Origin of the sequence: Halorubrum vacuolatum (assembly GCF_900188065.1) — an archaeon.
GTDB lineage: Archaea > Halobacteriota > Halobacteria > Halobacteriales > Haloferacaceae > Halorubrum > Halorubrum vacuolatum.
Genome location: NZ_FZNQ01000006.1, coordinates 1 through 57671 on the forward strand (window position 1 = coordinate 1; position 57671 = coordinate 57671).

At 62.8% G+C, this 57671-nt stretch carries 44 protein-coding genes and 2 tRNA genes (1 of these 46 running past the window's edge); 22 read left to right on the plus strand and 24 right to left on the minus strand.

The window, feature by feature from the left end:
- The first annotated feature begins 602 nt into the window (after positions 1–602).
- The gene (locus CHB65_RS17615; protein WP_218818924.1) at positions 603–3371 is read left to right on the plus strand and encodes a tetratricopeptide repeat protein; all 2769 of its coding nucleotides are present in this window, start codon (positions 603–605) and stop codon (positions 3369–3371) included.
- 236 nt (positions 3372–3607) lie between these two features.
- Here CHB65_RS17615 and CHB65_RS07425 read toward each other — a convergent pair whose 3' ends face one another.
- Together CHB65_RS07425 and CHB65_RS07430 are read right to left on the minus strand one after the other, a co-directional pair.
- A complete protein-coding gene (locus CHB65_RS07425) occupies positions 3608–8596 on the minus strand; it encodes a hypothetical protein (protein WP_179213608.1) in 4989 nt (1662 codons plus the stop codon).
- Positions 8597–8926: 330 nt separating this feature from the next.
- A tRNA-Ala gene (locus CHB65_RS07430) sits at positions 8927–8998 on the minus strand.
- Positions 8999–9134: 136 nt separating this feature from the next.
- Between CHB65_RS07430 and CHB65_RS07435 the strand changes: the two genes are divergently transcribed.
- Entirely contained in the window at positions 9135–9695 is a 561-nt protein-coding gene (locus CHB65_RS07435) for a rhomboid family intramembrane serine protease (protein WP_089384434.1), read from the plus strand.
- 103 nt (positions 9696–9798) lie between these two features.
- On the opposite strand, the gene rpsJ is transcribed toward CHB65_RS07435, so the two are convergent.
- The 5 genes from rpsJ to CHB65_RS07460 form a co-directional block, all read right to left on the minus strand.
- Positions 9799–10107 carry a 30S ribosomal protein S10 gene (gene rpsJ / locus CHB65_RS07440; RefSeq protein ID WP_089384435.1) on the minus strand — a complete coding sequence of 103 codons (309 nt, stop codon included), beginning with the start codon at positions 10105–10107 and terminating at the stop codon, positions 9799–9801.
- A 3-nt stretch (positions 10108–10110) separates the two neighbouring features.
- Positions 10111–11376 carry a translation elongation factor EF-1 subunit alpha gene (tuf, locus tag CHB65_RS07445; protein WP_089384436.1) on the minus strand — a complete coding sequence of 422 codons (1266 nt, stop codon included), beginning with the start codon at positions 11374–11376 and terminating at the stop codon, positions 10111–10113.
- Positions 11377–11533: 157 nt separating this feature from the next.
- On the minus strand, positions 11534–12502 hold the full coding sequence (locus tag CHB65_RS07450; RefSeq protein WP_089384437.1) for a homoserine dehydrogenase: 969 nt from the start codon (positions 12500–12502) through the stop codon (positions 11534–11536).
- Entirely contained in the window at positions 12499–13101 is a 603-nt protein-coding gene (locus CHB65_RS07455; protein ID WP_089384438.1) for an amino acid-binding protein, read from the minus strand. The genes CHB65_RS07450 and CHB65_RS07455 overlap by 4 nt, the downstream gene beginning before the upstream one ends.
- A gap of 349 nt (positions 13102–13450) precedes the next feature.
- Entirely contained in the window at positions 13451–15637 is a 2187-nt protein-coding gene (locus CHB65_RS07460; protein WP_089384439.1) for an elongation factor EF-2, read from the minus strand.
- A gap of 203 nt (positions 15638–15840) precedes the next feature.
- On the opposite strand from CHB65_RS07460, the gene CHB65_RS07465 reads away from it, so the two are divergent.
- Together CHB65_RS07465 and CHB65_RS07470 are read left to right on the plus strand one after the other, a co-directional pair.
- Entirely contained in the window at positions 15841–16494 is a 654-nt protein-coding gene (locus CHB65_RS07465; protein ID WP_089384440.1) for a protein-L-isoaspartate(D-aspartate) O-methyltransferase, read from the plus strand.
- A gap of 95 nt (positions 16495–16589) precedes the next feature.
- Complete coding sequence (locus CHB65_RS07470; RefSeq protein WP_089384441.1) at positions 16590–17426, plus strand: protein-L-isoaspartate O-methyltransferase family protein; 837 nt, start codon at positions 16590–16592, stop codon at positions 17424–17426.
- 8 nt (positions 17427–17434) lie between these two features.
- On the opposite strand, the gene CHB65_RS07475 is transcribed toward CHB65_RS07470, so the two are convergent.
- The 5 genes from CHB65_RS07475 to CHB65_RS07490 all read right to left on the minus strand — a co-directional run bounded on the left by CHB65_RS07475 (position 17435) and on the right by CHB65_RS07490 (position 20617).
- On the minus strand, positions 17435–17911 hold the full coding sequence (locus tag CHB65_RS07475) for a DUF7382 domain-containing protein (protein WP_089384442.1): 477 nt from the start codon (positions 17909–17911) through the stop codon (positions 17435–17437).
- Between the two features lie 74 nt (positions 17912–17985).
- Positions 17986–18852, minus strand: coding sequence for an S-methyl-5'-thioadenosine phosphorylase (gene mtnP / locus CHB65_RS07480; RefSeq protein WP_089384443.1), 867 nt, complete (start codon positions 18850–18852; stop codon positions 17986–17988).
- A gap of 78 nt (positions 18853–18930) precedes the next feature.
- Positions 18931–20109 (minus strand): inorganic phosphate transporter, encoded by a 1179-nt coding sequence (locus CHB65_RS07485; RefSeq protein WP_089384444.1) that lies wholly within the window; start codon positions 20107–20109, stop codon positions 18931–18933.
- A gap of 2 nt (positions 20110–20111) precedes the next feature.
- On the minus strand, positions 20112–20237 hold the full coding sequence (locus tag CHB65_RS17895) for a DUF7859 family protein (RefSeq protein ID WP_281251559.1): 126 nt from the start codon (positions 20235–20237) through the stop codon (positions 20112–20114).
- Between the two features lie 98 nt (positions 20238–20335).
- Positions 20336–20617 (minus strand): DNA-directed RNA polymerase subunit L, encoded by a 282-nt coding sequence (locus CHB65_RS07490; protein WP_089384445.1) that lies wholly within the window; start codon positions 20615–20617, stop codon positions 20336–20338.
- Positions 20618–20865: 248 nt separating this feature from the next.
- Between CHB65_RS07490 and CHB65_RS07495 the strand changes: the two genes are divergently transcribed.
- Both CHB65_RS07495 and CHB65_RS07500 read left to right on the plus strand, forming a co-directional pair.
- Positions 20866–21624 (plus strand): hypothetical protein, encoded by a 759-nt coding sequence (locus CHB65_RS07495; RefSeq protein ID WP_089384540.1) that lies wholly within the window; start codon positions 20866–20868, stop codon positions 21622–21624.
- A gap of 83 nt (positions 21625–21707) precedes the next feature.
- On the plus strand, positions 21708–22574 hold the full coding sequence (locus tag CHB65_RS07500; RefSeq protein ID WP_089384446.1) for an SDR family oxidoreductase: 867 nt from the start codon (positions 21708–21710) through the stop codon (positions 22572–22574).
- Between the two features lie 26 nt (positions 22575–22600).
- On the opposite strand, the gene CHB65_RS07505 is transcribed toward CHB65_RS07500, so the two are convergent.
- The 3 genes from CHB65_RS07505 to CHB65_RS07515 form a co-directional block, all read right to left on the minus strand.
- Positions 22601–23902 (minus strand): MBL fold metallo-hydrolase, encoded by a 1302-nt coding sequence (locus CHB65_RS07505; RefSeq protein ID WP_089384447.1) that lies wholly within the window; start codon positions 23900–23902, stop codon positions 22601–22603.
- Between the two features lie 94 nt (positions 23903–23996).
- Positions 23997–25427 (minus strand): FAD-binding oxidoreductase, encoded by a 1431-nt coding sequence (locus tag CHB65_RS07510; protein WP_089384448.1) that lies wholly within the window; start codon positions 25425–25427, stop codon positions 23997–23999.
- Positions 25428–25553: 126 nt separating this feature from the next.
- A complete protein-coding gene (locus CHB65_RS07515) occupies positions 25554–27365 on the minus strand; it encodes a glycoside hydrolase family 13 protein (RefSeq protein WP_089384449.1) in 1812 nt (603 codons plus the stop codon).
- A gap of 236 nt (positions 27366–27601) precedes the next feature.
- Between CHB65_RS07515 and CHB65_RS07520 the strand changes: the two genes are divergently transcribed.
- The 5 genes from CHB65_RS07520 to CHB65_RS07540 all read left to right on the plus strand — a co-directional run bounded on the left by CHB65_RS07520 (position 27602) and on the right by CHB65_RS07540 (position 33263).
- Complete coding sequence (locus CHB65_RS07520; protein ID WP_089384450.1) at positions 27602–28369, plus strand: nucleotide-binding protein; 768 nt, start codon at positions 27602–27604, stop codon at positions 28367–28369.
- Positions 28366–29010 (plus strand): hypothetical protein, encoded by a 645-nt coding sequence (locus tag CHB65_RS07525; RefSeq protein WP_245809924.1) that lies wholly within the window; start codon positions 28366–28368, stop codon positions 29008–29010. Before CHB65_RS07520 ends, CHB65_RS07525 begins: the two co-directional genes overlap by 4 nt.
- Before the next feature lie 118 nt (positions 29011–29128).
- Positions 29129–29755, plus strand: a complete 627-nt coding sequence (locus CHB65_RS07530) for a hypothetical protein (RefSeq protein ID WP_089384541.1) — start codon at positions 29129–29131, stop codon at positions 29753–29755.
- A gap of 263 nt (positions 29756–30018) precedes the next feature.
- Entirely contained in the window at positions 30019–32337 is a 2319-nt protein-coding gene (gene ppsA / locus CHB65_RS07535; RefSeq protein WP_089384451.1) for a phosphoenolpyruvate synthase, read from the plus strand.
- A 311-nt stretch (positions 32338–32648) separates the two neighbouring features.
- Positions 32649–33263 (plus strand): halocyanin domain-containing protein, encoded by a 615-nt coding sequence (locus tag CHB65_RS07540; RefSeq protein ID WP_089384452.1) that lies wholly within the window; start codon positions 32649–32651, stop codon positions 33261–33263.
- A 52-nt stretch (positions 33264–33315) separates the two neighbouring features.
- Here the strand turns inward: CHB65_RS07540 and CHB65_RS07545 are convergent, their stop codons facing one another.
- Positions 33316–34365, minus strand: a complete 1050-nt coding sequence (locus CHB65_RS07545; protein ID WP_089384453.1) for a glycosyltransferase — start codon at positions 34363–34365, stop codon at positions 33316–33318.
- Positions 34366–34486: 121 nt separating this feature from the next.
- Between CHB65_RS07545 and CHB65_RS07550 the strand changes: the two genes are divergently transcribed.
- The 6 genes from CHB65_RS07550 (at position 34487) to CHB65_RS07575 (ending at position 39977) form a co-directional block, all read left to right on the plus strand.
- Positions 34487–36292 carry a S9 family peptidase gene (locus CHB65_RS07550; RefSeq protein WP_089384454.1) on the plus strand — a complete coding sequence of 602 codons (1806 nt, stop codon included), beginning with the start codon at positions 34487–34489 and terminating at the stop codon, positions 36290–36292.
- A 465-nt stretch (positions 36293–36757) separates the two neighbouring features.
- Complete coding sequence (locus CHB65_RS07555) at positions 36758–37039, plus strand: AbrB/MazE/SpoVT family DNA-binding domain-containing protein (RefSeq protein ID WP_089384455.1); 282 nt, start codon at positions 36758–36760, stop codon at positions 37037–37039.
- Positions 37032–37499, plus strand: a complete 468-nt coding sequence (locus CHB65_RS07560) for a hypothetical protein (RefSeq protein ID WP_089384456.1) — start codon at positions 37032–37034, stop codon at positions 37497–37499. Before CHB65_RS07555 ends, CHB65_RS07560 begins: the two co-directional genes overlap by 8 nt.
- Before the next feature lie 87 nt (positions 37500–37586).
- Positions 37587–38006, plus strand: coding sequence for a cobalamin B12-binding domain-containing protein (locus CHB65_RS07565; RefSeq protein WP_089384457.1), 420 nt, complete (start codon positions 37587–37589; stop codon positions 38004–38006).
- Complete coding sequence (gene meaB / locus CHB65_RS07570; protein ID WP_089384458.1) at positions 38006–39283, plus strand: methylmalonyl Co-A mutase-associated GTPase MeaB; 1278 nt, start codon at positions 38006–38008, stop codon at positions 39281–39283. The genes CHB65_RS07565 and meaB overlap by 1 nt, the downstream gene beginning before the upstream one ends.
- A 67-nt stretch (positions 39284–39350) precedes the next feature.
- Entirely contained in the window at positions 39351–39977 is a 627-nt protein-coding gene (locus tag CHB65_RS07575; protein ID WP_245809925.1) for an L-threonylcarbamoyladenylate synthase, read from the plus strand.
- Positions 39978–40019: 42 nt separating this feature from the next.
- Here the strand turns inward: CHB65_RS07575 and CHB65_RS07580 are convergent, their stop codons facing one another.
- Positions 40020–40286 carry an HAH_0734 family protein gene (locus CHB65_RS07580; protein ID WP_089384459.1) on the minus strand — a complete coding sequence of 89 codons (267 nt, stop codon included), beginning with the start codon at positions 40284–40286 and terminating at the stop codon, positions 40020–40022.
- A gap of 405 nt (positions 40287–40691) precedes the next feature.
- On the opposite strand from CHB65_RS07580, the gene CHB65_RS07585 reads away from it, so the two are divergent.
- Positions 40692–41246, plus strand: a complete 555-nt coding sequence (locus CHB65_RS07585) for a universal stress protein (RefSeq protein ID WP_089384460.1) — start codon at positions 40692–40694, stop codon at positions 41244–41246.
- A 7-nt stretch (positions 41247–41253) separates the two neighbouring features.
- On the opposite strand, the gene CHB65_RS07590 is transcribed toward CHB65_RS07585, so the two are convergent.
- Positions 41254–42396 (minus strand): beta propeller repeat protein, encoded by a 1143-nt coding sequence (locus CHB65_RS07590; protein WP_089384461.1) that lies wholly within the window; start codon positions 42394–42396, stop codon positions 41254–41256.
- Positions 42397–42667: 271 nt separating this feature from the next.
- Here CHB65_RS07590 and CHB65_RS07595 point away from each other — a divergent pair, with 271 nt between their 5' ends.
- Positions 42668–43399, plus strand: a complete 732-nt coding sequence (locus CHB65_RS07595) for a DUF5781 family protein (RefSeq protein ID WP_089384462.1) — start codon at positions 42668–42670, stop codon at positions 43397–43399.
- Between the two features lie 83 nt (positions 43400–43482).
- Here the strand turns inward: CHB65_RS07595 and CHB65_RS07600 are convergent, their stop codons facing one another.
- Positions 43483–45060: a PAS domain-containing protein gene (locus CHB65_RS07600; protein ID WP_245809926.1), complete on the minus strand. Its 1578-nt coding sequence runs from the start codon at positions 45058–45060 to the stop codon at positions 43483–43485.
- A gap of 220 nt (positions 45061–45280) precedes the next feature.
- Here CHB65_RS07600 and CHB65_RS07605 point away from each other — a divergent pair.
- Both CHB65_RS07605 and CHB65_RS07610 read left to right on the plus strand, forming a co-directional pair.
- Positions 45281–45353: transfer RNA gene (locus CHB65_RS07605), tRNA-Arg, on the plus strand.
- 294 nt (positions 45354–45647) lie between these two features.
- The gene (locus tag CHB65_RS07610) at positions 45648–45974 is read left to right on the plus strand and encodes a hypothetical protein (RefSeq protein ID WP_089384464.1); all 327 of its coding nucleotides are present in this window, start codon (positions 45648–45650) and stop codon (positions 45972–45974) included.
- 113 nt (positions 45975–46087) lie between these two features.
- On the opposite strand, the gene CHB65_RS16820 is transcribed toward CHB65_RS07610, so the two are convergent.
- The 5 genes from CHB65_RS16820 to CHB65_RS07630 form a co-directional block, all read right to left on the minus strand.
- A complete protein-coding gene (locus tag CHB65_RS16820; protein WP_143420363.1) occupies positions 46088–46420 on the minus strand; it encodes a hypothetical protein in 333 nt (110 codons plus the stop codon).
- A 218-nt stretch (positions 46421–46638) separates the two neighbouring features.
- Positions 46639–50280, minus strand: coding sequence for a DEAD/DEAH box helicase (locus CHB65_RS07615; RefSeq protein WP_089384465.1), 3642 nt, complete (start codon positions 50278–50280; stop codon positions 46639–46641).
- Positions 50281–50284: 4 nt separating this feature from the next.
- Positions 50285–53149, minus strand: a complete 2865-nt coding sequence (locus CHB65_RS16825) for a DUF1156 domain-containing protein (RefSeq protein ID WP_179213609.1) — start codon at positions 53147–53149, stop codon at positions 50285–50287.
- 4 nt (positions 53150–53153) lie between these two features.
- The gene (locus tag CHB65_RS18060) at positions 53154–53786 is read right to left on the minus strand and encodes a DUF7680 family protein (RefSeq protein ID WP_089384467.1); all 633 of its coding nucleotides are present in this window, start codon (positions 53784–53786) and stop codon (positions 53154–53156) included.
- Positions 53783–57097 carry an ATP-binding protein gene (locus CHB65_RS07630; RefSeq protein ID WP_245809927.1) on the minus strand — a complete coding sequence of 1105 codons (3315 nt, stop codon included), beginning with the start codon at positions 57095–57097 and terminating at the stop codon, positions 53783–53785. Before CHB65_RS07630 ends, CHB65_RS18060 begins: the two co-directional genes overlap by 4 nt.
- A gap of 158 nt (positions 57098–57255) precedes the next feature.
- Between CHB65_RS07630 and CHB65_RS16830 the strand changes: the two genes are divergently transcribed.
- On the plus strand, positions 57256–57671 hold the 5' portion of the coding sequence (locus CHB65_RS16830; protein WP_143420365.1) for a hypothetical protein. Its footprint extends 22 nt past the window's final position; the window shows 416 of its 438 coding nt (coding positions 1–416); its start codon is at positions 57256–57258; its stop codon lies beyond the right edge, outside the window.

Consider the following 57671-nt stretch of genomic DNA (forward strand, 5'->3'; position numbering starts at 1 on the left):
GAGGCGCATACCACCCTCCCCATCTCATCCTACGGTGATAGTTTCGGCGATTAGCCCTACGTCACGCGATTCTCTCGCTTATCCGAATACGGATGATGCTGCCCCAGACACCTCCCGATAAACTGGCGAACCCATCGGTTAGATCAAAGCTATTGTGCGGTGGTAGGCACCTGGTAGCGTGCTGAAGTGTGAGGAGGTCGCGTCGATTCCTGTCCGGGATTAAGCAGCCTGACACCCGATCCCAGTTTATCCAGATGTTAGCAATCGGTGGCAGTTGCGCATTCGAAACGTGTGTCCAGCAGTATGGCGAGGCCGATCGTGGGTCAGTGTTCCAGCTGATTGATGAGATTACCGAACAGTCCACCACACGGACGGAGATTATACGCACCTCTAGCTCTGTTGAAACCCTCCGATAGTGATAGGTTTCGTGCGTCGTGCGAGATACAGAGCGTGAGTTCAGCACGGTGGTCTTCCATCTCGTACCGTTAACCGACATAGCGGACAGCGTCAGAATCCGCTGGCCTACTGATGGGCCCTATCACTAAACCTATAATACTCGGCCCGGCATTATCCTCACTCATCCAGTCAGCCAGTCCAGACATATGCTCGAATCACTCGCAATCAATCTGCTCGCGACGGGGTTGACAGCTGGGACGGGCGTTGGTGCCCGGAAAGTACGGGCCGCGCTGCGCCATCGCCAGGTGTCAGAGGCCATTAGCGGCGTCGCCACCGAGTTCAACAAAGCGCTCGAACAGGCCATCAAAGAAGAAAACGAACGCCGCGATTCTAACGAACTCGCAGGCGTAACCACTGACTGGGGAGCCGTCGCCGAACACCTCGCCATCACCGAGGCAGCGCCAGACCCTACTTCCCGTCACGCACGCGAAGAAATCGACATCCTCTTTCAGGACGAGGAGGCGGCCATCGCTAGTCTCGCGGAGGCAATCGGGGCCGTCAACGAGGGTGTCGGGGTAGCCATGCGAGAAGACGCGGACGTCCGCGCGGCCATCGAAGGGGCACTGACGCGAGCCTACAGGCGCGCAGTCGCCGACTTCGAACGCCGCGTTGCGCGCGACGAGGAACTCGCTGCTGTCTTCGAGGCCGAAACCAACCTCGTGCTTGTCGAGCAAATCAGGGACCTCTTGGAACGGCTCGACACGCTGCAAGAGGATGTCGACCGGTTGCTGACCCAGGACATCCGCAACGAGGGCTTTCGCCAGCTTTCGTCGGTCTACTTCGAGCGGGTGAGCCCGTCGCCCGAGACGTGTTGGCAGACGACGTTTACGCTCGCCGACGTCCATGCGGGCATCCCGGCGGCTCGGAGTGGGCATCAAGAGGAGACGACTGCCAGTGCCGAACTCATTGACGCGTTGGAAGCCGGCCAGAATCGTATCGTTGTTGGTCGGCCGGGCGCTGGCAAGAGCACGCTCTGCAAGCAGGTGGCCCTCGAGTGGTATCAGGCCGAAGAGACCGGCCCAGTGCTGTATCGCGAGAGTGGGCGCGGCGACGGCCAGTTCCAGAGTACTGGTACGCTCAGCGACGCAATCGACCGGAGTGAGGGGCATGTCCTTGTTGTCGTTGAGGACGCCGTCCGCGAAGCGGCTAACGCAATCCTAGGTGTCATTGAGGAGTATGGCGACACCCCGACGGTGAGTTTCCTACTCGACGCACGCCGCGGGGAATTCGAACAGTTCGGCGCCGGTGAGGCGACCGACCGGACGAAACGCCGTCTCGGTGACCTGCTCGACCGGCTTCCTCAATATCAGTTGCCGGCGATCACCGACACGGATATCGTGCGAGTCGTGAACGCCTTCGAGGAGGCGACCGGACGGACAGTCGGGCGTGACCCGGCCCACCTCTACGCCGAAATCACGGGCGAGGACGCCGAAGAGTTCGGCGCGTTCCTGCTGTTGTCGTTCCATCTGCCGGTCGGGTGGGATTCAATTGACCGCGAGGGGACTGAAACGGGCTTTGAAGCTCACGTTCGATCCCGGTACGAGACGCTACACAATCCCGGCAGCGAGGACGCGGTGCGGGACCTCTCGCGGTTCGATCCAGCGTTGCTCGCCGACGTCGGCGTGATGGTGAACCTCCTGAACGCCGCCGGAATCGGTATCCATCCCGAACTGGTTCACGCGCTCGCGGCCGAATACGGCCACGACATCGACACACACGACGAGATTGTCGATATTCGTGCGGCCCTGGAGGGGTGGTTCCTGTACCGGACCAGTGGAGACGAGGGACCGGTCCGGACCACTCACGAACTCTGGTCGACACTATACCTACGGCACCTGGCCCGCGAGCACGCCGCACAGCAGGCAACGAGTCGGCTCCGCGATCGGTCGGAACCCCGCGTGGGGCGGTGTCTGGATGCGCTGTTCCGACTCTGTGACGACGAGACCCACCGGGAGGAACTGGCCCGCGCGTTCCCTGACTCGGCAGTGCTCGCGTCGATTGCCGACGACCCGGGAGCGGCGGCAGCAGAATACGTTGAGGCGATTTTCGAGGTAGGCGAGCGCTGGCCGGTGCTGGCCCCGCTGTTCGGGACGACGAAGACTGCGCGATACGAACTTCCCGAGGCCATCTCGGAGGACACAAGCCAGTGGATCGTCACCACCCGCGGGCACGCCCACCGCAAACGTGGAGCGTACCCGAAGGCCCGTGCGGAATACAAACAGGCACTGCAAGAGGCACGGGAAGTAGACGACCGGCACGGCGAGGCCAGAAGCCTCAACAACCTCGGAGTGGTCGCCGAGGTGCTGGGCGAGTACGAGGACGCCCGGGAGTACTACCAGCAGAGTCTCGACATCCTCCGCGACATCGGCGACCGGGCCGGCGAGGCCAAAAGCCTCAACAACCTCGGAGTGGTCGCCGAGGTGCTGGGCGTGTACGAGGACGCCCGGGAGTACCACCAGCAGAGCCTCGACATCAACCGCGACATCGGCGACCGGGCCGGCGAGGCCAAAAGCCTCAACAACCTCGGAGTGGTCGCCGGGGCGCTGGGCGAGGACGAGGACGCCCGGGAGTACTACCAGAAGAGTCTCGACATCCTCCGCGACATCGGCGACCGGGCCGGCGAGGCCACCAACCTCGGAGTGGTCGCCAGCAATCTGGGCGAGTATGAGGACGCCCGGGAGTACCACCAGCAGAGCCTCGACATCAACCGCGACATCGGCGACCGGGCCGGCGAGGCCAAAAGCCTCAAAAACCTCGGAGTGGTCGCCCAGCGCCTAGGCGAGTACGAGGAGGCCCGGGAGTACTACCAGCAGAGCCTCGACATCTTCCGCGATCTCGGGCACGCACACGCCGAGCAGGTTGAGTCACATCTGGCGGAGTTACCCGAGAACGAGTGGGCGTTCTCTGTTCGCTGATCCGCTGCACTCATACGGTACTTCGCTGTTTCTGTCGCGAACATGCTGTGCCGAAACCAACTCATGCTGCTCAAGCCCGGTACGCTACATTCGCGCTGTTTATTCAGCATGATCGCTCAATGCTATCACTGATTAAGGATTTCAACAGAGCCATAACTTTGTAATTTAGCGGGATACGGGGAACAAGACATACGCATTGCTGTCAAGGAGGGCTTGCAAGCCGGTCGTCGTTCGTGTCAGGAGGGGGGTTCGACCCCGTCAAACGTATCCGGAGCAGGGGGCGCAGCCCACGGCGACTGTTCGGGCAGTACTGTGCCGAGCGTTGAGCCCGGATCTCTACCCTGAACCCGGACATTCCATGTATAACATTCCTTAGTCGCGGAGTTTCCGGGTTCGACCGGCGCGACGGCCTCTTCGCGGCTGGGAAGGTCAACCTCCCCGGCGTTCGGGTCTTCGACGCGTTCGTACGTTGTGGCCCGGCCGTCAGCCTCCTTGACCCGGCGGATGTATCCGGCGTCGGCGAGCTCGGCAAGGACACGGCGGACCTGGCGCGGACCGACGTCGACGACGTCGCGGACGTCGGCCGTCGTGAATTCGCGGCCCAGTGTCCGGTAGTGACTGGCGATCTTGGTCGCGGTCTCCGACCACGTTTCGACGACCTGTCCCTCGCCGACGACTGGGAGATCGCTGCGGAGCGCTGAGGTCCTCGCAACGACGGTTGCGCCGGAGCCACCCCTCGCGAACCGGAGAATCGCCTGCATGGTCTGGTCCTCGGTCATGTGTTTGAGATAGGCGTCGCCGATTTCGGATCCGTACGCGAGGTCAGCGCCGCGCCCAGAGCGGCGGTCGGTGTCGACCTCCTCACCGCCGAGCGCGGCGAACCGTTCGATCGCGTGGTCGCCGTAGTGTTGACACCCGAGGATAGCGGCGAGGCGCTGGTCGCCCAGCTCGTTCGATCCTTTGAGGTTCCCGTAGTTCTCCCACGTGGAGACGACACCGTCAAGACGCGCATCGTTTTCGAGGACCTCGCGAACGCCTTTCGTCGTAATCGCCGCGGGTTTCCCGACGGTCGAGGCGGCCTCGTCGCGGCGTCGCGGGGCGTCGATCCCGGCGTACTCCTCGGCGAGCGCCTCAAGGAGCGCGACGTCGCCGTCGGTGTCCTTCGATGCGGGCGAGCCCTCGTAGTACCGCGGCCGGTCGGCAGCGCGGAGGACGCGGAGGTCGAGGGCGTCCTCAAGGAACGTGGCCCGTTCGGCCGCTGAGTCGTGAATATCGTCTACGGAAACGTCCTCGCCCAGCGCGACGGACCACAACTCTGCGCGGCCGGTCGCGTCGAGGGCGACGAGAGGGACGTCCTCACCGCCGGCGTCGGTCCGGGCGGGTGGGTTGTGTAATAACGCGCCGTGACCGTTTCGGTCGAGGACGGTCGTCGCGCGGCCGTGGGTGTCGACGACGTCAAGCGTCGTCCCGTCGGTGGCGCGGTCGTCGAACGCCCAGGCGTCAGTATGGATCCGGCGCGGCTCGTCGGCGACCACGGCCTCAAGGAGGTGATGGGCGTCGGGGTGTGCGTATCCGTCGGTCGCCCAGGCGGCGAGGCGCCGGCACCCCTCGCGACTACCACGGAGCGCCGTCATCGCCGCGTTAAGCCGCGCGGAGGCGGCCTCGGTCCCGTCACGGACGGCCTCGACGGCCTCCTCGACGAGGAGTCGGAGGTCGCCCGCGATCGGCAGCTCGCCCAGCTCGACCGCGGCGAGGTCGGGGTTCGACACACCCGAGAGGGTCGCCCTCGCGAGGGGTTCGACGACGGCCGGTCGGATCCACCGTTCAACACCCGCGCCCGGTTGCTCGGGGTCGAGCGCGTCGAGCGCGTCGGTAAGGTCGCGGAACGCCTCGGCCGCGTCGTCGCCGGTCGAGACGTCCTCAAGCGCCTCGCGGACACCGAGGTTCCGGAGGAGATCGTCGTCGACCTCCGAGAGTATCTCGCCGGCGTCCTCGCGAGCGTCGAGGAGGTCGCCCATGCGGGCGAGCGCGGCGACGGCCTGGTCGACGGCGTCCAGGTCGTCGACGCGCCCCTCAAGCCACGCACGGACCCACTCGTCGCCCGAGAGGTCGGCCTCGTACATATCCCGCTGGTCCTCGACGTCCTCGCGGAGCGACCGGGCGAGCCACGTCGCATGATCGGGGGCGAGGTCGTCGAATTCCCGGGTAAAGGCCTCCCCGACGAATTCGTCGAGGACGACGGCTCGCGGCGCGGTGTCGACGCGGCCGTGGGCGTCTCGGCTGTAAGCCGTCCGAACGCTCGCGACGTGGGCGTGAACGTACGACCCGACGAGGAGGTCGGCGGTGTCGTCGGCGTCGCTCGCGTGTTCCCACCCTTCGGTATACGGACACGTCGCGCCGTCCTCCGAACACGGGAGATCGGCACCAAACAACCCAGCGGCCTCGGTATGAATCTCGCGAGGGGTGTATCCGAGGCGGCGGGCGACGTGAACGACGAGCGCCCAGGCGGGCCCATACTCACCGTCGGCGACGGGACACGTCGGGCGGTCGAGATCGACGTCGTCCTCGTCGGTCTCCTCCTCGACAAAAATGTCCTCGACGTCGACGTCCTCGTCGTCTCCGCCGGTGCCCTCAAGCGCTCGGGAGACCAGCGACCACCGGTCGCGGAGCCGGTCCTTTCCGCCCTCGCGGATGTACTTGGTCGCGGCCGCGAGGACGTCGTCGCGGACGTTTTCCTCCGCGAACACGGGAAGGATCCGGGCGTCGACGCCCCAGCGGTCGGCCTTTTCGAGGGCCTGGGCCTGTAACTCCTTCCGGGGTGCGAGGTACGAAAGCGGCCGGTCGCGCGCCGTTTTGACGGTCCCGGTCGTCTTTCCCGTCGCCGGCAGCGCGGCGACGACGGTCGGGGAGCCGTCCTCGGCGGTCGCGTCTCCGATAAGCTCCTCGACGTCGGCCCGCGCCTCGTCGAGGGCGTCGGGATCGACACCATCGAGCTCGCGGGCGTCGACCAGCTCTTCGGCGGTTGGGAGTTGGGGCGTGACCTCGCGGGAGCCGTCCTCGGCGGGTTTCCACCGGGGGAGGGGCGCTCCGTACTGGTCGCGAGCGGCAGCGTACGCGTCGACAAAGTCGGACCCTTCGAGCGGGTCGTCGGGGTGTCGAACGATCCCCGCGTCGAGGGCGGCGAACCGAACGACGTCGAGGACACGCTCGGTGTCGGCGTCCCACACCGTCCCGCTCGGGAACACAAGCACCGAGGCCTCACCTTCGGAGTCGCGCCAGGCGGGATTTAACGCGCGGGCGGCCTCGCCGCCGACCTCGTCGCCCTCCGCCGTGACCTCGGTCGCGAGGGCGTCGGTGTCGAGGTCCCAAAACGTCGCCTCTCCGATTACATCGAGGACGGCGTCGAATTCCGCGATCGCGTCGCGTGTCGTGTAGTATTTGGGGAGGGGCGCCTCGTACTGGTCGCGAGCGGTCGCGTACGCCTCGGCGTATGCGTCTCCGAGGTCGTCCTCGGGACCGTCGACGATCCCCTCGGCGACGGCGACGGCGCGGACGACGTCCACGGCCTCACCGGTGGCGGGACACGCGAACCGTTCGGGCGCGTCGGGCGCCGCGTCGAGGCCCTCGACCTCGTCGGGTGTGACACGCGCGGCAGCGTCCCATGCGCGGCGGACGTCGACGGTCGCGCCGATCTCCCGCGGGTCGTCGCGGTACTCCTCGCCGGAGTCGTCCTCCTCCCCGTCGAACGCCCCCACCGGCTCCCGGCCGGGATCGACGTCGTACTCCTCCGAGATATGGTCGAGGACCTGGTTATACGCGCCCGACGGCAGCGCCCGGTAGCTTTTCCCGTCGTGGTCCTCGGGATCGGCGACGACCTCTCCGGTATCAGTATCACGGCGGACGAGGTCGTCGGCGTGGACGAGGCCGTCCTTGAGAGCGACGCCAATTAGGCCGCGGTATGGGACCGGGTCGTCGTTCGAGACGTAACTCTGGTCCTTGGCGTGTTTCCATGCTGTAAAGACCTCGTCGTCGTCGAGACTCCCGTCGGGGTCGTCGGCGCGTCGTCCGTCGGCCTCGACCAGGATGTACGTAAGCGCGTTGTAACTAACTCCGTACTTGAAATCGGTCGCAAGCTCCGCCCTCTTGACGACAAAGTAATTTTCACTTTCCCCGTGGTGTCCGAGTGGGTTCTTTCCACGATCGCCCTCACTTAGGCCGGTCACGTCGGTAATGTCGAGGTCGAACAGCGCCGACCGACCGTTGGAGGACGAGACCGTCGAGGTGTCTCGGTCCTCGGTGTCGCTCTGCGAGGAGTTGGTCGACGGCTCGGTATATGCCGGGTGGTCCGTCGCACGGACCGCGGCCGCGAGGACCGGAGCGAGGTCGCCGTCCCACTCTATGAGGTAATCGTCGAGATCGACCTTTGAGAGGCCCGGTCGTGGAAGTTCCGCGATCCGGGCGTCGACGCCGGCCTCGGTGAGGAACGCGCCCGTCGAGACGGCGCCGCGGAGACCCTCCCCGTACTGGGGGAGTGTCAGTCGGTCGTTTTCGTCGATCGCGGAGGACGGCTCTTCGGCGTCTTGAACGATATACACTCGGGGGACGTCGTACGCCTGTAGGACGTCGAGGAGGTCCTCGCGGTCGCTTTTTTTGAACGTGGTCGTGACCGGGGAGAGGGCCGGGAGCCCGTTTTGGTGGGCCGTGATCGCGTCGGCGATCCCTTCGGTGATTATGACCGGCTCCCCCTCGCGGACGGTGTCGAGGCCGTAAATCGGCTCCTCGACAACGACCTCGTCGCTGGAGACGGCGATCTTGTGGTACTTTGCCGGGTCGTCCTCCTCACCGTACCGACCCGCCCAGTCGGCGGAGTGCGCCGGGTCGAGGGCCCGTGTGATCGCGAACACGGCGCGGCCGTCCTCGTCGAGATACGGGAGGACATACCGCCCGGACCACGCTGCCGAGAGGTTCCCGTCTCCTCGCTCCTGAAATAGCCCGGTCGCGATGATCGTTCTCCGATCGAACCCCCGCCGGTGTAGGTATGCTAAAAGCCGGTCGTGAGTGTCGGCTGGGGCGTACCCGAGCTGTTTCGCCTCTATCGTGTCCTCACCCCAGCCCCGAGCGTCGCGATAGTACTCTCTAGGAGTGGAATATTGGACGTCCTTTGGAAGCTCGGTGTCAAGTTGTTGGGAGAACCAATCAATTGCCGCAGTGAACGCGGCTGTCACGGAACCTTCCGTGAGAGGATCTTCATTGATTCCGCTTCTGCCAGTCACCGTCCCTCACCCCCGCTTATTTTCCTGACTATTCGATCGATATATGAAGCCAGACTGGGGTGCTCCCCGCGACGGTGGTTACGCAGGAAGCCCTGTCCCACGATGTGTTCGACAGTTCGGATTTCACTACGCTGATCACCAGCACGCGAGAGGGTGCAAGAGGAATCTCGTTCAACTCCCCCAGACCAATGACCCTGATCATATATATACCAACATCCAGAACTCCTCGTATGGGCTCTGAGAGACGGTTCTACCGTCCCTAATCTTCGAGAGAAATCGCGATGGACTCGCGGGGATTTGAACCCCGGGCCTCTTCCTTGCGAAGGAAGCGATCTGCCGCTGATCTACGAGCCCGCATCCGATCACAGTCGACGTTCGTATTTGTACCTTCCCTTTTCGGGTTCCTGGAAGGGGCAATCGGCCACACGGTCGTCTTTCCAGCCACCACAAGCGTTCACGGATTTATACTGCTCCGCCGCCAAGGACGGGTATGCGCGCCACGCTCGAAACGCTCGCGATCGTCTGTCTCGTCGGCGTCGCCCAACTCGCCCTCGGCGTCGTCGGGCTCGCGTGGGCGTTTGCGCTCGCCCCTCCCATCTCCGTCGCGCCCTGGACCGTTGTGACAAGCGTCTACGCGCACGGCTCGATCGAACACCTTCTCGGGAACGCGATCGCCCTCCTCATCGTCGGCCCGCTCGTCGAACGCCACACCACCCGGGCGCGGTTCCACGCCTTCGTGATTACGACCGGCGCACTTGCGGGGATCACACAGGTCACCCTCGGCGGCCTCCTCGGCTCTGCACCGGCCGTTCTCGGGTTAAGCGGCGCCGTCTTCGCGCTCGGCGGCTACCTGCTCGCCGGCAACGTCGCCAGCGCGACCCTCTTCGACCGCCTCCGGCTCTCCCCTCGCGCACAGATCGCCCTCTTTGGAGCCATCGCGGTCGTTCTCACCCTCCTTACGGCCGCCCCCGGCGTCGCGCTGATCGCCCATGCGGTCGGCGCGTTCTGCGGGCTCCTCGCGGGTCGGATTCGGTTGCTGGACACTCGCTGATTCATCCCGGATCGACGTTCGACTGACGGGGCGGTCGCTCACGGGCGGAAAAATGGGAAAACGGAACCCGCGGTGAGAGCGTGGCGCGGATGCGCCCTAGCGCTTAGTCCTCGAGGACGATCTCGATGCTGACGTCGTTCGGCACCTGGACGCGCATGAGCTGTCGAAGCGCGCGTTCGTCGGCGTCGATGTCGATCAGCCGTTTGTGGACGCGCATCTCCCAGTGCTCCCACGTCGCCGTCCCCTCACCGTCCGGGGACTTTCGCGACGGGATCTCCAGCTTCTTCGTCGGCAGCGGGATCGGTCCCGACAGGGCGACCCCCGTCGAGTCCGCGATCTCGCGGACGTCGTCGCAGATGTCGTCGAGGTCCTCGGGGCTGGTGCCGGCGAGGCGGACGCGTGCCTGCTGCATCGATTATCGCTCGTTGACTTCCAGCACCTTGCCGGCCGCGATGGTCTGACCCATGTCGCGGATGGCGAAGCTGCCGAGCTCCGGAATGTCGCCGGACGGCTCGATGCTGAGCGGTTTTTGCGGGCGGACGGTGACGACGGCGGCGTCGCCGGACTTGATGAAGTCCGGGTTCTCCTCGGCGACCTCACCCGAGGCGGGGTCGATCTTCTGATCGATCTGCTCGATCGTACAGGCGACCTGCGCCGTGTGCGCGTGGAAGACGGGCGTGTAACCGGCCGTGATCACGCTGGGGTGCTGCATGACGACGACCTGCGCCTTGAACGTCTCTGCGACCGTCGGCGGGTCGTCGGCCGGGCCACAGACGTCGCCGCGGCGGATGTCGTCCTTGCCGATCCCACGGACGTTGAACCCGACGTTGTCGCCGGGCTCGGCCTTGGGGACCTCCTCGTGGTGCATCTCGACCGTCTTCACCTCGCCGCCGACGTCCGACGGCTGGAAGGAGACGTTGTCACCCGTCTGCAGGACACCGGTCTCGATCCGTCCGACGGGGACCGTTCCGATACCGGAGATGGTGTAGACGTCCTGGATGGGGAGCCGGAGCGGCGCGTCCGTCGGCGGCTCGGACTCGGGCAGGTTGTTGAGCGACTCCAGCAGGGTGGGGCCGTCGTACCACGGCGTCTCGTCGGACTCCTCGGCGATGTTGTCGCCCTCGAACGCCGAGATGGGAACGAACGTCGTCTCGTCGGTGTTGAACCGAACCTGCTTGAGCAGGGTCTTCACTTCCTCGACGACGTCGTCGTACGTCGACTCCGCGTAGTCGACGACGTCCATCTTGTTGACGGCGATGATGAGCTCGTTGATCCCGAGCGTTCGGGCCAAGAAGACGTGCTCTCGCGTCTGGGGCGCGACACCGTCGTCGGCGGCGACGACGAGGACCGCGTTGTCCGCCTGGGAGGCACCCGTGATCATGTTCTTCACGAAGTCACGGTGGCCCGGACAGTCGACGATGGTGAAGTAGTACTTGTCCGTGTCGAACTCCTGGTGGGCGATGTCGATGGTGACACCACGCTCGCGCTCCTCGGCGAGGTTGTCCATCACGTAGGCGAACTCGAATCCGCCCTTGCCCTTCTCTTTGGCTTCCTCGCGGTGCTGCTCGATTACGTGCTCGGGGACGCTCCCCGTTTCGAAGAGGAGTCGGCCCACGAGCGTGCTCTTTCCGTGGTCGACGTGGCCGATGATGGCCAGATTCTGGTGCGGTTTGTCACTCATGGGGTAATCACGCGCTAAGGCGCTCTGTGAGTAGGTTTCGGTAGATTCCACTAAAACGGTTTCGATACGTACCACAGTCGATCCCGCCGCCGTCCGGCGATTCCTGACACACGCCACCACGCGAGGGCGGCGCACGATCGGGAGTTCGACACGTGGGCTATTTCAGCCGGCCGACATCACCGAGGACCGCGCTCGCGGTTTCCGGGCCACCCGCCCCGCGCCCGGAGATGTTGAGCCGACCGGCATGGGTCGTCTCGATCTGCACGATGTTCTGTGTCCCGTTCACCGCGAGCGTTCCGTTCTCGGGGATCAATCGGGGGGCGACCCGGACCGTCTCGCCGGTCGCCTCGCCGATCAGCCGGACGGTCCGGCCGTCCTCGGCGGCGAGTCGGAGCGCCGATCCCGGGATGTCACGGATCCCCGAGACCGCAGCGTCCGCGAGCGTGAACTCCCGCGCGCTCGACGGGTCCGCCGCCGCCCCGAACGAGAGCACGTTTGAGAGGATGACACACTTCAACGCCGCGTCGGTCCCCTCGACGTCGAAGGAGGGATCCGCCTCCGCGACGCCGAGGTCTTGTGCCTCCGCGAGGACGTGGTCGTAATCGAGCCCTTCGGCCGCCATTCGGGTGAGGATGAAGTTCGCGGTGCCGTTGAGCACGCCCCGGATCGCCGTCACGTGGCTCGGCTCGACGTCCTCGACGGTCGAGATCGCCGGGATCGCCCCGCCAACGGTCGCCTCGAAGCGAACGCCGCCCGCGCTGTCCGCCTCAAGCGCCCGGACGTCGCCGAACCGTTCGGCGACCGGTCCCTTGTTCGCGAGCACGACGTGTCGATCGCGCTCGAGGGCCGTCTTGAGGTGGGAGAACCCGGGTTCAGCGTCGCCGAGGGTCGTCGGCGTCGCCTCCACCAACACGTCGTAGTCGGCCGCAAGCGCGTCGTCGGGGTCATCGTCGCCGACGACGCCGATCTCCGCTTTGCGCGTGAGTACCGCCTCGGCGTCGACGCCGTCAGGTTCGACGATCGCGCTCGAGGAGTCCGCGACGGCGACGACCTCGTGACCGTACTCGCCGGCCAACTCGACGACCGACCGGCCGACCGCCCCGGCGCCGATGACGGCGAGTTTCATGCCTCCACCCCCGCGAGCGGCTCGACGACACGAAGCCCCTTCTCCTCGGCGATCGACCGGACGGCTTCGAGCGCGGCTGCCGTCTCGCCCGCACGTGCCTCCAGGCGCAGCCGTGCGCTCGAGACGTCCTCGGTTCCACGGGGTGCTGCGAGCGAGACGTCCGCGACCGAGGCCGACGCACAGCCTTCGATCCGCGTGAGCGTATCGGAAAGGTCCGTGTCGATCAGGTGCCCGAACACGACGACCGTGAGTTCCTCGGCGTACTCCTCCGTGCCGGCCTGCATCACGTTCACACCCGCCTCGCGGAGCGCCTCGACGATCGCCTCGAACCGCTCTTCGGTCGCCTCGAAGTCGACCTCGACGGGGATCCGACCGCGCGGCGTCTTGTTCCCCCGTTCGTGATAGATCGATAGGAGGTTTCCGCCGCTGTCGGCGATCGGCTGCAATGCAGCCAGCAGCTGCCCGGGTTCGTCGACGAGTTCCAGCCGAACGGTGTGTGTCGACGGCTCCGGCGAGTGACCGCCGTCGGGGGAGGGATCGCTCGCGGACCCGAGGGCCGGATCGACGCCGTCGACCCCGTCGAACTCCGGGGCGGTCATCGGGTCCTCACCCCCGACACCCGCTCCGGCGTGTCGAGTGCCCGAGCCCGCGGCGTCAACCGTGCCCGCGGCGTCAAGCGTGTCCGAGCCCGCGACGCCAACCGTCCCCCTGTGATCGACGCGGAGCCGTCGCTCGCTCGCGCTATCTCGATACGCCGATCGGGGTTCCTACCCGTCTGCATGCATAAACGAAGTTGGGGCAGGAGGTATAAGCCTTCGGCGTTGGCATTCGTTGCCCCCGATGTGGTCGCCGTCGCTCCACGGACGAAGCGATCGAAGCCGCGGACACGAGGATAAAAACGGGGCCGACGACAGTCGGGCGCCAACTCCGACGCCCACGGCGGCCCTTTTAAATGTAGTCGATGGAGACCGGCAGTTCGAGCTTCATCCCCTTCCGCTCGCGGATCTCCATGATCGTCTCGCGCTGCAGGTTGTCGACGAGCACCCGGAAGCCGGCGTTCTCGGTGTTCCAGGACGCCCGACCCTCGGTCGCCGAGCGGATGTCCGAGGAGAACCCGATCATCTCCTCGACGGGCGCGATGCCCTCGACGACCATGAGGTCACCCTCCTGGTACATGTCGTCGACGCGGCCGCGGCGACCCTGGATCTCGCCCGACGCTGCGCCCATGTGCTCGGACGGCACGTCGATACGGACGTCCTGAATCGGCTCCAGCAGCCGAACCTCGCCGTCGATCAGCGCGCGGTGAACCGCATCGCGGACGGCGGGGATGACCTGTGCCGGTCCGCGGTGGATCGTGTCCTCGTGGAGCTTCGCGTCGTGCAGGCGGAACAGCGCTCCCTGCACCGGCTCGGCGGCCAGCGGCCCGTCGTCGAGCGCCTCCTGTAGCCCTTCGAGGACGAGCTCCATCGTCTCGTTGAGGTGTTGAATCCCCTTCGTGTCGTCGATGAGGATGTTCGTCCGGTGGATGTCCTCGACGTTCTGGGAGGTGTCCTTGTCCATCCCGGCTTCCTGTAACGCCTCGCGACGTTCCAGCTCCGGCATGTCCATCGAGACCTCGCCGAGCTGGATCGCCTCGACGATCTCGTCGTCGAGCAGCTCGACGGTGAGGTAGAACTTGTTGTGGCGGTTCGGCGAGACGCCCTCAACCTCGCGGGACTGCTGCTGGGGCTGTTCGCGGTAGACGACGATCGGCTCGCCGGTGATGACCGGAATGCCCTGATTGTCCCGAATGCGCTGGGTGATCACTTCGAGGTGCAGCTCGCCCTGACCGCTGATCAGGTGCTCGCCGGTGTCCTCGTTGATCTCGATCTGGATCGTCGGATCCTCCTTGGCGACCTGCTGGAGCGTCTCGATGAGCTTCGGCAGGTCGTCCATGTTCTGTGCCTCGACGGACTTCGTGATGACCGGCTCGGAGATGTGTTCGATCGACTCGAACGGCGTCATCTCGACGGAGGAGATGGTCGAACCCGCGATGGCATCGCGCAGGCCGGTGACGGCCGCGATGTTGCCGGCGGGAACGTGACCGACCTCCTCGCGCTCGCTCCCCATGAACAGCCCGACGCTCTGAATGCGGTTTTTCCCCGCCGTCCCGGAGACGTAGAGCTCCTGACCCTTCTCCAGGGTGCCGGAGAAGACGCGGCCGGTCGCGATCTCGCCGGCGTGGGGATCCATCGAGATGTCCGTCGCCATGAAGACGACCTCGCCGTCCTCGTCGACGATCCGCATCGACTCGGCCAGGTCGCTCTCGTCGTCGCCGCGCCAGATCCGCGGGATCCGCATCGGCTGCGCCTTCACGGGGTTCGGGAAGTGCTCACAGACCATGTCGAGCACGACGTTCGAAAGCGGCGTCTTCTCGTGCAGCTCGTCGCGTTTGTCGGCCTGTTCCAGATCGATGATGTCGCCGAAGTCCATGCCGGTTCGCTGCATCGACGGCAGCGAGACGCCCCACTTGTACAGCGCGGAGCCGAAGCCGACCGTTCCCTCCTCGACGGAGACGGTCCAGTCGTCGATGTCGTCGTAGTCCTCGGTCATCCCGCGGATCAGCTCGTTGACGTCCGAGATGACCGCGAGGAGCCGCTCCTGCATCTCCTGGGGGCCCTCCTGGAGCTCGGAGATGAGGCGGTCGACCTTGTTGATAAAGAGCGCCGGCTTCACGCCCTCACGGAGCGCCTGCCGAAGCACGGTCTCGGTCTGTGGCATCGCTCCCTCGACGGCGTCAACGACCACGAGCGCGCCGTCCACTGCACGCATTGCACGGGTGACGTCGCCACCGAAGTCGACGTGGCCCGGCGTGTCGATGAGGTTGATGAGGTGGTTCGTTCCCTCGTATTCGTGGGTCATCGAGACGTTCGCCGCGTCGATCGTGATCCCGCGCTCCTGTTCGTCCTCCTTCGTGTCCATCGCGAGCTGCTCGCCCGCGGTGTCCTGGGAGATCATCCCCGCACCCGCCAGCAGGTTGTCCGAGAGCGTCGTCTTCCCGTGATCGACGTGGGCGGCGATGGCAATGTTCCGGATGTTCTCCGGCTCGTCCATCAGCCGTTCACATTCTTGAACGATCTTCTTGCGTCGGCCCATTATACCGAACGGTACCGACAGCAGGGTCAAAAGGATAGTGTTTCTCCTCGGCTTGAAGCATGTCCTCAGCCGCCAACATCCGCCTGATCCCCGGTTTCATGTGGTATGGTCTCACGATCGACTGCCCCATCTCATCGGCCATCGCCCCCATGCGGACCGGTTCGACCGGTGGTTTCAGGCGCCCCGGCGTGATAGGGGGACACATGACTACCCGTGACGACGAGGGGCACGACGACCACGAGCGGGCCCGGCGACGGCTCGTCGACCGTCTCCGTCGTCGAACGGACGTGAGCGAGGCAACGCTTGCGGCCATCGAGGCGGTCCCCCGTCACGAGTTCGTCCCGCCGGCCCGTCGGTCCGCCGCCTACGCCGACCGACCGCTTCCTATCGGCCACGGACAGACGATAAGTGCCCCACACATGGTCGCCATCATGGTCGATCTGATCGCGGTCGACCGCGGCGACCGGGTCCTCGAGATCGGTACCGGCTGTGGCTATCACGCCGCCGTCGTCGCCGAGATCGTCGGCCCGGGGAACGTCCACAGCGTCGAGTACGTTCCCGAACTCGCCGACGCCGCCCGGGAGCGCCTCGCCGGTCTCGGCTACGACGTCGTCGTTCACGTCGGCGACGGTCGGGCGGGCTGCCCGTCGGCGGGACCGTTCGACGCGTCCTATCTTACCTGCGCGGCCGCGGACGGGGTCCCGGATCCGATCGTCGAGGGAACCCGACCCGGGGGCCACGTCGTCGCCCCGGTCGGCGCCGATGGCGGTCAGCGACTCGTCCGACTCACGGTTCGCGCCGACGGGGACGTCGATCGTGAGGATCACGGCGGCGTTCGGTTCGTTCCGCTTCAGTGATCGACACCGATCGTCCCATTCCGGACGGACGGTCGTCCCGGACCGGCGGCCGTTCTAAACGGACGGTTTTAGGGGACTGAACGCGCAGGGAACCTATGGACGAATCGGCGCTGCGGACGGACATGATCGAGGGGATCGAACACCAGATCGGTGAACCCCTCGGCGCGTCCGTCCTGACCGCGCTCCAGCGCGTCCCGCGTGAGCGGTTCATCGAGGACTCCCCGTACGCCAATCGTGCATCTGAACACGGGGGGACCCGTGCGCTCGCACCCGCGACCGTCGCCCGGATGTTGACGGCGCTTGACGCCGACCCCGACGATTCCGTCCTCATCGTCGGTGCGGGGATCGGCTACACCGCCGCGGCGCTTTCGGAGATCGTCGGGGCGAAACGCGTGCATGCGATCGACATCGACCGCGACGCGGTCCACCTCGCACGATCAAACCTCGCCGACGCGGGCTATGACGCCGTCCTCGTCGACCGTCGCGACGGGGCCGTCGGTCTCCCCGAGTATGCCCCGTACGACCGGATCCTGCTCGAGGCGGCCGTCGTCGAGCCCCCTCGACCGCTCCGTGAGCAGTTGACCGATGGGGGTCGGCTGGTCTATCCACATGGCACGGCGATACAGACGATCGTCGCCGTCGAGCCCGAGGGATCCGAGGTCGCCTCCGCGCCCGAGGGATCCGACGTCGTCTCCGAGGCCGATCCCGAACCGATCGTCGGGGACACGGCGGGCTCGCCCACGGTGCCGGCCGGTTTTCGGCTTGTCGAAACGGCCGGCCCCGCCCGCCTCCGACCCATGCTCGTCGACGGCGAGCAGTTCGGCGTCGAGCGAAACCGCACCCGCCGTGAGGACGCGGAGTTCGCGAAACGCGGGCGCGCCGCGAAACACGGCTGGGAACGGGAGTGGATCGACTGGGACGCCCACGGCTGACCGTCCGCTCACTCCGCGACGACGAGCACCTTCGTGTTCTCGCGCTCGTCGACGTAGTCGCTGCCCGCCGGCGGCTTGATGTCGATGGTGAGCGTCCCGTCCGGCTGGTTCGGACCGAGTTCCGGCGCGACGTCGACCGTGGCGATCCCGTCCTCGTCCGTCGTCGCGGTGGCGACGCCGTCGATCCGCGCGGAGCCGCCGCGAACGATGACCGTCGCGTCGGCGATGCGCGTGCCGTCCGGATCGACGACCGCGACGTCGATCGACTGGTCGCCCGGCGTCGTCACCTCTGGTTCGGGCTGTGCGTCGAGTTCGGTCGCGGCGAGCCCGTCGATGTCGCCGATCATCCCCATCATCACGCTGAGGCTTGCGACCCCGACGACGAGCGCGATCACCAGCCGAACCGGCAGCCCCTCTATCGCCCGCTGGTCGGCCCAGAAGTCGGTTCTGCTGCGGTCGGGAGTTCCCGAATGGTGCTCCGTCATGGACCGGGTTGGTCCCGTTTTCGGTTATAAAAGATCGGGCCGTCTCCGTCGTGCTTACAGGTGCCTACAGCCACCTACAAGTACTCACCGAGCAGCGGCTCGACGCGCTCGCGTGTCGCCTCCGGGATCGCCTCCGTCGGCGTGTTGACGGTCCCCTCAAGCGAGCTGTGTGCCGCACAGGTGTGGTCCTCGGGAAGGGTGCGGATCGCCTCTTCAACCGCCGCGGTGATCGCCGTTCGGTTCCGCTCGGCGTTCTCCAACACCTCCTCAAGGGTCACCTCGTTGTCGGCCTTCCAGACGTCATAGTCGGTGACGCCCGCGACCGTCGCATAGGCGATCTCCGCCTCGCGCGCCAGCTTCGCCTCGGGGATCGCCGTCATGCCGACCAGATCCCATCCCTGCGCGCGGTAGAACTCGGATTCCGCGCGGGTCGAGTACTGCGGCCCCTCGATACAGACGTACGTGCCGCCTTTCGCCACCGGCACGTCCCCGTCCGTGGCGGTCCGTGCGGCCTCACTTAGGTGATCGACGAGTTCGGGGCTGTACGGCTCCGTGAACGGCTGGTGAACGACGACGCCGTCGCCATAAAAGGAGAGCTCGCGGTTGCTCGTCCGGTCGAAGATCTGATCGGGGACGACGAGCGTGCCCGGTGCGAGCTCCTCTTTGAGGCTGCCGACCGCGTTCGAGGCGAAGATATGGGTGACGCCTGCCTTTTTAAGCGCGTACATGTTCGCGCGGTACGGCAGGTCGGTCGGTGAGGAACCGTGGTCGCTCCCGTGTCGCGGGAGAAACGCGACCTCCCGGCCCGTGTCCGCAAATTCGCCGATCGTGACGGCGTCGCTCGGGGTGCCGTAAGGGGTGTCGAACTCGACCTCGCGCACGTCCGAAAGCGGCAGCGACTCGTAGATGCCGCTGCCGCCGATGAATCCGATGGTGGCCATACCGGCGACTCGTTTCGCCCGCTACTTATACCGTATCATCGACCCACGGCCCGCGCCATTCGACCGGCCGGCGTCCCCTCAGAGGACGAGGGACACACCCGAGTACACGCCGAACCCGAGCAGCAGGGATCCGACGAGCGAGCCGGTCCACGCGAGCACGGTGAAGATCATTTTTCGGCGGCTCACCCCGGCGTCGCCGGCGGCATAGCCCGCGCCGACGATGGCCGAGACGATGATCTCGTTGAACGAGACGGGGATCCCGAACGCGACCGCGGCTTGCGCGATGGCGAACGAGGGGATGAGCGCGGCGATGGAGCGCCGGGGGCCCATCGAAGCGTAGTCCTGTGCGATCGCCTTTATCATCCGTGGCGCGCCGGTCCACGACCCGAGCAGCAGCCCGAACCCGCCGCCGACGAGCAGCGCCCACAGCGGCACCCCGGCCCCGCCGAAGACGGGCACGAGCGGCCCGATCGCCAACCCGACCTGCGAGCCGCCGGCCGAGAACGCGACAAGCGCGCCCATCGCGAGCAGGAACCGTCGCTGGGCACCCACCCGGTCCCGGCCGAGGTCGGCGTAGACCGCGACGGCGACGAGGGTGGCGATGGCGAGGGTGACCGCGCCGATGCCGCTGAAGCCATCCGTTCCGAGGCCGGGCGCGAGGGTGCCGGCGATCGAGCCCTGTTCGCCGTCGGGGCCGAGGAGGGCGAAGCCTACGTTCGCGAGGATGACTCCGACGAGCCCGGCAAGTCCGGCCGTCAACAGCCGTTCGGGGAACCGTTCGCCCATCAGCGCCCGCGCGACCGCGTAGGCGACGCCGCCGCCGACGAACGGGGTGAGGATCCACAGCGTGAGGATCTCGGCGTACTTCGCCCACGCCGGGTCGCCACCCATCGCGAGGCCGACGCCGACGACCGCGCCCGTGACGGCAAAGGCGGTCGCGATCGGGTAGCCGGTGAAGACGCCGATGGCGACGAGGCCCGCGGCGGTGACGAGCGCGACGATGGCGGCACCGGCGGTGAGCGTCACCCCGCCGATCAGCTCGGTGCCGACCGCTTCGGTGACGTTCGCACCCTGAAGCACGGCCCCGAGAAAGCCGAAGATCCCGACGATCAAGCCGGCACGTAGCACGGATATCGCGTTCGCGCCGACCGCGGGGGCGAACGGCGTCGATCCCGAGGATCCCGCGCCGATGGACCACGCCATGAAGAGGCTGGCCAAGCCAGCAACGAGGAAGGTGAGGACCGTGACGAGCGCCATCGTTATCGCTGTCCTTCCTCGTACCCCTCACGGAGCCCGATGAGGGTACGCCGAACCAGCAGATAGCCGAAGAAAAAGAGCCCCAACAGTGCCAGCAGAAGTAGGACGAAGAGCGGATCGACCGGCATGATACCTGCGTTTCCGCCGGGACGATGTTATGCGTTTCGGAGCGAGGGGGCCGGTTCGACGGTTCATCACAGGCGTGCGGCCGGATCGCCGACGCGGCCTATGCGGCCGCTCCGACCGCGTCACGTAGCGCGCCGGTCCGGTCGGTGATATCGGCGGCGGCCGCCTCAAGCGCGTCCAGCGGATCGATGTCCGCCGATTTGATCGTCAATACCGGCTCGGTCTGGCCCCCGGACTGTTCGGGATTCATGTCGTAGGTCGCGGCGGCGACGCCCTCGCTCTCCAACAGCGCGCCCTTCAACACGTTCATAAACGTGTGATCCTCGCCCGCGATCTCGATGCGGAGTTCCGTGTCGGTCTTCTCGATGACCCGCAGTTCCATACCCGCGGTTCGCCCGAACGGCGTTTCAAGCTTTCGTCTCCCGGATCTCGGGCACACACGCCGCGTGCGTCAGTCCCCGTCTGGACGTCTCCGTGACGGTCCGCCTGGACGTCTCCGTGACGGTCCGCCTGGACGTCTCCGTGACGGGGCCGAGACACGACGTTCTTGCGACGGGGCCGAGGCACAAAGTTCACGTCAACGCGCGAGTGACGAACGGACGAATGGAACGACGAGGCCAGATCGGGTTGCTGGATGCGCTCCTCCTGGATGTCGTCCGGCTCCACGAGACGTGGATGGAGGTCGTCTTTCCCCGCCAACTCGATCCGAGCACGGTGCTGGGGAAGTGGAAGCCGGAGACGACGCCCCAGAAGCTGGGATATTACCTCTGGGCGGCGCTCGGCGCGCCGCTCGTGGCGATCGGTTACCCGCTCCTGCTCCTCGGCTTTGCGACGCGGTTTTATGCGACCAGACTCGACTCGGCGCTGACACGGATCGGCGTCGTCGGCGCGGTGATCGTCGCGGCGATCGTCTGGGGGACGCTGACGCTCATCACCCACCTCCAACTGCAGCCCGACGACGTGATCGCCGTCGGCGCCGCGAGCATCGTCGCCACCGTCTCCACGGCGCTCGCGGCCACGTTCTCGAAGGTCGGCGGCCGGTTCGTCAGCGTGCTGCTCGCGTATCCGTTCGCGATGACGGCGTTCTTCCTTCCGCCCGTCGTCGCGGCGCTCGTCACGCCGACGCTCGAACAGATCATTCTCCCGCCGAGTTACGACCTCGCGGTCTGGATCCTCGACACCTTCCTCTTCGTCGGCGGCCTGAACGACTTCCTCCGTGCCAGCTTCGATCTGGAGACGTTCGGCGAACAGTGGGGGCTTCCCGGGCTCGGCTACGTGTTGATGTGGGTGGGGATCTCCGTCCCGCTCGGTTGGTTCCTCGGCGTCCTCGTCGCGCTCGCGAACCTCGTGCGGCCGCGTCCGGAGGCATCGTCGGCGTCGTCGGCGTAGTCGGACATCGTCGGCGTCGTCGGACATTGTCGGCGTCGTCGGGCGGCGGAGCGCCGAGCCCCCGGCCGTCGGTCGGGAGAGTTATGTCGCCGGCACACACAGGGTGCTCCGTGCAGAAGACGGTACTCATCACCGGCTGTTCATCGGGTATCGGGCGCGCGACGGCGACGCTGTTCAACGACGCGGGCTGGACGGTGTACGCCACGGCGCGCAACCCGGCCGACATCGAGACGCTCGGGGAGGCCGGCTGTGAGCTCGCGACGCTCGACGTCACCGATCCCGACGACATCGATCGGGTCGTCGACCGGATCCTCGATGCGGAGGGGGCGATCGACGCCCTGGTGAACAACGCCGGATATGGCCAGTTCGGCCCGGTCGAGGACGTGACGACGGCGGCGGTCCACGACCAGTTCGACGTCAACGTCTACGGGCCGCATCGACTGATCCGCGCCGTCCTCCCGGCGATGCGTCGGGAGCGCGACGGCACGATCATCAACGTCTCCTCGACGGCCGGCCGGGTGACCTTCCCGGGCGGGGGGATCTACTCGGGCTCGAAGTTCGCGCTGGAGGCGATGTCGGACGCCCTCCGCAACGAGGTGCGCGAGTTCGGCATCGACGTCGTCGTGGTCCAGCCCGGGCCGGTGTCGACGAAGTTCGCCAGCCGGGTCGCCAGCGAGGTCGACCGCGAGAACGACGGGCGGATCGAACCCTCCGGGGCGTACGACTACCTCTATGACCTCTTCGAGGACACCCAGCTCGTCGGTGGCGACGGACCGGGGTCGGTGTCGCCCGAGCGCGTCGCCGAGGACATCCTCAACGTCGCCAGCGCGACCAAGCCGCCGGCCCGCGTCCAGCCCGGCACGCTCGCACGGGCGACCGTGCTCGCCCGGCACCTGCCGGATACGCTTCGCGACGGGCTCTACGACGCGCTCGGCAAGTTCGTTCGGTGACGCCCCGCAGAATCGAGCCGCGCTTTTCAGTCGTCGGCCCGCGGCTCGGCGGTCGCCTCGGCCGCACAGCGGTTCGGGCCTAATTCGAGTTCGATCGCGCTGATCGGGTCGGGCGGCTGTTCGACGCCCCGGTTGGCGGCGATCACCGCCGTGTAGTTCGGCGGCTTCTCGGGCAGCGTGTCCGTGATCCGCTCGACGAAGGCCTCGCGGTCGAGCCCGAGCACGTCGAGGTCGGTTCGGGCCGCGCCGACCGTCGTCGTCACGGGCTCGCCGGGGACGGCGCTTCCCGTCGTCCCGTCGTTCGAGACGGGGAAGTGGCCGGGACAGACCACGATGTCGTCGGGCTCCGCCAACAGGGTCGCATGTAGCGAGTCATAGAGGTCGTGTGCGCCGCCCACCGCGCCGGTTCGTTCTGCGTTGTCGTCACTTTCCGCGTCGGCATCGTCCTCGTCGCCCCCACCGGCCGCAAACTGCAGCTCCGTCCTCCCGATCCCGTCCGCAAAGAGCGTGTCGCCGGTGAGCACCGCCGAACGACCGATAAGGTAACTCGCCATGTCCTCGGTGTGGCCTGGAGTGGCGATCGCCTTGAGATCCACCCCACCCACGTCGAGCGTCGTGTTCCGCTCGATCGGTTCGAACTCGTAGGCGACGTCCCGGCCGGCGGCGGCCGCGGGCAGGTAGTAGGGCACGTCGAGGTCGTCCGCGAGCGCCCGGCCGCCGGAGAGGTGATCCGCGTGGACGTGCGTGTCGAGAACCCCGACGATGCGTGCATCGTACGCCTCGGCGGCCCCGATCCACTCCGTGCCGTGTCTGGAGACGTCGACGGCGACGGCGACGCGGTCACCCCCTTCAGACTCCTCGGTATGCGGGGTGTCGCCGGAGTCGCCCGCGGTTCCGCCGACGATCAGATAGCCGAGACAGCCCTTCGCGCGGCGCTGGATCTGGACGATGTCGAGCGGCTCGTCGCCCGCCTCGGGGAGCGGCACCGGGACGTGATCGTAGACCGCCGACCAGGCGCGCATGCCCTCTTCGACGACATGAACGTCCCGATACCCCGCCGATTCGAGCTCATCGGCGAACGCCGTCGACGCCTTCCCCTTCGCACAGAGCGTCACGACGTCGTCGTCGCTCGTGACGCCGGTTTGTGCCTCGAAGTCGTCGAGATCGAACTCGTGAAACGGTTTATAAAAGTAGTTCACCGAGTCGGCGATTCGCCAGCCCTCGAAGCTCTCCTCGGGCCGCGTATCGACGACGACGAACGATCGGTCGCCGCGTCGACGTTCATCGAGCATGTCCCGCAGGGTCTCCGCGTCGATCTCCGTGCTCATAGGTTGGTAATCGATCGCTCGCTACAAAGCGTTCCCGGCGAGCGTTCGAATCGACGACCCCGAGGACGTGTTCGGGGATCGGCTCCTGAGCGGTTCACTCGTCAGCGGTGTCGATCCGTCCGCCGTCCACCGTCTCCGGGAACATCTTTCCTGGATTCAGCGTGTCCGTCGGATCGAGTGCCCGCTTTACCATCCGCATCGTCTCGACGGCGTCCTCGCCATGCTCGCGCGTGAGGTACGCTTGCTTTCCCAGTCCGATCCCGTGTTCGCCCGTCGCCGTTCCGCCGAGTTCGATCGCCCGCTCGACGACCCGTCGGTAGAGACGCTCGCCCCGCTCACGTTGTGCCGGGTCGTCGCGGTCGACCATCACGGTGTAATGGAGGTTGCCGTCGCCCGCGTGGCCGAAACACGGCATGAACAGCCCCGACTCCCGGCTCAGGCGGTCGACCTCGCTGACGAGGTCGGGATACGACCCGATCGGCACCGTGACGTCGCCGGGATGGATGGGATCGAGGTCGGGATCGTACGCCCTTTCGGCCCGACCTAACTCCGATCGGATCCGCCAGAGATCCGCCAGCGTGGCCGCGTCGTCCGCGACCTCGATGCGCGTGCAGTCGCCCGATTCGAAGGCGTCCCGACAGCGCTCCACGGTCGCACCGACCGTCTCCGTCTCGCCGTGACACTCGAAAAAGACCATCGGCGCGTCCGGAAGCTCGGTGCCGAGGTAGTCGTTTACCATGCGGACGCTCCGCGCATCGAGGAGTTCGATCGCGGCGACATCGATCCCTTCGTGCAGGACCTCGGCGATCGCCTCGACGGCACCGGACAACGAGCCGAAGACGGCGCGACCGCCCCGAACCGCCGCCGGCCGCTTCGCGAGCCGCAGGGTGACCTCGGTTATCACCGCCAGCGTCCCCTCGCTGCCGACGAGCAGGTCAGTGAGGTTGTAGCCGCTCGATGTCTTTCGCGCCCGCGATCCGGTTTCGATCACGGTTCCGTCGGCGCGCACGGCGGTCAGCGCGAGCACCCAGTCGCTCACCTCGCCGTACTTCACGGTGTAGATCCCGCTCGCGTCGGTCGCGACCATCCCGCCGATCGTGGCCTCATCGCCCGACTGTGGAAGCGGCGGGAGAAAGAGCCCCTCGTCGGCGACGACCTCGTCGACCGCGCCGCCGGTGATCCCGGGCCCGACCGTGATCTGTCGATCCGCCGGGTACACCGCGCGGATCTCGTCCATCGCCGACATATCGAGCGTGATGCCGCCGTGAACGGGGACCGCGTGTCCCTCCAGTCCCGTCCCGGCGGCGTACGGCGTGACCGGAACGCCGTGTGCGGTCGCCGTCGAGAGCACCGCCGAGACCTCGGCCGTCGAGTGGGGGGTGACGACCACGTCCGGCGGGGACGGCTCCGTCCGGTCCGTACCGAAGTCCGTCCCGTACCGGGCGCGATCGGTCTCGGCGAACGAGATCCGGGCGTCGTCGAGATCGAGGTCGTCGAGGAACGAGAGGTCGGATCGATCCGCCATGATCCGGGATACACCTGAAGCCCAATGAACGTTCGCTCCGTCGGCCGGTGCTCGGTTCGGGTCAGGAGTTGGTGCTCGGTTCGAACCGACCCACGGATTGGTGCTCGGTTCGTGGCGACCTGCCGGCTACTGCCCACGAGGCCGCAACCAAACGGCCCCGGTGGTTCCAGGGAGCTGGATCTCCCCGTCCGCGACGACGACCTCACGATCGTTCGGTTCGTGCTGCTCCGTCGTGAACAGCGGGTTGGCTGTCGCCTCGTCGGCTGTGGTCCTCTCCCCCTCGATCGGAAGCCGCACCGCCTCCTCACCACGGTTGATCGCTACGACCGCCTCGGGGTCGCCGTCGGGCGCGAGTCGACGGTACACGAGGACGTCGCCGCCGGAGCGCTCACGGTCGAATCGGATCTCGCCACATCGCAGCGCCGGGTGGTCGATCCGCGTCGCGATCAGGTCCCGGACGAACGCGTGGAGCGCGCGGTCCTGCTTATCTCGATCCCACACCATCGGTCGTCTGCAGTCCGGGTCGTCGCCGCCGGTCATTCCCACCTCGTCGCCGTAGTAGAGACAGGGTGCGCCACGAAACGTCAAAAGTAAGAACAGCGCGAGCCGGACCCGATCACGGTCGCCGTCGAGGCGACGTTTCAACCGCGGGGTGTCGTGGCTGCCGAGCAGCGTGAACATCGCCGCGTTCGTCCGATCGGCATACCGCATCAGGAACCGGTCGACCCGGTTCATAAAGCCCGTCGAATCGAGCGTCCCGTAGGCGAGGAAGTCGTACATCGCGTAGCTCAGCGGGTAGTTCATCGCGGCGTCGAACTGGTCGCCGGCGAGCCACGGCCGGGCGTCGTGCCAGACCTCGCCGAGGATGTAGGCGTCGGGCTTGACCGCCTTCACCTCGCGGCGGAACTCCCGCCAGAAGGCGTGGTCGACCTCATCGGCGACGTCGAGCCGCCAGCCGTCGGCATCGACGGCCTCGATCCAGTCGGTCGCGACGTCGATCAGGTACTCCCTGACCTCGGGATTGGCCGTGTTCAGTTTAGGCATCGACGGCACGAAGGCGAACGTATCGTAGTTCGGCGGGTCCGTCTCGACCGGGAACTCGTGAATGTGAAACCAGTCCGCGTACGGCGACGCCGCGCCCCGCTCCAGTACGTCCTGAAACGGCTCGAACGTCCAGCCTGTGTGGTTGAACACCGCATCGAGGATGACCCGCATCCCGCGGTCGTGTGCGGCCGACACGAGCCGCCGAAGCGTCTCCTCGTCGCCGAAGGCGGGATCGACGCACGTGTAGTCGGCGGTGTCGTACTTGTGGTTTGAGGGGGCCTCGAAGACGGGCGTGAGATAGAGCGCGGTGACCCCGAGGTCATCGAGATACGCGAGCCGGTCGATGATCCCCTGCAGGTCGCCGCCGAAGACGGTATCGCCCGTCGGACGGCCGCCCCACGGCTCGACGTCGTCGGGGTCGCGATCCGGATCGCCGTTCGCGAACCGCTCGGGGAATATCTGATAGAAGACGGCGTTTTCGGCCCACTCAGGCGGGTCGATGATGTCCCCGGGGTGGAGGAACGGATGCTCGAAGTAGTGGAGCGGTCGTTGCGATCCGGTCGTCGGGAACCCATCGGCGGCACCGGACTCGACGCCCCACTCCGTGACCCAGCAGGCGTCGTCGCCGTCGGCGACATGGAAGGCGTAACAGAGGCGGCGGTTCGGCGGCTCGACGGCGACCTGCCAGTAGTCGAACCGGGCGTCACGCCGGATCCGAGTCATCGTCGTTCTTCTCGCAGAGCCGGGCCAGTCGAACTTGTCGCCGTAGAGCACCCGGACCCGATCCACATCTCCGCGTTTCGTGCGGAGGCGAAGCTGGATGGTCGTCTCGTCGGCGGCGTAGGCGTCCGTGCTCTCCGGTCGATGATCGATCGCGTCGCGGCTGATGGTCATGGGGATGGCGGTTGGGGCGTGTGGCGCACCGGGGATCTGCGGCCCGTGGATGGCGGCTGTGTCCGGATCGCGGCCCGCACCACGGAGCGGTCCCCTTCGTACCCGCGTCGGTCGTTTCGAGCCCCCGGGGGGACTTTAAGCCACGCATCGACGAGCCATCGACGAATCATCGCTGAAGCATCAATACTCCCGACCGAGACGGGAACGTTTAACACCGTCAACGGCAGAACGCGGGCATGGTCGAGGCGTTCGCGGTCGCCAGCGGGAAGGGCGGCACGGGCAAGACGACGAGCACCCTTGCGCTCGGGATGGCGCTGTCTGCGGAACACGACGTCACGGTAGTCGATGCCGACACCGGCATGGCGAACCTCCTCTTTCACGCCGGGCTCGACGACGCGCCGGTCACCCTCCACGACCTGCTCGTCGAGGGAACGGCGACGAACGTTTCGGAGGCGACATATGATCGGTTCGGGATGTCCGTCGTTCCCTGTGGAACCTCGCTCGCCGGGTTCGAGGCCGCCGACCCCGGACGACTCCGCGAGGTAGTCGCCGAGCTGGCCGCCGACACCGACGTGATCCTCTTGGACTCGCCGGCCGCGCTCGGCTCCAAATCGGCCGTCCTCCCGATCGTGCTCGCGGATCGAACCGTGATCGTCGTCGAGCCGACGATCCCCGCGCTCTCGGACGCGCTCAAGGTGCAGGAGTACGCCCGATCGTACGGAACCGGGACGGCCGGTGTGTTGTTCAACAAGGTCCGCGGCGAGTTCGACACCATCGCCGAGCGAACCGACCGACACTTCGGCGGCCCGATCCTCGCGGGCGTCCCCGACAGCGACGCGGCACGGGCGGCCCGCAGGGCGGGGGAGCCCCTCCTCGCACACGCGCCGGAGAGCGAGGCGGCGGCCGCGTTCAGACGGGCAGCCCGTGGGTTGGACGTCCACGATGGCGACGGCGACCGCGTCGCCGATCGGTTCTCCAGCGCCGTCATCCCCGACACGCCATGACCGACGGATCCGACCCGCCCGAGCTATATATTCCGCGCGGGACGCTCCTCCGCTCCCGAGTCGTCTCCGATATCGCGACGACGCTCGAAACCGCGCTTGACCGCTCGCTGACCGGCTACTCGACGATCGTGCCGCAGGAGACGTTGCTGCTCTCCGGGGAGGCCAAGGGCGTCATCACCTTCGAGGACGGCGTTCCGATGCTCGCGTACAACACGGTGACCGACAACGGCGGTCCCGCGGCGCTCGCAGAACTGGCGGTACCGGGCCCCTATCGCGTCGAACTGTATGCGGTCGATGGAGCGGCGCTGGAGACCGCCCATGAGGCGGACGCGCTGCGGATACCGCCCGGGAGCGTCGCCACGGAACTCGCCGACGCGCCCGACCTCGCGGCGCGAACCCGCGCGGCCGCACCCGAGGACCGCCACGTCGGGGAGGGTCACGAGGAGACCGACGCGCTTGCCTCCTTTCTCGCGGATGACGATCGGATCGAGGCGCTCCGTGAACAAGCACGCGAGGAGGCGCGAGCGCGCGCGGCCGAGTGGGGACTCACGGACGTCCTCGACGACGAGGGGTCCACCGAACCCACCGGAGCCAGCGATGGCCGGAACGCCACCAGCGTTGGATCGTCGGAGCCGTTTTGACGGGGCAGCGCGTATCTCGATCATCACCGTCCTTCGCCTCCTCACGCTCACGACCGCCTCCGACTTCGCCGACTGGTACGCGGCGAGCCGTGCGTACACCCGTCGCGTCGCCTCCGGGATGGACTTCGCAGGCGCCGACGAAATCGACGGTCCAGCGGTCGCCGCGCGGTTACGGGAGTCGCCCGAGTCGCTCTCACCGGCGGCTGCGCGGTCCGTCTCCACGACGCTACTCGCGGATGCACGCTTCTCCGAGCCGTACTGCGAGTGGATGCCGCTCTGGTATGAGCTCGGGCTGATCGCGCCGATACGCTACGCCGAGTGGCGGCTTCGGCGTATCGCTGGCGGGCTCGCGGCCGACGCCGGGGTGACGATCTCGGCGCCACACTTTTCACGACCGGCGGACGTTCGGATCGAGGGACGTCCCGCGCTCGAACGCGTTTCGGGTTTTCGGGAACGGTTTCTTTTGGCGGACGCCATCCTGCATCTGGAGTGGTTCGTTCATGCGGCCGCCGCCGATGGGATCGCGGTGCCCGCCGAACTCGTTGAGCGAACTCGCCGTGAGTCGTTGGCGTATTACGGTGGCACCCGCACGTCCCTTTCGCCACGGATTCGGCGGTTCCAGCGGCTGCTCTTCGGCGACGACCGCTGGGTTCGGGCGGTCGATACCGCTTACGACCTCGACAGCCGGCTGTTCGGCCTATGGGAGCGCCTCCTCGTCGAGGAACGGCGGCGACTCGGCGGGTGACGGACGACGGCTCAGTCGGGGTGTTACAACACCTGTAACACCTAACAGGGGATGCACGCGGCACAGCGAATAGATATAGATGCCGACAGGACCGTTATGATCTCACGAGCCGATTCGGTTCGTTCCCCGCGACGCTTTCGGCCCTCCTTCGTTCATGAGCGACGATACCCCATGAGCAACCACTCGAAGCCGAGTTGTCTTTTATTCGGCTTCGGGGTGTCGGAAGATTCATACGTCGGCTTGTGGATCCACCGGATACACGAATGGCAGTACTCTGGCTGGACGAAGTCGACGCCGACGATCTGGGAACGGTCGGCGGCAAGGCGGCCTCGCTGGGCGAACTCATCGGCGCGGGCCTCCCGGTCCCCCCCGGATTCGTCGTCACCGCGGACACGTATCGCACCTTCATCGTCGATTCCGGCATCGACGAGGAGCTGTTCGCGGCGGTCGATGTCGACCCCGAGGACTCCGCCGCGCTCCGTGAGGCGGCGAACACCGCACACGAGTTGATCATGGAGACGCCGCTTCCGGAGCCGGTCCGTGCAGAGATCCTCGACCGATACGGTTCGATGGGTGAGGAGGGGACGGAGGCGTTCGTCGCCGTCCGATCCTCGGCGACGGCGGAGGACCTCCCCGACGCCTCCTTCGCCGGCCAACAGGAGACGTTTCTCAACGTCCGCGGCGATGACCTTGCCCAGCGAGTGAAGGAGTGTTGGGCCTCGCTTTTCACCCAGCGTGCGATCTACTATCGGCAGCGCAAGGGCTTCTCACACGCCGAGGTGGATATCGCGGTCGTCGTTCAGCGAATGGTCGACGCCGAGAAGTCCGGCGTCCTGTTCACCAGCCATCCCTCGACGGGCGAGCCACGGGTCATCATCGAGGCGGCTTGGGGACTCGGGGAGGCGGTCGTCTCGGGGACGGTCTCGCCGGACAACTACGTCTACGACGCCGAACGCGGCGTCGTCGATACGGTTAGCGTCGCCGAAAAGAAGATCGAGATGCTGAAAGATCCCGAGACGGGCCAGACGGTCGAACGGGAGGTCGAAGGCGATCGACGGACCGAGCGTGTCCTCTCTGACGGGGAGATATCCGACCTCGTCGCCCTCGGCGAGCGCGTCGAGGAGCACTACGGCGTGCCACAGGACGTGGAGTGGGCGATGCGCGAGGGGGAGACGTACATGCTCCAATCGCGGCCGATCACGACGATCCGCGACTCCGCGGATGCGGCCGTGGGGACCGGTGGCGACGGGGAGCGTTCCGAAGCCGAGGCTGACCGGCCTGACGACCGGGAAGAGGAGCCCGCGGACGTCCTCGTTCAGGGGCTCGGATCAAGCCCGGGGGTCGTCTCCGGTGCCGTTCGGATCGTCACGAAACTCGACCATCTCGATCAGGTCCAGGAGGGCGACATCCTCGTCACGGAGATGACGATGCCCGATATGGTGCCGGCGATGAAACGGGCCGCCGGTATCGTTACCGACGAGGGCGGGATGACGAGTCACGCCGCGATCATCTCCCGGGAACTCGGCGTGCCGGCGGTCGTCGGCACGGGATCGGGGACGCGCGACCTCGAGAACGGTCAGCAGATCACCATCGACGGCGACAAGGGGACCGTCCGTGCGGGCGCGGACGAGGCGGCCGAACCCGCCGAGGAGTTCGAACCCATCGAGGCGGCCCGCCCCGAGACGCCGGTGAAACCGATGACGGCGACGGAGGTGAAGGTGAACGTCTCGATTCCGGAGGCGGCAGAGCGTGCCGCCGCGACGGGTGCGGACGGTGTCGGCTTACTGCGGATCGAACACATGGTGCTCTCGCTCGGCAAGACCCCCGAGCGGTACATCCGCGATCACGGATCGCGGGCGTATCAGGACGCGCTCATCGAGGGGATCCGGACCGTCGCCGACGAATTCTATCCCCGGCCCGTCCGCACGCGGACGATCGACGCCCCGACGGACGAGTTCCGCGAACTGGAGGGTGGCGATGGCGAACCGACCGAACACAACCCGATGCTCGGCTGGCGAGGGATCCGCCGGAGCCTCGACAAGCCGGACGTGTTCAAACAGGAACTCGCGGCTATCGCCCGGCTGCTCGATATGGGCTATGACAACATCGAGCTGATGCTCCCGCTCGTCAACGACGCGGTGGACGTCGAGGCGGCGAAAGGTCACCTCCTAGAGGCCGGTATCGATCCCGAGCGGAACCGGTGGGGCGTGATGATCGAGACCCCGGCGAGCGCGCTCATGATCGAGGAGCTGGCGGCGGCGGGGATCGACTTCGCCTCCTTCGGGACGAACGACCTCACCCAGTACACGCTGGCGGTCGACCGCAACAACGAACACGTCGCCAGCCGGTTCGACGAACTCCACCCGGCCGTGCTTCGGCTGATCGGCGACACCATCGAGACCTGCCGGGAGCTCGGGGTCGACACCAGCATCTGCGGGCAGGCTGGCTCGAAACCGGAGATGGTCGAGTTCCTCGTCGAACAGGGCGTCTCGTCGGTCTCGGCGAACATCGACGCCGTCCGCGACGTCCAACACGAGGTGAAACGGGTCGAGCAGCGGCTGCTTTTGGATTCGGTCCGCTGAGGGTCGAACGCGGAACCTCGATCGTATCGTGATCGGGCACCGTGCGCCCTCGTGCGTGCAGAACGTTCACCTGACGAGCGCTTGGAATTAGTTCACCTGACGAGCGCTTGGAATCGGCGGACAGGTGGCGAATCGATCGTCTCCCGGCCGGTTCGCCACACAACCGCCGTGACCGGTCCGGGGCTTCCGTTAGCGGATAGCGAGGGGTGGCCGCGGCATGGGGCAAAAGGGTTCACCACGTCGGGAAAACGGACGACGACCGCCGAGGCAGAACCAACATATTCACTACAGGCGACCACCAAGCCGGGTGTATGAGTACGGACGACGTCTCCCGACGCAGGTTCATGCGGACCGCAGGCGGTGCGGCGGCGGCCGCCGGCGCGGCGACGGCCGCGACGGGAACGGCCGCAGCCAATGAGGAGCCCGACTGGCCGTCCGAAGCCGAAGGGAACCTCGGGACCTACGAGGACGCACGTGGCGAGGACGCGGTGACCGTCATGGTCGGTGCCGACGACGACGGACTCGCCTTCGATCCGACGCTTCTGTGGGTCGATGAGGGGACGGAGATCACCTGGGAGTGGACCGGTCAAGGCGGCGCACACAACGTGGAGACGGTCGACGGCCCGGCGGAACTGCAGAGTGAAACCGTCGACGAGGAAGGGTTCACCTACGAGTACGAGACCAGCGAGGACGACGCCGGCATCACCCACTATTACTGTGCGCCCCACGACGCCGTCGGCATGCACGCCGGACTCGCCGTCGGCGACGACATCGACACCGTCGATGTCGGCGACGATGCCGCCGGGGCCGTCTTCGTCCCACAGGGTGCGCGTGCGCTCGGTATCGCGACGTTTATCGCGATGGTGAGTACGCTCGGGCTCGCGTTCGTCTTCATGAAGTACGGCGGAACGATGACCCAGGAATAGCTGCCGTCCACGATCGTTTTTCAGTGCGGCTTTCCCCTTTGATCCGCCGAGTTTACTCGCTCTCGATCAACTCTCGATACGCGTCGATCTGTCGGTTCGTGACGGCCCCGTGATCGTAGTCCGTGAACGTCTCGTCGACCGACCGTCGCGCCAACCCCGCGACGGTGACGAACTCGTCGGCGAGTTCGCTGGGGCTCGTGACGAGCCGTCCACGGGGCCATCCCTCGACCAGTTCATGTGCGCTCGAGTCGGCCTGATACTCGACGAGCCCCACACAGCCGCAGGCGAGCGCCCACAACAGCTCCGTCGGGAACGTCTCCCGCGTCGCGGTGGCGACGGCGACGTGTGTGCCCTTCAGTATCGACACCCGCTCTTCGAGGGGAAGATCGCCGAGAAACTGGACCCGGTCGTCGATTCGCAGGTCGACCGCGGTCGACTCCGTCACCTCGCGCTCCGGGCCGTCGCCGATCACCGCCGCCGTCCAGTCGCGATCGCGCAGCTCCGCGAGCGCGAGCAGGAACGTTTCGACGTTTGCGTGGCGGTCGAGCCGTCGCGAGTAGACCACATCGAATCGATCATCGACCGGCGCCTCGCGAACCAGATCCATGTCGATACTGCCGGGAAGGATCCGTACCGATTCGCCGGTCGCGCCGTGTTCCCTGACGCGCGTCTTCGTCGTGCGTGAGGGGGCGGTGAGGAGGTCGGCGCTCCGTGCAAGCGGTCCATACCGACTGGCGTCGTCGTCGGGGTGATCCCGCCACCAGTCGACGAGCACGGGCGTTCGCGTCAGCGTGCCGGCGACTGTCGTGCCCAGCCCGCAGGTCGGTGGGGAGTTCACCGCGTGGACGACGTCGGGAGCGACGCGTCGGATCGCCACCGGAAGCTTCGCGGCGAACGCCGACGGCGCGGGATCGACGACGACCGATCGGTACTCGATGCCGTCCTCCTCGAAGGTGTCGTGCCCGCCGCCCCACCAGCGCGCACAGAGCCAGACGACGTCGTGACCGCGCTCGGCGAGTCCACGGGCGAACCGCCACGTTCGTTCCCGGGCGGGGGTCATCCCGTGGCCGGGGGTAAACAGCGAGACGAACGCGACGCGCATACCCGAAGCGGAGGACGGGCGGCGATAAAAAGCCACGTCATCCGGGGACGGCTGATGCCCGGATGAGCGTCGACCCTTTCGCACCCGAACCGATTTGGGTGCGGCCGCCGAAGCCGACGCCATGCATCGGTACGACATCGAGCGGTACCTCAACGTACGCAGCGCCGGCGGGGCGGACCTCGGTCCCGACGGCCGGCTCTCCTTCCTTCTCGATGCGACCGGCACCGGACAGGTGTGGTCGCTCACCGAGCCGCTCGGCTGGCCCGAACAGCACACCTTCTTCGAGGAGCGCGTGACCTTCATCGACTCCTCCCCCGAACGCTCGGAGGCGATCTTCGGCATGGACGAGGGCGGCAACGAACGGGTCCAGCTCCATCGGCTCGACTTCACGACCGGTGTGATCACGAACCTCACCGACCGGCCGGACGCGAAACACCGTTGGGGTGGCTGGTCTCACGACGGCGAACGGTTCGCGTTCGCCTCGAACCGCCGCGATGAGTCGGTCTTCGACGTTTATATTCAGGACCGCGACGCCGTCGGCGACGAGGCAAGGCGCGTCTACATGGGCGACGGCTGGCTCTCCGTGGCCGGCTGGTCGCCCGATGACGACCGGCTGATCGTCCACGAGGCACACTCCTCGTTCGATCACGACCTCTACACGCTGGCGATCGAGTCGGGCGAGTTGACCCACCACACGCCACACGAGGGCGACGCGCGCTACGGGAGCCCGGAGTGGGGTCCGGACGGGGAGTCGATCTACCTCGTCACGGACCATCAGAGCGACACCCTGCGCTTGGAGCGGCTCTCGCTGGCGGATGGGGGGTTCTCGGACGTCGCCTCCGGCGGCGGGTGGAACGTCGATGGCGTGGCGATTCACGAGGAATCACGGCGGATCGTCTACTCGCGGAACGTGGACGGCTACACCGAGATCCGTGCGGGCGAACTCGTCGACCCCGATCGGATCGACGAGTTCCCCCAGCCGGACCTCCCCCGTGGCGTCGCCGGCGGGGTGAGCTTCGGGCCCGACGGCGACCGCTACGCGATCACGGCGACGGGGAGCACCGACACGGCGAACGTCTACGTCGTCGACGCCCGCACCGGCGAGACGACGCGGTGGACGGCCGCCTCGACCGCGGGGATCCCCCGCGACACCTTTGTCGAGCCCGAGCTGGTCCACTATCCGACCTTCGACGGGCGGGAGATCCCCGCCTTCCTCTCGATGCCCGAGACGGAGCCGCCCGCGGCAGGGTTTCCCGTGATCGTCGACATTCACGGCGGGCCTGAGTCACAGCGCCGGCCCTCCTTTTCGGGCGTGAAACAGTACCTCCTCAACGCCGGCTACGCCGTGCTCGAACCGAACGTGCGGGGCTCCTCCGGCTACGGCAAGGCGTACTCCTCGCTCGACGACGTGGAAAAGCGGATGGACTCCGTCGCGGACATCCGTGCGGGCGTCGAGTGGCTCCACGATCATCCCGAGATCGACCCCGACCGGATCGTCGCGATGGGCGGCTCCTACGGCGGCTTCATGGTGCTCGCGTCGATGACGGAGTATCCCGAGTTGTGGGCGGCGGGCATCGACATCGTCGGCATCGCGAACTTCGTGAGCTTCCTCGAGAACACCGGCGACTGGCGGCGGTCGCTCCGTGAAGCGGAGTACGGGTCGCTCGAAGACGACCGCGAGTTCCTCGAATCGATCTCGCCGGTGAACAACGCCGAGGCGATCGCCGCCCCGCTGTTCGTGCTCCACGGCGCGAACGATCCGCGGGTGCCCGTCGGGGAGGCCGAGCGGATCGTCGAGGCGGTACAGGAGCGGGATGTGCCCGTCCGAAAGCTGATCTTCGAGGACGAAGGCCACGGCTTCTCGAAGCTCGAAAACCGCATCGAGGCCTACCGGGCGATCGTCGAATTCCTCGACGAGCACGTCTGAGGTAGGTCGACAGGCCGACAGACCGACAAACCGGCAGCAACGAACGGCAACGAACCGGCAGCGGGCGGACCGCCAGCGAACGGACCGCCAGCGAACGGACCGCCAGCGAACGGACCGCCGACCCGACGTGGATATATACTTGTATATAAATCGCGACGGCAACGATCGCCCGGCAGTCCCACGCCGGCGCGCGCCTCCGAGCGCCCTTTTAAACGGGCGCGAGGAGCACGCGCGAGGGAGCCCGCGGCCGAACCGGAGCCTGCGGAGGTTGGCCGCGGCGAGGCTGGGGAGGACCGAGGCGGACGCTGAGACGGACTGCCGGCGGCGGAGAGCAGACGCCGTCAACGATCGCCGGTTTATATACTCTCCGGGGTTGGCCACTCGCTGGCTATATACTTGCATGAGCCGGCTGAGATCATACGCCTGTTCGGAACGATTATGTTAATTCCCACTTTGAGTGGGAACATGGCCAAAGTGGATTCAAAGGGGCGAATCGTTCTCCCGCAGGAGGTGCGAGAACGTCTCGGTATCACCCCGGGGACGGAAGTCGAGATCCGCGAAGAAGGTGGGAAAGCCGTTGTTGAACCGGAGGACAGCCCCGAGAAAATCCTCGAACGGATGGAACAACTCGTTGAAGAAGCGTCTTCGAACCGAGGCGAGACGATGCCCATCCCCGAGGGTGCCGACCCGGTTGCTCGCAAGCATCGAGATGCCGTGCAGCGAGGAGCGGAAACACACGATGAGTGACGCTGATGGCCCGTACCTGTTCGATGTCGGGGTCATCGCTCTCGCACACACAACGGCTCCAGTTCGTGATGGAGCACTCTCGTATGTTCGCGAAGCTATCGCCGGTGAGATCGATGCCGTCGTTCCGTATCCTGCGCTCTTCGGTGCCCATGCCGTCCTCACGACGTACTACGGATATTCGAACGCGGACGCCTCTCGGCTGCTCGGGAATTTTCTGGATGCGAAGCGAATCCACTGGTACGATCGGATGCCTGAAGCCGTCGTCCGGGGTGGGCTTTCACAGGCGGGTGACGTGAACGTTGATGGATGGGACGGATATTACGCGCAAGTGGCGATCGAGGAAGGAGTGAATACGGTGTTGACGATAGACGACGACTTCGAACGGTTTGATGCGTTCGATACCGAGGTGATCCTTTCTCCTGAGGAATTTATCGAGTTAAATGAATTTCTCGAAAACTAGTTCACATCTCAGTATGTATAATGATATTGGATGATCAACTACTGAATGTCCGTTAGAATCAAACGGTCCGGCGACGCATCTCACGGTATGAGCGCCGAACAGGAGAGACGGGCCATCCGCTGTCTGGTCGCGAAGGTTGGCCTCGACGGCCACGACAGGGGCGCACACGTGATCACGCGGGCGCTTCGTGACGCCGGGTTCGAGGTCGTCTACTCCGGGCTCCACCGCGCCCCCGACGAGATCGTCCAGGCGGCCGTCCAGGAGGACGTCGACGTGCTCGGGATCTCCATCCTCTCGGGCGCACACAACACGCTCGTCCCGAAGGTCATCGAGGGGCTCAAAGAGTACGGCGCGTTCGAGGACACCCTGATCGTCGTCGGCGGGATCATCCCCGATGACGACAAAGCCGAGTTGAAGGAACTCGGCGTCGCGGAGATATTCGGCCCCGGCACACCGATGGAGGAGACGATCGCGTTCATCCGGGAACACGCACCGGAGCGAGCCTGATGGGCCTGGATGACGTCATCGGGGCCGACAGCCCTCCGTCCGAGGTCCCCGAGGCGATCGCCGACCTCGTCGACGGCGTCCTCGCCGGCGAGCAGCGGGCGCTCGCCCGCGCCATCACGTACATCGAGAACCGCTCGCCGGGCCATCGGGCGCTCGTCTCCCGGCTGCACGAACACGCCGGCTCCGCCGCGGTGATCGGGATCACCGGCGCGCCCGGCGCGGGGAAATCGACGCTCGTCGACAAACTCGCGGCGACCTACCGCGAGCGAGGGGACACCGTCGGCGTCGTCGCGGTCGATCCCTCCTCGCCGTACACGGGCGGGGCGGTGCTCGGCGACCGCATTCGGATGGGCTCGAACGTCGGCGACATGGAGGTGTTTTTCCGATCGATGAGCGCACGCGGCCGCCTCGGCGGGCTCTCGACCGCGACGGCGGACACCGTGACGGCGCTCGACGCCTTCGGCAAGGACGTCGTGATCATCGAGACCGTCGGGGCCGGACAGAACGAGGTCGACATCGTTCGAACCGCCCACACCGTCGCGGTGCTCGTTCAACCCGGCTCCGGCGACGACGTGCAGACGCTGAAAGCCGGCATCCTCGAGATCGGCGACGTGTTCGTCGTCAACAAAGCCGACACCGACGGCGTCGAGCGCACCGTCGCCGAATTGGAGGAGATGGTCCACCGCCGGCAGGGGACGACGGTCGGGCTGAACGCCGGTCACCACGGTCCCGGCGCCCTCGACGCGAACGCCCATGGAGGCGACGGGGGCGGTACGGTCGACGGGGGCGGTACGGTCGACGGGGGCGGTACGGTCGACGGGGCTGACGGGGGCGGTACGGTCGACGGGGCTGACGGGGGCGGTACGGACGATGAGGCCGGATCGGATGCCGAGGGCGACTCGACCGCCGAACCGCCTTCGTGGACGCCGGAGGTTTGCCGGACGGTCGGGACGACCGGTGAGGGCGTCGAGGAACTCATCGGGACGTTCGACGCGCACGAGACGTATCTCCGGGACTCGGGCGTGCTGGCCGAGCGAACGAAGCGTCGGTACGCCGAGGAGATTCGAACGCTCGTTCGGGGCGATATCGGCGCGATCGCTGACGACGAGATCGATCGACGGGGTGGGATCGACGCGCTCGCCGAACGGGTTCGCAGACGCGAGACCGACCCATACACCGTCGCGAGCGCGGTCGTCGAACCCATCGCGAGGTGTGTCCAGGAACGGACGGATCCGACACGGGAACGATCGGACGGGACGGACGCGGACGGCGCGTAGTCGTGCACCACCCATCCGGTCGCGATGACGCGTCACGCTTTTTCGGTCCGCCGACAAACCATCGACCGTGACCGTCGATCACCACGGCCGACTGTCCGCGGCGACCCGCGAGGCGGTCAGGGAGGCGGCAGCCGCGGCGCAAGCCGGCGAGCTCGTCGTCTATCCGACCGAAACCGTCTACGGCCTTGGCGCGGACGCGCTGGATGCCGACGCCGTCGGACGCGTCTTCGAGTTGAAAGGTCGCGACCGCGACGATCCGCTCTCGCTCGGCGTGGGGAGCGTCTCGGCCGCACAGCGACACCTCCGGCCCACGGAGCGAACGCTGGCGTTCATGCGGGCGTTCCTCCCCGGGCCGATCACGGTCGTCGCCGAACGTGGCCCGTCGGTGCCGGACGGGCTGACCGGCGGCCGTGATCGCGTCGGCGTTCGGGTTCCGGATCATCCGATCGCGATCGCGTTGTTGCGTGCGACGGGGCCGCTGACGGCGACGAGTGCGAACGTCTCGGGTACCGGGAGCGTCGTCCGAGTCGGGGACCTCGACGGGCGGATCCGTGCGGGCGTCTCGGCCATCGTCGACGGTGGGGAGACGGGCGGTGTCGAGAGTACGGTCGTCGACCCCGAACACGGGGTGATCCACCGCCGTGGGGCGATGGCCTCGGCGATCGAGGCGTGGCTCGCCGATCCGCCGGTGTGAACGGGGGCTCGAGGTTAATCGGGCTGGAATGGAGAATGCGCCCTATACCGAGAGGTCGCCCTTCGCTTTGATCACGGTGAGGGCGTCGGCGTCGACCGTGTCGACGTCCAACCAGTGTGGCACGTATTGGCGTTTGTCGTAGGCTTCGCGCTCGTCCTCGGTGCCGACCGTACACCAGAGCTGTGGCTCATCGGGCCCGTGCCACTCGCCCTGTTTGTTGATCCCGAAACACACCAGTTCCTCACCCTCGTACTCGATGATCGCGTCCTTTCGAATGCCGGGATCGCCGCGGACGATGAGGTGTTGCATACGCCACCGTTTGCGGGTTCGCCGCTTAACGGCTTCGATACCGCGGATCGGTACACTGGGAGTCCATTGTGGCCATCCGTTCCGTTCGTCGTCCCGTCCGTGAGGTCGTTCGTCGTCTCGTCCGTGAGTTCGTTCGTCGTCTACGCCCCACCGTAAGTTCGGCCGCCCACGGGAATCCACGGTCGCGTTCCTTGCCGCTGTAGCCCCTTCTATGATGACAACTGTATGGTTCTATTCCGAATGATCTTTTGTCTATGGCTCGGTCGGGGTAAATCACGATCGAAATTGGTGTCGAATCCGGATAGATAATGATAATCGTCAATCCTTTCAAAAATTGTTAAGTGTGTGTCCGTGTAATCAAGTGATAACCGCGGGACGACGCGACGGATCGTCCCATAAACGACCATGTCAATCGAAACCGAAACCGACACCGAGACGCGCGATCGCTCCGGCGCGCCGAGAAACTCGTCCGCGGAGCTCGTACAGTCAGGTGCGACCAACCCATCGACCGCAAAGACCGGCACGGATCCGGGCCCTACCGGCCTCTTCGGACGCGTATTGGTCGTGACCGACGGGGAGGCGACGGGTCGAGCCGCCGTCGATGTCGGGATCGATCTCGCCTCCGCACACGGCGCGACCGTCGAGGCGCTTTACGTCGTCGATACGACCGAGCACTGGGACATGGTGGTCGAACGCCGCGAGCGTGCCGGGGAAGCGGCCGTCGAGGACGCCGCTGCCCGCGGTCACCGTGCCGGTGTCGAGGTCGAAAAGCGGTTTCGCTACGGAATCGACCACGAGGAAGTGCTCGATTTCGCGGCCACACACGATGTCGACCTGATCGTCGTCGGCTCCGCGAGGCGGACCGGCCTCGACCGGCTGATCAACCCCGAACCGCTCCCGGTTCGACTTCAGCGTGGGGCCGACGTGCCCGTCCTCGTCGTCGGAACGGATCGGAACTGAGTCGATTTTACGCGAGCGCGAGCGCCCGTGGAACCGAATCCGGGAGGTCGACGTCGATCCGGTCGAAGGAGTCTCCGGTGTCCGTCGTCCGGAAGAGCCCGCCTTCGTGAAGCATCCAGAACTCCCCGCTGGCTACTCCGGAAGCGAGGACCGCCCGTCGGATTCCGTCCCCACATGGAACGCCCCGCCCGTCGAGGCGCTCCCACGTCGTCGTGACCGTCCGCTCCCCATCTATCGCCATGGTCGTCCCATCCGTTCCCGCGGCCGTCCGTTCCTCATCCGTCGTCCCCGTCGCCCGCTCTTCGGTCACTGTTCTCCCATCGTCTGTTGCCGTCGAATGGCCCGATCGTGGAGCGGATCGGCGATAGAGATACGATCGCCCCCGTCGGTGCGCGTCGCTTGCGTTCGCGGCGGCGCTTACGAGGACCGTCTCGGGGTCGGTCGGGTCGACCGCGAGCCCCCAGACGTAGCCGTGATCGAGCCCGTCGTGTCTCGTCGTCCAGGTTCGACCTCGATCGGTGCTCTCGGCGTAGCCGTCGCCGGCGGCGGCGTAGACGCGCTTGGGGACCATCGGGTGAGTCGCGAGCGTGTGGTTGTCGCGGCGTGCTCCCTCGGGGCGGTCGATCCACGTCTCCCCGTCGTCGGGCGTCACGAGCAAGGCACCCGCCTCGATGCCCACGTACCATCGGTCAGGATCGGCCGGTGCGGGCTCGATCCAGCGAACGTGGTCGGTCTCCGGGCGCGGCGGGAAGGACCACTCGGCAGCCGAGGGAACCGCCCGTAGGCCGGGGCGTCGTTCGAAGGAGTCGCCGCCATCGGTCGAGCGGTACACCCGCGATGGCTCCGTCCCGACCCAGATCACGTCGGGATCGTGGGGACTGATGGCCACGGCCGTCACCGCCGACGAGTCGATCGCGTCGGTGCCGAGGCGCTCGACGGTTTCTCCCGCATCCGTCGACCGGATGAGCCCCTCGTCGAACGTGCCAGCGAACAGCGTCGAGCCGGTTGCCGCCACGCATTCCACGTCGCGATCGTCCAATATAATCGACGAGCTTGTGGCCTCGCCGGTGGGATCGTCGATGACCGCCAGTCCGCCACGGTACGCGGCGTACGCACGCGATGGTGTCGACGACGGGGCCGATGTGGACATGCCCATTCGATCGGATCGCGGGGATATAAACTCCCGACCGAGGCTGTCGATGACTTGCCTGCAAGATTGACCGAGACGGACATATCGCCAGCAACGAACCGGTGACGTTGGACACGTCGCCAGCAACGAACCGGTGACGTTGGACACGTCGCCAGCAACGAATCGGTGACCGCGGCGTGTCGGCTCGCCGATAACATTGCTGGTGATCCGCCGACTACGCCCGCATTTGGCCGCAAGTGACTTATCTCCACACACTATGTGAATAATACGCATGGATCTTCGCGTACTGGGGGACGTCCCCCCCGACCCGTTTCTCGGCGCTGCCGACCTGTTCGAGACCGAGTTCTCGCTGGAAAAACCGGTCCACGTTCGGATTCGTGAGGACCCCGACGAGCGAACATGGGCCGGTCACTATCCCGACAAACACGTTTTGAACGTCTCGCGGCGTGCCGCGACGAGCGCGATGGCCCGCGAGTTGGCCGTTCACGAGTTTTCACACATGGCCCGGTATGAAGAGGAGCACGTCTCACACGTCCAATCGACCGAGGAGGCGCTCTATCTCGGACTCGCCGGCGAGCGCGTCGAACGACGCAAACTCACGCAGTGTTATCAGATCGCCAATCACATGAAGGACATCTACGCCGACGACATCACCCTCTCCGTCGTGCCGTCGGACAAGCTCCTCGGGTTCTTGGAATCGACGCTCGCGGCGGCCGTCGCCGACCGACCCACGCCGCCGCGGCCGGGCTCACGACCGACCGGCACGGGTGCCGATCCGGCGATCACGGCCGTCAACGCCGCGTTCGCGCTGGCACTCATCGAGCGACACGACCTCGCCTCACCCGATCATCGGATCTATGACCTTGCCCGCGTCGCCGACGGCGACGCCCCCAACGTCGAGGTCGATGCATTTAAAAGACGGTTCGGCTCGCTTGGACCGGACCCGACCGCGAGTGACTACCGGAAGGCGCTCGTCTCCGCCACGCGGGCATACGCCATCTAATGATCGTCGGGATGCCAGCGGCCCCATCCAAACGACATCGCGAGGCTGACGGTTGTGATTAAAAACAGCCACCGACAAACGCCTCACTCGCCTATCCACGGCTCTTCGGTCGCCTGCTCGGGCGTCGGGCCGCGGATCTCGAATCGGGCACCATCGGGGAGGAGTACACGGTCGTCCTCGACGTGGGCGGTGGGATCGACGGCGGCGTTACCAACGGGAGTCACCCCGTCGGTCGCGACCGTCACGGACCAGCCGTGTGCCTCACAGATCTCCCGGACGATGTCCAACCCGTAGCCCGTCCCCTCCTCGTTGGTGGTGAAACCCGGTTCGAACACCTTCTTGACGTTGTCCGGGTCGATCCCCGGCCCGTCGTCGGCGACAACGAACCCATCCGTCGTCGAGGCGACGACGACCCGCACCGACGTGTCATCCGTCTCTGAACTCGTCCCCCGGTCCTCGTCGGTGTCAGCCGCCCGTTCGCTGTTGTCAGTTCCACGTTCACCGTTGCCGGCCGTCCGTTCGCGGTCGTCGACGCTCCCCGTCTCGTCGACGACCCCATGCTCCACGGCGTTGCGGAAGAGGTTCTCGAGGGCCTGCCGCAGACGACTCCGGTCCGCGAAGATCTGCGGATCGTCCGCGACGACGAGCGTCGCATCGTCGTCATCGATGGTCTCCCATGCCTCGTATGCGACGCTCGCGAGCGTTGCCTCCGTCGGATCATCTATTCCCTCGCCCTGCCGGGCGAGCGTCAGCAACTCCGTGATGAGTTGGTCGATACGCTCGGCTGCCCGTTCTCCCCGTTCCAGCGGCGCCGTGTCGTCCTGATACCGTGCCATCTCGATGGATCCCTTAACGACGGCCAACGGATTTCGAAGGTCGTGTGAAACGATGCTCGCGAACCGGTCGAGACGCTCGTTGCGGTCGGCGATCCGGCGTTCCCGACGTTTTCGTTCCGTGATTTCCCGGGAGTTTATCAACAGCCGACCGACGGTGTCCTCCGGGAGTCCGCGGGTGCGGGATTCGAGCCAGACCCAGTCGTCGTCGGCGGTCCGGTAGCGGTACTCAAGTGCGGAGCAGTCGTCGGGGCGGGTGAGTGCCTGATAGAACTCCTCGGTGACGCGGTCGCGGTCCTCCGGATGAACGTATCCGAGCGGGGACCGACCGACAAGTGAGCCCTGCTCGTACCCTAATACCTCCTCGACTGAGGGGCTCTCATAACGGACCCGTCCGTTCGTGTCGACTACGGTGACGATGTCCGTTCCGTATTCCAAAAACTCACGAAATCGCTCGGGAAAGGAGTGCTCAATGTCGACACAGCGGGCGGTGACGACCCGACCGCCGAATCCGGGGGCGAGTTCGTCATCAACGACCGACTGCACCCAGACGTAGCCGCCGTTGGCGTGCCTGATGCGGTGGACGACACGACGATCGGTTGCCACCGCCGAGAGGGCGTTCGAGACCGCCGATCGCTCGTCGGGGTGGACATGGTTGAGGAGGTCAGCGCCGGTGAGGTCCTTACGGTCGAACCCGATCACCCGTGGGACGCCCGGTCCCACGAACCCGAGTTCGCCGTCGACAGCGGCCACGACGAGGAATCGATCGGCGTGTGGCGGTGGCTCAATGTGGGCGGGCGGTCGACCGGTGCCACGGTGCGGGGACATCCGTTCTATATACTCACCTTTGTTGTTCCAACGGTTAAGTCCGCATCTCTGAATATCTATGTTGATATTTGAGCTCCCGTTGCCACAATCTGCTGAGTCCGTTGGTGGATCGGCGTAACGACAACCGAACGCTCCAGCTGTGTGCCGCTCCCACGTTCTCGTCATCCATGTGCGATGAACAGAAATATTAAATTCCCACTCTCAGTATCAGACCGATGGGGGGCGCGTAGCTCAGTGGACAGAGCACTTGGTTCCGGACCAAGATGTCGCGAGTTCAAATCTCGTCGCGCCCGTTCGATTCTCGAACGACCCGAATCCAACAGACGGCGTCGGGTTGTATATAAACCGACTTTGGCTGTCGAATTTGATTTCGTTCGATCATCGAATGAATCCGTTTGATCAGGGTGTCGTCTGGTGATTCGCGTACATCCAAATCCGGGTGGTAGGCATATAATCATTCACTTATTGAATCTGACCTAGCCTCTGTGGGCTCTGATTTTAGTCGTAGATTATACCGGAACACGATGGCTTGATCATGGAGCTTTCCAAGCCGAGAGTATACATGAGAGCGGATAGTGTGGTTGACTATGCCGAAAAAGACGATTGAGGTGAGCGAGAGAGTCTTTGAGAAACTCTCCAAGCATAAAGGGAATAATACGTGGGATGAGCATCTGGGGAAGATGGCGGACGCAACGTACGACGATATTGCATACTTAAACCCGACCTCAATATCGGACTTCGCCGAAGATACAGATCAATACTCATGGAGAGTAACAGCATCTAATCAAGGAAGAATCCAGCTAACGATTCAGTCCGAGGAGGCAGACTCAATGATAACGTCTGAATTGTCCAATCTATCTCCATCAGAGGGAGTGGTCGTCCAACTAGTCGAAGGGAGCCCGTCTACGGAATAACTCTTGTATTAGTTTAGATCTCGTGTTTGCTTGTATAATCTGCCGAAATCACTCATCAGCGCGCAATATGGATACCTAGTGCAGAATGAAGAAATCCATTCAGCGTTCTGGTACTACACTGGGACGGTGAACCAATTAATGATTATATTGGTTGATGTGTAAACAAACCCGAACGCGAAAACCACCCCGATGACGGAGGGGCTGAAGTTATCCAATGAAATAGCCGCGGCGACAGCTCCCGAGAATACACTAATCATAGCTCCAATCTCTGATGTTGGTATGAAGACAAAAATTACTGTCAGGAGTGTTCGCTCAAACACATTCACTGCTTCAGTGGTTCCGTCTGCGGACTGTAACATAATCAAATACAATATTAGAAACAGGCAAAGCGCGACCAAACTACCAGCTTTTGCTGCATCACCTATTGATACACCAGACTGAGTCATACTTAATCTTGTAAGTAATTCTAAATATATGTGTTGTTATAATGAGAACAATGTATTATTGATTCAGATCTGTCTGCAAGACGGAGGGGACTATCAATATTCAGCCATCTCTGCTTCACTGAGGCCGTCAAGAGGATGACGCTCAACTAAATGTATGAAATCCTTTTTAAGAGCCGTATCTAGACCATATTACGGATAAGAAGTTCGCTTATTCGAATTTAGCGGGTCTTGACAGATTCCTCATATCTCTCCAACCAATCATCAATCTCTCTTCTCCCTGCCGCTTCGTCAGGCAGAGGCACATCAAGAGTTAGCCGGCGCTGAGTCTTCGTTGCGTAAGTGGCCACACAGGCATCTGAGACAGCAGATGGTTCAGTCCAAATACGGGCACCTTTCTCACTGAGGTCACCAGCGACACGGATGATCTCGTCTTCAATTCTTCCCTCAAGCTCAGATGAGAGTTCATCAAGTAAGTACTCAAACAACTCCTGATGAGGGAGAGGAATGATGACGGAGGGGTACCACTCTAACACCTCAGGATCGAAGGATACCAACACTTCATCCTCACCAGCATATATCGCTTGTACTGTGTCTTCGGGTGGGTTACGTGGGATCGGCGGAGATGCATCTTCTGGAATCTCTAGCCGGTAGAGCTTTTGATATGGCGCATCTTCATCTTCGGTTAGCTGGCGATCAAGCATCTCGAATGTCCATCCCTTATTACGGAGGATTTGACTCTGCGTGAAGAGATGCTTCACCACTTCGGGATTCAATAAAGGCTCAAACGGCTTGTCTCGATAGCCAATTCGACCCACGTCTGGATGTGGAGTAGTCCAACCGTAGAGTTTGGCCTCTTCAATAATATCTTCAGGGCGAATCCGATCAAGCTCTTGTGCTAAACCTACTTGTCGAACCTTCTGCTCCGCTTGCTTAGATTGAGCTTCTGCCTCGGCAGCAACATCCTCTCCAGACTTCGCAGAGTCGCCCATCGCAATACTCTGCAACTCACCTTCTATGCCCTCAAGAATTGGACGCAACGGACCGACAGCCTGCTCGAATAGGTTAATACGTTCGCCAAGTCGCTCGTAGATATCTTCCTCAACGGTTTCGTCATAGACGTAGTTCCAGACGAGCACTCGCTCGTTCTTCTGGCCGATGCGGTCGATCCGTCCAATTCGCTGCTCAACTCTCTGTGGGTTCCACGGCAGATCATAGCAAATCATCGCATCGCATGTCTGGAGATTCAATCCTTCACTAGCTGAATCCGTACAGACGAGGATCGAGAGGTCACCGTCGGTGTCAGTAAACTCTCGCTTAACACGTTCTTTGGATACTGATTTCCACTCCCCACTATCTGGCTGATAAATCTCGCCGCCGTCACCTGAGTAGGTCCCGACATCACTATGACTGAGACAGACCTTTTCCTTGATCGCGTCAAGCGTGTCCGTGTACTGCGTAAATATGATGACGGTGTCTCGTCCTCGTGCGCTCAGCTCGGATAGATCCCGCATCAACTGTTTCAATTTGGGATCCTCGGGCACGTTGTATAGTCGCGCGATGAACTCCTCTAGTTCACTCAACTCAAACTGACGCACTCGTTCACCAGCAGGACTGTTTGCCCCGATCTGGTCGACCCGGAGTCCGTACTCACGACGCAATACCTCCTCGCGGTCGGTGAGCGCACCCGTCTCTAGATCGCTATCTGAAACGTCCTCAATCGTCTCAGTGAAACCCGACCGCAGGCTCTCCCGGCGTCGTTTGAGTGATTCTTCGATAGCGTGAAGACTGGAGGTCAATCGTTGACGATACGTCGTCATCACGAAACCGAGCGCCGTTCGTTCTTTACCCTCCAAGAGTTTCTTCGATTGGTCATACACCTCGTCAATATAGGTCTCAACCCGCTCGTACAGTGGCTCCGCTTCACCGAGCTCAACCGAGCGAGTCTCGATCTCCCGCCGGGGAATATTCTCGTTGAGCAAGTTCGCTTCCTTACACATCCGCAGCGTCATTCGGGTGTTACGAAATACGCGGGACTTGACCGGTGTTGTTTCTTCACCTAGCTCCAGTAGGAATCGGAGACTTTCGGGCGGTAATTGGGTGAACTTTTCCTTCCAACCTCGCGTCCCGAGACGGCTTGTTCCGAGTACTCGATGTAGTCGACGACGTCCACTCAATCCGAGGCTACTCTCATCGATACGTTCGCTCACCCACGTATCCACGTCCTCATGTTTCTGCACGAAGGCTTGCATCATCCCTACCCACGTTTGGAGTTGTCTGAGTCCTTCATCCGGTTCAGAACTCAGTTTCGAGGCCAGATCTGGAAGGATCTCCTCGACCGTTCTCGATAAATCGGTTTCGACCTCATCGAGTGCCTCTGGGAGACGTTGTTGTATCTCGAAGTACGTGTCAAACGATTTCCGGTCGTTCCAGCCATCGGGTAGGTCACACAGCCGGAGGAGATCGAATAGCTCAGTAATTTCCAGCTGCATCGGTGTTGCCGTGAGCACGTAATTGCAGGCAGTGTCTTTCTGAAGCTCGGTGAGCAGCTCGTAGAGATTCGTCCCCTTCCGCCCGTGGTGTGCCTCGTCGACGAGCGTCAGATCCCACTGGAAACGGTCTGCCGGTGGCTCGCCCGGATGTTCCTCCTGCCAGTGGACAGCTGGTGAGAACATCCCCATGTTCTGGGTCCGGCGGGCGGTATGCCATGAAGCGAGTACGACCGTTGGCTCCTCACGGTTAGAAACAAACTCGCCGATGTGAGAGTCGTCCCATGCATCGAGGGTCTCGTAGTCAGAGAGGGAGTGTTCGATTCCGTAGGCGTCCCGTAGGACGCGCTGTGCGCCGCTGTACTCATAAGAGTAGACGTTGATGTTGAACTTCTCCAGAAGCTCCTCTTGCCACTGTGGCTGGACCGTAGCGGGTACGAGGAGCAGGGCGTCGTTCACCTCACCGATGGTGAGCAGTCGCGAGATGGTGAGCCCGGCTTCGATAGTTTTCCCGAGACCGACCTCGTCACAAAACAGGAGGCTTTCGGGATAGATGCTCGCAGCCGTGTCGGCGATGACACGCTGGTGCGGCCACGGGTCAATCGAACTGATCTCCTCGGCGATGTGGAGCGCACCGGGAAGAAGCTCGCGCTCTTTGGCGATGCGCGTGATTGTCGCTTCCGAGGCAGGTGGCTCGCTCGATTTTTTCAGTCGTTCGACGTGCTCCTCGATCTCCTCGTCAGACTCGGGCTGCCAGTCGAGAATGTCTCGCTCGATAGCCTCGTCGATGTCCGTGACCTCGACATCTTCGTGTTCCTCGTTCCAGAGCCGCTCGAATGTCTTCACGTCCTGTTTGACGTACTCGTTCTCGACCTCATCCCACGAGCGATGGACTTTGAATCGCTCGTAGTTGCGATACCACGCGTTGTAAGTTTCGTTGATGCTGCCTTCAAACGTAATACGATTCCCGTCGGCGTCGGTCACGATACCGAGTTTGGGGTGGAAGATGCCCGAGTCGGAGTTATTCCGCGGTTCTCCGATCTTGAGGTGGAGTCGCTCCTCGTCCAGCATTTGGGCGATGAGAGCGAGTCGTGACTCACCTTCCTCGGAGAGAGGGGCGTCGTCGGTAAGAACGGGTTTGTTCTCTTGACCCAGTTGTTTTGAAGCAATAATACGGATTTCTCCGTCGGTCTCGAAAGCAGATTCAATTCCTTGGAGTGCATCCGCGAGATTTTGGAGACTTAGATAGCCCGCTAAGCGGTCGTATTGAACGGCCTCTGAGAGTACCGGACGATAGAATACGCTGACCAGAGTGTATTTTCCCGTGAAATTGCTTTCATAAATTCGCTCCCAATTTCTATCCGTAAATACCATTTATTCAGAAATCATTGAGAGTCGTTGTTTCGTCTTCTGAACCTTCGTCTTTTATCAGCTTTCCGGCATCTATATCTAGTAGTTGGCCAGTATCCCCCGAAACCAGATTAACTAGTGTTTCGAAGTCATCGTGTGAATTGGGTATAACCTTGAGAAGACTTTCTACAGTACGTCTGAACTGCGGGTCATCAGCTAACGCTCGGTCATTCAACCAATTCCAAGTATAGTCTGACCCCTTTGTATCCAACACATTTAGCGCTGCGTGAACTGAATCAATCACATACGGATACGATTCATTTCTTGGGTCAACTGGGTAGGCTCTCTTACGCCTCTTTTCGCCAGCCTCTAATGCAGTATAGTCTCGAACGCGGTCAGATTGACCCTGTAGAATGAGTTTATCCTTACTTTTGCTCCAAATTTTTGTATCCCTCTTGATCTCGTCAATTTGAACACCAACCCCGAGCCCTAGTTGGTTTGCGTCGTCGTATGGAACGGTGGGGCGTTCGTAAATAAGCCACATAAGTACATACCACTTGGTCAAACTGTCAACATTATCGAGGGTGTCTCCAAGTTCCTCTTCAATTAATACCTCTGTTACCGCCGCTCTTGCTTGTTCGAGAGCTTGTTCAGGCCTTATCTGGTCGTCATAAGCATCAACTACTGGATACTCTTCTGTGAATACTCGAAGAGTAGGGCCGAACGCACCAATAATGAGATCCGTTTTTGAGATGTTGACTGATGATTGAAGAAGTTCCTCGGCTTTTTCCTTCGCAATTTTTCGCGTTTTCATTTTAACATCACTCCAGAGCGACGGGGTTTCACCTCGTACGGTCTCTCCAGAAGGTGGTTTTCTACACGCTATGAGAAGTGTACTATCTGCAGAGTTTACGTCCCTCATACCAATTCGGGCCAACTTTTCACTTGTAACTGTATGTGTTGCAGAAATGAGAAATCCGGAGTTGATTAGAGACATTGTCAACGCATCCCAAGCCCCTGCTTCCTTATCGGTGAAGTATACAGTCAAGACTCCCCCCGGCTGGAGTACATTAAAACACTCCGAAAAAATATCTGACATTTTTTCTTCATATCGTTTCCTCGCAACCGATTGTTTCGAATCGCCTTTTCCAACCTGTTCTACAAGACCGATGTTTTCGACCGCTTCATCTGATTTGTTCGTTGTTTCGCTTGAGAACTCCTCGGGGAAGATATCCTGAAGGTATTCTCTTAGCCAAACATAAAATGCATCGGAGAGTTCAGCATACATGACGTTATTCCCATACGGTGGGTCCACTACAACAGCATCAATTGACTCATCGGGATAATCAAGGGATGCAGCGTCTCCTTGATTAACAGATATTTCTGTAGATTCTACTTCAGAAAAGTACCCTACTATTTCTTCATAATTCTCTATAACATCATCTACCGCAGAAAGATAGCTCAGAGAGCCTGAGAACATATTTGACTCGGCGAAAGTCCATTGAAATGCGAAATTATTCGTTCCGAACATGTTTGCAGCATATCCACGATCTATTCGAAGGGGTGCTGCTCGACAGTTCCTTTCAATTAACTTACTAGCACTAAGTGAGAGAAGCGTGATGATAGCTTCGGCTTCCTGACCATCATGTGTACTCCTTATTTTTTGCTTATATTCTTCAAATGCCTCTAGATAAACCGCGTGACTCAACAACTGTCGTGGAGAGAACAAATCCCTCCACTGTGTTATTCCGTAATTGCGAAGCTCTTTGGTTTTGTTTCCTTCAGATACATCTGTTGTGAGAAGAGTTGCGTAGTTCAGATTATTTGATACTTTGTCTCTCGCTTTTTTGAATGCATCTCTGTCTTTCTGAGTCGTGCCACGATATTCGGAACCGTTCCCTGATTTATACTTTACGCCGCAGATCTCATACTCAAATGCTCCTGTTCTGAACTTCTCTTTTATTGTATCTCCCTCAATGACGACAGTACATGTGGGACATTCTGCATCGGCATTTTCAACCGTCCCTTCAGATGGATTGAATCCTTCTCTGTTGGCCTCCTCTTCTGTTAAATGTTGATAATTGATAGTATTTCCGTCAATTACTGGTTTAATTGCATGCGCATTTCCAGAAGATTGTTTATAAAACCACCACTTATTCGCTAAGGGGAGCCGGGAACCGCAAGAAGGACACTCGATACTATAGGTGCAGAAATAATGTGATGGGTTTTTATCTGGGGTATCAGAGGGAAAATACGGTTCTAACTCCTCGGATGCGTATTTGTCTATTTGTTCAGCCCAATCCTTCACATCTTCTCTAATATTCCCGACTTGTGTAGGATATTCAAGTACAGCTTTATTAAGTAGCCATGCTACGGGATTCAGTTCGTTTGCTTTAGTGGGTAATCCATATCTAAGGGATTCCAGTGGGATTGTTCCACTACCTGAGGTTGGATCTAGCAGAACGGGCAAGTCGCCATCCCAATGCTGACGGAGTGTCTCGTGCAATTCATTCAGTTCATTTTTTGTTGGACTCCGGTTATGTGGATAGTCATAGCCATAGTGTTCGGGTATAGTCCCGCTACGGTTTTCCTCCGTCACGCTCTTCCTCTCGATATAATCTATTAGCGACTCTCCCTCAGGAAGCCGTTTAGGCCCAATTTTCATCAGTCTGAGTAACTTGTCGTTTGGATAGTCACTTGGAAGGATAGATGAGAGAACCGCCAATCTTGTAGCAGTTGTTGGGCGTCGTGCAAACCAAGGATGAATCAAGCGATGTGAAGACATAGTTGACCCTCCTGACTTGGTTTCTTTCATGTTCTCAATCCCGACTACTTCAGTAGGGAGTATCTGTTCAATTTTCAACTGCCGAAGTTTTTTAGTAGTTTCTGACATTTTATTATATGTGAGATGTGAGTAACGTTCTGAGCGCTTTAACCCCATTCGAATTTGATGGTGACCTACACTTCGCGTGCCAATAATAACACTCCTCTAAACTCATTCGGGCAATACTGTCTGAAACAGTACTCAGTTTCTCGTACTTATACAGTCGCTTCATTGCCAAGAACGCAATGGTAAGTCGAATTCCAGCACCTTCTGAAAGCACGACCGACCCTTCCCCTCGAGTTACGAAGTCGATATCAATCCCGCAGTCACCTAATACATCGCGGACCAGCCGATGAATCGCTTGCTGACGGCTGTCCGAGAGTGTCGCGATTTTCAGCGCACACCAGTCGTTCCACTGCCAATCGTTTGGAGCGCGAGCTGACGGAGCACCGACCTCGGAAAAATCGAGAACTCCAGTGGAATCCTCTCGCACGTTTGGAACAGCATCCGTGACGGACATCCGTGTGAGTTTACGATTGCTGTTCGCCTTTCGGAATCGCTTCTGGCGTCCGTCCGCGAGATCTTCGGGAATCAGTTCGTATAATGTGAGGCCGGCGTCGTCACCGAGCCGACGCGTCAACGCGAACGTCGGCCGGCCGCCGTACATACTACTGCCGTAGGCGAACGACTCTGCCTCAATGCTCATACACTCACCTCTTCACTCTGCTCCGAAGCCTCCTTCACAATACCAGAGACGACCAGTTCGATGTTATTAATCCCACCGAGGCTTTCCAATGCCTCCTGTAGCACCCCAAGAGTTGCCTCGTGAGATCTGTCCTCCATCGACTCCGTATCAATGATCAGAACCGCTTCTCCTTCCGATGCTCCACCCGCACTGATGAAGCTCTCTGGGATATGGTTCGTCCCGAAGTGGTCGGCAAACTCTGCTGCGGACCCCTCGAAGCCGGCCTCGAAAATGCTGGTAGAGGCATCGTCCCCTTGTGCGACGTATTCAAACACGATGGACGTTGCTTCCCCAATACTATCTAAATCTTTGAGTTTATTCGAGATGAACCATGCTCGCTCCCAGACTTGGTCACCCTCCAGCTCGATTTCGATGGAGTCCACCTCAACAACGACGTCGCTGCTAGATACGTCGAAGTTGTCGCGCAAACTCATCTTCTTCTGGTCGATGGTCGTGTTCACAGCGGAGAATGCTCCCGGTATGGAACTTGGTGAGTCAGTGCTTGCAGTGAATGAGAGCTCTGGCTGCTCATCAGTCCTGCCTGTCCCTCCGAATCCACCGAGGGTTCCACTACTTGATTCTTCATCACTGTCTGGGCTGGTCTCGTCCGTTCCATCTTCCTCACCTTTCAGATCCGGTTCAGGGAAATCGAGAGCGTGTTCGTCGAGCAGCGCTTCTCCACTGGCATACACGTACTGATCATCGCTGATGATTACGCTCGACATCGGGAGCTCAGTAGACATCCCCTCTGCATCTGAGAGTGTCTTGATCCCTTCGGCAGTTTCCACGGTCATTCCTTCGGAACAGTAGCCCTCCTGATTGGCATCATCCCAGTAGACGTACTTTGCCATATCACTCATCGTTACGGCTCGAATTGTCGCCCGAAGCGGCCTCGGATCGAGAAGAATACGAATGTCTGTCCGCTTAGCGACGAGCTTACGAATATCGAGCGTGGTCATCGAATCCGGGTTTGACTGCCAGATTCGGTTTCTGAACCATGTCGTACCGAGTGCCCCCTCATCCTGTGTGATGAGTTTGTCAAGGCTTTCGAGGTTCTCAAAGACGATGTCGTGGAGGTCTGAACTGTCGCTAACGGAATCGATAGTCTCGTTCGATAGACCTCCCGAGTCCGGATAGTAGAGATGTCGGTAGGACTGTCGAACCGATTCACCAAGCAGTGCTGACTCCTTCTGAAGACGTTCATCAAGGTCATCCCGCTGTGCACTGTTGAGTTCAGCCTCCCATGCCTCCCCGTTGAGAATTCGCTCCATCGCCTTCACCCGTCGCGCGTGATCGAGCGCGCCGCTCATCTCCTGCTCACCAGCTGCGAGGGAGATCACGTTGTTCCGATAGACTCGCTTCTTTTCCGATCCCGGTGAGTTTCCGGTCTTGTTTGCGAGTGTCTGGAGGAGCTCCGGCGGTTCGTCAAGATCGCTCGTGACCGTCACGGCATCAAATCCCATCACACAGAGCCGAACAATATCGTAGTCGTCTGGAACCTCATACGGAGCCTGCGGGTCATAGATCGTCTCGAAAATACCCCCACCGAGTGCACCCCCAATCGTTTGTTCGAGACGGTTCCGAGCGACCCCGGGCTCGATCTGTTTTGCCTCGTTAGTAATGAGCTTGGAGATCTTGGGCTCACCCTTGAACCGAAGCAATCCGTTCTCTGTTTCGTAAAGGAAGAACGCTTCAGTGTCAGGGTTCGAGCCGGTTTCGTTTAGATTCTTCAGTGCATCACGATAGTGGTCGAGTTCAACATCGGGTTCCAGAATCATCTCCCAGAGTTTCCGACGTGTCACTCCTCGCCCTCGGTTCCCGCCGGAAACGATGCTTTTCCACAGAATACTCGTTCCGAGATGGGTTGCTATCGGCGGATGTCCCATCGGCGTCCAGTTGTCATCCTCATACTGGCAGGCTGCTTTGCCATCATTTGTGTAGATATCTGACTTGGCTGCCGTGCGAAGGTCCTGCTCAATGTGCTCAAACAGGTCGAGAAGCGTTGACCAAACGTAATCGTCCGAGGGATGCATGTCAAACGCACGGACGTAGTGACGATTCGTATTCGCTGCTTCATCATTCCAAATGTGATGGACTGCCCGCGAGACCAGTTTGAGCGCTCCACGGGTACGTTGGAAATTAGGGAGAGTGTCTATCTCTTTGCCGAGGAGATCAATGAGGGTTGGGTGGAACGGATATGTTTCTTCGAGCTGTTCTCGGAATTCAGCTTTGGTAACTCTGTCCGGCAGTTCATCCTCAAAGCCTCGATAGAATTGTTGATACTCGTCAGCAACTCGGGAGGCGGCATCATCGTTGATGCTCTCGAACAACCGATGACGAAGAACTGCTGCGACTTCGTCATCAGCAGTGGGTGTGACAGCGTGTTCAGTACGCTCAGAGATGCCGTCAAGATCAGAGATTAGCTCTTGCACTTGCTGTGCACGTTCCTCGAATGCAGTAGCAGACACGGAGAGAATGACTGTGACGGTGTCAGTGTTCTGCGTTGCACGCATCAATGACCATAGGAAGGAGTTCGTCTGATCGGCTAGTGTTGACTCCTCAAGCCCAACAGCGGCGGCTTGTTCAAAGTACTGAGCTACCTCATCGATAAGCACTAGTCCGGGATCTTCCATCGACTCGAACAGGTCAACGATATCAGACTCTCCCGGAGCGATGCGATCCTTATCGTACTGACTAAACATCGCATAGCCCTCTGCACCAGCCAGCTGGTATGCGATTTCACCCCACATCGTTTGGGTGTCAGGAGCACTCGGGTCGCTCTTGTTGCATTTAGCGTTGCTAGCGCTGACATACCCTCCCTCGAAGACAGCAGTCCGAACCGATAGATCGTTTTTGTGCTTCTCAAAGCTCGCACGTGCTTCATCGTCAAGAATATACTCAGATAAATCGTCAATCGCGTCCGGATTTTGTGAGAAGTGGTATGCGGCGATTTGCGAGTGGGTTTTGCCCCCACCGAACACTGTATCGAGGGACAACAACCCATCCTTACCGCTGAATTCGTCCCGGTGTTTTCCAACATACCGTTTTGCAAGCAGTGTGAGAAGATCCTGAAGTCCATCAGTCGGATACGTTTTTTCAAAGAATGTATCGGGGTTACCGTAGATCTCTGGTGTTTCTTTGGGTCGGAAAACTACGTCAGAGAGCTTTGCTGCGAACTCATTTTCCGAGAGGGTTCCCGCCAAAACATCGTCGTGCGGAACGCACGACTCAAGCAGTGTGGGGATCTGTGAGGCCATTGATGATATGATCATAGATGTATGGCTATTAGTAAGTAGTTACGCACCCCTCCAGACCAAATCAACCGCCACACGGAACAGCGCAGGGGCACCTGTTCATATTGCATCTGGTTGGAATAGAGTAAGGCTTCGGCCAAGGCTTTATCATAATTTGACCAAAATGAAAGTGTATAATGGCAGCCATATATTACGAGGAAAGTGGAGGTGAGGTTTACCACATTGACGAGATGTCTCAACGACTCCTCGTGTACGTATATTTACATGGAAGATCAAGCTTAGTGGACGCCGTTGAACCAGTTGGTGCCACAGACGAGCAGGGTATAAAAAAACGTGTTCAGAACCAGCTTGGATATAATGCTAGTGGATTAATTAAAACGGATGTTTCTGAGCAGATGAGATTGGATAAACAACTAGGCGATAGAATACAAACGTTATCGCTGACAGAAAGTGGAACAGAGTTTGTACGGAAACACCGCGCGGAGCTATCAATGCCGGCTGATGTCGCTAAGTTGTCGAAACGTGTTTCCGAACTCCAAGTCTATAATACTCTTGTAGAAGATCTCATTGACCGAGTAAATACACTAGAGGA

What these genes read in the sequence shown, in the direction of transcription:
- CHB65_RS17615 (WP_218818924.1), top strand. Translation starts at nt 603, where the DNA reads ATGCTCGAATCACTCGCAATCAATCTGCTCGCGACGGGGTTGACAGCT.
- CHB65_RS07435 (WP_089384434.1), top strand. Translation starts at nt 9,135, where the DNA reads ATGCGCGCCACGCTCGAAACGCTCGCGATCGTCTGTCTCGTCGGCGTC.
- rpsJ (WP_089384435.1), bottom strand. Translation starts at nt 10,107, where the DNA reads ATGCAGCAGGCACGCGTCCGCCTCGCCGGCACCAGCCCCGAGGACCTC.
- tuf (WP_089384436.1), bottom strand. Translation starts at nt 11,376, where the DNA reads ATGAGTGACAAACCGCACCAGAATCTGGCCATCATCGGCCACGTCGAC.
- CHB65_RS07450 (WP_089384437.1), bottom strand. Translation starts at nt 12,502, where the DNA reads ATGAAACTCGCCGTCATCGGCGCCGGGGCGGTCGGCCGGTCGGTCGTC.
- CHB65_RS07455 (WP_089384438.1), bottom strand. Translation starts at nt 13,101, where the DNA reads ATGACCGCCCCGGAGTTCGACGGGGTCGACGGCGTCGATCCGGCCCTC.
- CHB65_RS07460 (WP_089384439.1), bottom strand. Translation starts at nt 15,637, where the DNA reads ATGGGCCGACGCAAGAAGATCGTTCAAGAATGTGAACGGCTGATGGAC.
- CHB65_RS07465 (WP_089384440.1), top strand. Translation starts at nt 15,841, where the DNA reads ATGACTACCCGTGACGACGAGGGGCACGACGACCACGAGCGGGCCCGG.
- CHB65_RS07470 (WP_089384441.1), top strand. Translation starts at nt 16,590, where the DNA reads ATGGACGAATCGGCGCTGCGGACGGACATGATCGAGGGGATCGAACAC.
- CHB65_RS07475 (WP_089384442.1), bottom strand. Translation starts at nt 17,911, where the DNA reads ATGACGGAGCACCATTCGGGAACTCCCGACCGCAGCAGAACCGACTTC.
- mtnP (WP_089384443.1), bottom strand. Translation starts at nt 18,852, where the DNA reads ATGGCCACCATCGGATTCATCGGCGGCAGCGGCATCTACGAGTCGCTG.
- CHB65_RS07485 (WP_089384444.1), bottom strand. Translation starts at nt 20,109, where the DNA reads ATGGCGCTCGTCACGGTCCTCACCTTCCTCGTTGCTGGCTTGGCCAGC.
- CHB65_RS17895 (WP_281251559.1), bottom strand. Translation starts at nt 20,237, where the DNA reads ATGCCGGTCGATCCGCTCTTCGTCCTACTTCTGCTGGCACTGTTGGGG.
- CHB65_RS07490 (WP_089384445.1), bottom strand. Translation starts at nt 20,617, where the DNA reads ATGGAACTGCGGGTCATCGAGAAGACCGACACGGAACTCCGCATCGAG.
- CHB65_RS07500 (WP_089384446.1), top strand. Translation starts at nt 21,708, where the DNA reads ATGTCGCCGGCACACACAGGGTGCTCCGTGCAGAAGACGGTACTCATC.
- CHB65_RS07505 (WP_089384447.1), bottom strand. Translation starts at nt 23,902, where the DNA reads ATGAGCACGGAGATCGACGCGGAGACCCTGCGGGACATGCTCGATGAA.
- CHB65_RS07510 (WP_089384448.1), bottom strand. Translation starts at nt 25,427, where the DNA reads ATGGCGGATCGATCCGACCTCTCGTTCCTCGACGACCTCGATCTCGAC.
- CHB65_RS07515 (WP_089384449.1), bottom strand. Translation starts at nt 27,365, where the DNA reads ATGACCATCAGCCGCGACGCGATCGATCATCGACCGGAGAGCACGGAC.
- CHB65_RS07520 (WP_089384450.1), top strand. Translation starts at nt 27,602, where the DNA reads ATGGTCGAGGCGTTCGCGGTCGCCAGCGGGAAGGGCGGCACGGGCAAG.
- CHB65_RS07525 (WP_245809924.1), top strand. Translation starts at nt 28,366, where the DNA reads ATGACCGACGGATCCGACCCGCCCGAGCTATATATTCCGCGCGGGACG.
- CHB65_RS07530 (WP_089384541.1), top strand. Translation starts at nt 29,129, where the DNA reads ATGGACTTCGCAGGCGCCGACGAAATCGACGGTCCAGCGGTCGCCGCG.
- ppsA (WP_089384451.1), top strand. Translation starts at nt 30,019, where the DNA reads ATGGCAGTACTCTGGCTGGACGAAGTCGACGCCGACGATCTGGGAACG.
- CHB65_RS07540 (WP_089384452.1), top strand. Translation starts at nt 32,649, where the DNA reads ATGAGTACGGACGACGTCTCCCGACGCAGGTTCATGCGGACCGCAGGC.
- CHB65_RS07545 (WP_089384453.1), bottom strand. Translation starts at nt 34,365, where the DNA reads ATGCGCGTCGCGTTCGTCTCGCTGTTTACCCCCGGCCACGGGATGACC.
- CHB65_RS07550 (WP_089384454.1), top strand. Translation starts at nt 34,487, where the DNA reads ATGCATCGGTACGACATCGAGCGGTACCTCAACGTACGCAGCGCCGGC.
- CHB65_RS07555 (WP_089384455.1), top strand. Translation starts at nt 36,758, where the DNA reads ATGGCCAAAGTGGATTCAAAGGGGCGAATCGTTCTCCCGCAGGAGGTG.
- CHB65_RS07560 (WP_089384456.1), top strand. Translation starts at nt 37,032, where the DNA reads ATGAGTGACGCTGATGGCCCGTACCTGTTCGATGTCGGGGTCATCGCT.
- CHB65_RS07565 (WP_089384457.1), top strand. Translation starts at nt 37,587, where the DNA reads ATGAGCGCCGAACAGGAGAGACGGGCCATCCGCTGTCTGGTCGCGAAG.
- meaB (WP_089384458.1), top strand. Translation starts at nt 38,006, where the DNA reads ATGGGCCTGGATGACGTCATCGGGGCCGACAGCCCTCCGTCCGAGGTC.
- CHB65_RS07580 (WP_089384459.1), bottom strand. Translation starts at nt 40,286, where the DNA reads ATGCAACACCTCATCGTCCGCGGCGATCCCGGCATTCGAAAGGACGCG.
- CHB65_RS07585 (WP_089384460.1), top strand. Translation starts at nt 40,692, where the DNA reads ATGTCAATCGAAACCGAAACCGACACCGAGACGCGCGATCGCTCCGGC.
- CHB65_RS07590 (WP_089384461.1), bottom strand. Translation starts at nt 42,396, where the DNA reads ATGTCCACATCGGCCCCGTCGTCGACACCATCGCGTGCGTACGCCGCG.
- CHB65_RS07595 (WP_089384462.1), top strand. Translation starts at nt 42,668, where the DNA reads ATGGATCTTCGCGTACTGGGGGACGTCCCCCCCGACCCGTTTCTCGGC.
- CHB65_RS07600 (WP_245809926.1), bottom strand. Translation starts at nt 45,060, where the DNA reads ATGTCCCCGCACCGTGGCACCGGTCGACCGCCCGCCCACATTGAGCCA.
- CHB65_RS07610 (WP_089384464.1), top strand. Translation starts at nt 45,648, where the DNA reads ATGCCGAAAAAGACGATTGAGGTGAGCGAGAGAGTCTTTGAGAAACTC.
- CHB65_RS16820 (WP_143420363.1), bottom strand. Translation starts at nt 46,420, where the DNA reads ATGACTCAGTCTGGTGTATCAATAGGTGATGCAGCAAAAGCTGGTAGT.
- CHB65_RS07615 (WP_089384465.1), bottom strand. Translation starts at nt 50,280, where the DNA reads ATGGTATTTACGGATAGAAATTGGGAGCGAATTTATGAAAGCAATTTC.
- CHB65_RS16825 (WP_179213609.1), bottom strand. Translation starts at nt 53,149, where the DNA reads ATGTCAGAAACTACTAAAAAACTTCGGCAGTTGAAAATTGAACAGATA.
- CHB65_RS18060 (WP_089384467.1), bottom strand. Translation starts at nt 53,786, where the DNA reads ATGAGCATTGAGGCAGAGTCGTTCGCCTACGGCAGTAGTATGTACGGC.
- CHB65_RS07630 (WP_245809927.1), bottom strand. Translation starts at nt 57,097, where the DNA reads ATGATCATATCATCAATGGCCTCACAGATCCCCACACTGCTTGAGTCG.